The sequence below is a fragment of the bacterium genome (genome assembly GCA_021372615.1).
Lineage (GTDB): Bacteria > Armatimonadota > Zipacnadia > Zipacnadales > UBA11051 > JAJFUB01.
Genome location: JAJFUB010000065.1, coordinates 1 through 57,671, shown reverse-complemented (window position 1 = coordinate 57,671; position 57,671 = coordinate 1). Strand labels below are relative to the sequence as shown.

At 67.7% G+C, this 57,671-nt stretch carries 41 protein-coding genes and 4 tRNA genes; 23 read left to right on the top strand and 22 right to left on the bottom strand.

Annotation, left to right across the window (positions count from 1 at the left end; translation table 11 throughout):
• Positions 1 to 125 precede the first annotated feature (125 nt).
• Positions 126 to 917 carry a sugar phosphate isomerase/epimerase gene (locus LLH23_09750; GenBank protein MCE5238760.1) on the bottom strand — a complete coding sequence of 264 codons (792 nt, stop codon included), beginning with the start codon at positions 915 to 917 and terminating at the stop codon, positions 126 to 128.
• 141 nt (positions 918 to 1,058) lie between these two features.
• Here LLH23_09750 and LLH23_09745 point away from each other — a divergent pair, with 141 nt between their 5' ends.
• The 3 genes from LLH23_09745 (at position 1,059) to LLH23_09735 (ending at position 2,847) form a co-directional block, all read left to right on the top strand.
• On the top strand, positions 1,059 to 2,075 hold the full coding sequence (locus tag LLH23_09745; protein MCE5238759.1) for a Gfo/Idh/MocA family oxidoreductase: 1,017 nt from the start codon (positions 1,059 to 1,061) through the stop codon (positions 2,073 to 2,075).
• A gap of 140 nt (positions 2,076 to 2,215) precedes the next feature.
• Positions 2,216 to 2,482 carry a hypothetical protein gene (locus LLH23_09740; GenBank protein MCE5238758.1) on the top strand — a complete coding sequence of 89 codons (267 nt, stop codon included), beginning with the start codon at positions 2,216 to 2,218 and terminating at the stop codon, positions 2,480 to 2,482.
• Positions 2,483 to 2,484: 2 nt separating this feature from the next.
• A complete protein-coding gene (locus tag LLH23_09735; protein MCE5238757.1) occupies positions 2,485 to 2,847 on the top strand; it encodes a BrnA antitoxin family protein in 363 nt (120 codons plus the stop codon).
• Here LLH23_09735 and LLH23_09730 read toward each other — a convergent pair.
• Positions 2,834 to 4,198, bottom strand: coding sequence for an SGNH/GDSL hydrolase family protein (locus tag LLH23_09730; protein ID MCE5238756.1), 1,365 nt, complete (start codon positions 4,196 to 4,198; stop codon positions 2,834 to 2,836). The genes LLH23_09735 and LLH23_09730 overlap by 14 nt on opposite strands.
• A gap of 112 nt (positions 4,199 to 4,310) precedes the next feature.
• Here LLH23_09730 and LLH23_09725 point away from each other — a divergent pair, with 112 nt between their 5' ends.
• The 7 genes from LLH23_09725 to LLH23_09695 all read left to right on the top strand — a co-directional run bounded on the left by LLH23_09725 (position 4,311) and on the right by LLH23_09695 (position 13,450).
• Entirely contained in the window at positions 4,311 to 7,895 is a 3,585-nt protein-coding gene (locus LLH23_09725; protein ID MCE5238755.1) for a heparinase II/III-family protein, read from the top strand.
• 222 nt (positions 7,896 to 8,117) lie between these two features.
• Entirely contained in the window at positions 8,118 to 8,462 is a 345-nt protein-coding gene (locus LLH23_09720; protein ID MCE5238754.1) for a hypothetical protein, read from the top strand.
• A gap of 30 nt (positions 8,463 to 8,492) precedes the next feature.
• Positions 8,493 to 9,176 (top strand): PIG-L family deacetylase, encoded by a 684-nt coding sequence (locus LLH23_09715; GenBank protein ID MCE5238753.1) that lies wholly within the window; start codon positions 8,493 to 8,495, stop codon positions 9,174 to 9,176.
• A 180-nt stretch (positions 9,177 to 9,356) separates the two neighbouring features.
• Positions 9,357 to 10,385 (top strand): Gfo/Idh/MocA family oxidoreductase, encoded by a 1,029-nt coding sequence (locus tag LLH23_09710; GenBank protein ID MCE5238752.1) that lies wholly within the window; start codon positions 9,357 to 9,359, stop codon positions 10,383 to 10,385.
• 79 nt (positions 10,386 to 10,464) lie between these two features.
• Positions 10,465 to 11,550, top strand: coding sequence for a hypothetical protein (locus tag LLH23_09705; protein MCE5238751.1), 1,086 nt, complete (start codon positions 10,465 to 10,467; stop codon positions 11,548 to 11,550).
• A 23-nt stretch (positions 11,551 to 11,573) separates the two neighbouring features.
• Entirely contained in the window at positions 11,574 to 13,085 is a 1,512-nt protein-coding gene (locus tag LLH23_09700) for a hypothetical protein (protein ID MCE5238750.1), read from the top strand.
• Positions 13,082 to 13,450 (top strand): CoA-binding protein, encoded by a 369-nt coding sequence (locus tag LLH23_09695; protein MCE5238749.1) that lies wholly within the window; start codon positions 13,082 to 13,084, stop codon positions 13,448 to 13,450. Before LLH23_09700 ends, LLH23_09695 begins: the two co-directional genes overlap by 4 nt.
• A gap of 59 nt (positions 13,451 to 13,509) precedes the next feature.
• Here the strand turns inward: LLH23_09695 and LLH23_09690 are convergent, their stop codons facing one another.
• Together LLH23_09690 and LLH23_09685 are read right to left on the bottom strand one after the other, a co-directional pair.
• Positions 13,510 to 15,579, bottom strand: coding sequence for a LamG domain-containing protein (locus LLH23_09690; GenBank protein MCE5238748.1), 2,070 nt, complete (start codon positions 15,577 to 15,579; stop codon positions 13,510 to 13,512).
• A 45-nt stretch (positions 15,580 to 15,624) separates the two neighbouring features.
• Positions 15,625 to 18,426, bottom strand: coding sequence for a hypothetical protein (locus LLH23_09685; GenBank protein MCE5238747.1), 2,802 nt, complete (start codon positions 18,424 to 18,426; stop codon positions 15,625 to 15,627).
• Positions 18,427 to 18,487: 61 nt separating this feature from the next.
• Between LLH23_09685 and LLH23_09680 the strand changes: the two genes are divergently transcribed.
• The 6 genes from LLH23_09680 (at position 18,488) to cobO (ending at position 28,081) form a co-directional block, all read left to right on the top strand.
• Positions 18,488 to 20,809: a DUF4838 domain-containing protein gene (locus LLH23_09680; GenBank protein ID MCE5238746.1), complete on the top strand. Its 2,322-nt coding sequence runs from the start codon at positions 18,488 to 18,490 to the stop codon at positions 20,807 to 20,809.
• 53 nt (positions 20,810 to 20,862) lie between these two features.
• Positions 20,863 to 21,591: a DUF1003 domain-containing protein gene (locus tag LLH23_09675; protein MCE5238745.1), complete on the top strand. Its 729-nt coding sequence runs from the start codon at positions 20,863 to 20,865 to the stop codon at positions 21,589 to 21,591.
• 9 nt (positions 21,592 to 21,600) lie between these two features.
• Positions 21,601 to 23,076: a sulfatase-like hydrolase/transferase gene (locus tag LLH23_09670; protein MCE5238744.1), complete on the top strand. Its 1,476-nt coding sequence runs from the start codon at positions 21,601 to 21,603 to the stop codon at positions 23,074 to 23,076.
• 32 nt (positions 23,077 to 23,108) lie between these two features.
• Complete coding sequence (locus tag LLH23_09665) at positions 23,109 to 26,159, top strand: hypothetical protein (GenBank protein ID MCE5238743.1); 3,051 nt, start codon at positions 23,109 to 23,111, stop codon at positions 26,157 to 26,159.
• Between the two features lie 93 nt (positions 26,160 to 26,252).
• Positions 26,253 to 27,428: an MFS transporter gene (locus LLH23_09660; protein ID MCE5238742.1), complete on the top strand. Its 1,176-nt coding sequence runs from the start codon at positions 26,253 to 26,255 to the stop codon at positions 27,426 to 27,428.
• Between the two features lie 125 nt (positions 27,429 to 27,553).
• The gene (cobO, locus tag LLH23_09655) at positions 27,554 to 28,081 is read left to right on the top strand and encodes a cob(I)yrinic acid a,c-diamide adenosyltransferase (GenBank protein MCE5238741.1); all 528 of its coding nucleotides are present in this window, start codon (positions 27,554 to 27,556) and stop codon (positions 28,079 to 28,081) included.
• Between the two features lie 18 nt (positions 28,082 to 28,099).
• Here the strand turns inward: cobO and LLH23_09650 are convergent, their stop codons facing one another.
• Entirely contained in the window at positions 28,100 to 28,672 is a 573-nt protein-coding gene (locus tag LLH23_09650) for a hypothetical protein (GenBank protein ID MCE5238740.1), read from the bottom strand.
• Between the two features lie 200 nt (positions 28,673 to 28,872).
• Here LLH23_09650 and LLH23_09645 point away from each other — a divergent pair, with 200 nt between their 5' ends.
• On the top strand, positions 28,873 to 29,796 hold the full coding sequence (locus LLH23_09645) for a hypothetical protein (protein ID MCE5238739.1): 924 nt from the start codon (positions 28,873 to 28,875) through the stop codon (positions 29,794 to 29,796).
• Between the two features lie 207 nt (positions 29,797 to 30,003).
• Positions 30,004 to 31,986 carry an OPT/YSL family transporter gene (locus LLH23_09640; protein ID MCE5238738.1) on the top strand — a complete coding sequence of 661 codons (1,983 nt, stop codon included), beginning with the start codon at positions 30,004 to 30,006 and terminating at the stop codon, positions 31,984 to 31,986.
• An 85-nt stretch (positions 31,987 to 32,071) separates the two neighbouring features.
• Here LLH23_09640 and LLH23_09635 read toward each other — a convergent pair whose 3' ends face one another.
• The 12 genes from LLH23_09635 to LLH23_09580 form a co-directional block, all read right to left on the bottom strand.
• Positions 32,072 to 32,863 (bottom strand): sugar phosphate isomerase/epimerase, encoded by a 792-nt coding sequence (locus LLH23_09635; GenBank protein ID MCE5238737.1) that lies wholly within the window; start codon positions 32,861 to 32,863, stop codon positions 32,072 to 32,074.
• Positions 32,864 to 32,984: 121 nt separating this feature from the next.
• Positions 32,985 to 34,313 (bottom strand): FAD-dependent oxidoreductase, encoded by a 1,329-nt coding sequence (locus LLH23_09630; protein ID MCE5238736.1) that lies wholly within the window; start codon positions 34,311 to 34,313, stop codon positions 32,985 to 32,987.
• Between the two features lie 23 nt (positions 34,314 to 34,336).
• On the bottom strand, positions 34,337 to 36,103 hold the full coding sequence (locus LLH23_09625) for a sigma-70 family RNA polymerase sigma factor (GenBank protein MCE5238735.1): 1,767 nt from the start codon (positions 36,101 to 36,103) through the stop codon (positions 34,337 to 34,339).
• Between the two features lie 82 nt (positions 36,104 to 36,185).
• On the bottom strand, positions 36,186 to 37,706 hold the full coding sequence (locus LLH23_09620) for an arylsulfatase (protein ID MCE5238734.1): 1,521 nt from the start codon (positions 37,704 to 37,706) through the stop codon (positions 36,186 to 36,188).
• Between the two features lie 1,117 nt (positions 37,707 to 38,823).
• Positions 38,824 to 41,301 carry a DUF4838 domain-containing protein gene (locus tag LLH23_09615; GenBank protein ID MCE5238733.1) on the bottom strand — a complete coding sequence of 826 codons (2,478 nt, stop codon included), beginning with the start codon at positions 41,299 to 41,301 and terminating at the stop codon, positions 38,824 to 38,826.
• A 420-nt stretch (positions 41,302 to 41,721) separates the two neighbouring features.
• The gene (locus tag LLH23_09610; GenBank protein ID MCE5238732.1) at positions 41,722 to 43,050 is read right to left on the bottom strand and encodes a hypothetical protein; all 1,329 of its coding nucleotides are present in this window, start codon (positions 43,048 to 43,050) and stop codon (positions 41,722 to 41,724) included.
• 82 nt (positions 43,051 to 43,132) lie between these two features.
• Complete coding sequence (locus LLH23_09605; GenBank protein MCE5238731.1) at positions 43,133 to 44,131, bottom strand: uroporphyrinogen decarboxylase family protein; 999 nt, start codon at positions 44,129 to 44,131, stop codon at positions 43,133 to 43,135.
• A gap of 118 nt (positions 44,132 to 44,249) precedes the next feature.
• Positions 44,250 to 45,227: an acetylxylan esterase gene (locus tag LLH23_09600; GenBank protein ID MCE5238730.1), complete on the bottom strand. Its 978-nt coding sequence runs from the start codon at positions 45,225 to 45,227 to the stop codon at positions 44,250 to 44,252.
• Positions 45,218 to 45,736, bottom strand: a complete 519-nt coding sequence (locus LLH23_09595) for a hypothetical protein (protein MCE5238729.1) — start codon at positions 45,734 to 45,736, stop codon at positions 45,218 to 45,220. The genes LLH23_09600 and LLH23_09595 overlap by 10 nt, the downstream gene beginning before the upstream one ends.
• A 2-nt stretch (positions 45,737 to 45,738) precedes the next feature.
• Entirely contained in the window at positions 45,739 to 46,506 is a 768-nt protein-coding gene (locus LLH23_09590; protein MCE5238728.1) for a class I SAM-dependent methyltransferase, read from the bottom strand.
• A 108-nt stretch (positions 46,507 to 46,614) separates the two neighbouring features.
• Entirely contained in the window at positions 46,615 to 47,601 is a 987-nt protein-coding gene (locus LLH23_09585) for a pentapeptide repeat-containing protein (GenBank protein ID MCE5238727.1), read from the bottom strand.
• Positions 47,602 to 47,799: 198 nt separating this feature from the next.
• Positions 47,800 to 48,804 (bottom strand): uroporphyrinogen decarboxylase family protein, encoded by a 1,005-nt coding sequence (locus LLH23_09580; protein ID MCE5238726.1) that lies wholly within the window; start codon positions 48,802 to 48,804, stop codon positions 47,800 to 47,802.
• 252 nt (positions 48,805 to 49,056) lie between these two features.
• Between LLH23_09580 and LLH23_09575 the strand changes: the two genes are divergently transcribed.
• Complete coding sequence (locus LLH23_09575) at positions 49,057 to 49,899, top strand: hypothetical protein (protein MCE5238725.1); 843 nt, start codon at positions 49,057 to 49,059, stop codon at positions 49,897 to 49,899.
• A gap of 245 nt (positions 49,900 to 50,144) precedes the next feature.
• On the opposite strand, the gene LLH23_09570 is transcribed toward LLH23_09575, so the two are convergent.
• From LLH23_09570 to LLH23_09555, 4 genes are all read right to left on the bottom strand, one after another.
• Positions 50,145 to 50,220, bottom strand: a tRNA-Phe gene (locus LLH23_09570).
• Between the two features lie 27 nt (positions 50,221 to 50,247).
• Positions 50,248 to 50,323: transfer RNA gene (locus LLH23_09565), tRNA-Val, on the bottom strand.
• A gap of 14 nt (positions 50,324 to 50,337) precedes the next feature.
• Positions 50,338 to 50,412 (bottom strand) — tRNA-Glu (locus LLH23_09560).
• Between the two features lie 17 nt (positions 50,413 to 50,429).
• Positions 50,430 to 50,505: transfer RNA gene (locus LLH23_09555), tRNA-Lys, on the bottom strand.
• A 376-nt stretch (positions 50,506 to 50,881) separates the two neighbouring features.
• Between LLH23_09555 and LLH23_09550 the strand changes: the two genes are divergently transcribed.
• A complete protein-coding gene (locus LLH23_09550; GenBank protein ID MCE5238724.1) occupies positions 50,882 to 51,031 on the top strand; it encodes a hypothetical protein in 150 nt (49 codons plus the stop codon).
• A gap of 83 nt (positions 51,032 to 51,114) precedes the next feature.
• Positions 51,115 to 52,674 (top strand): hypothetical protein, encoded by a 1,560-nt coding sequence (locus LLH23_09545; GenBank protein MCE5238723.1) that lies wholly within the window; start codon positions 51,115 to 51,117, stop codon positions 52,672 to 52,674.
• Between the two features lie 85 nt (positions 52,675 to 52,759).
• On the opposite strand, the gene LLH23_09540 is transcribed toward LLH23_09545, so the two are convergent.
• Positions 52,760 to 53,857 carry a hypothetical protein gene (locus LLH23_09540; protein ID MCE5238722.1) on the bottom strand — a complete coding sequence of 366 codons (1,098 nt, stop codon included), beginning with the start codon at positions 53,855 to 53,857 and terminating at the stop codon, positions 52,760 to 52,762.
• A gap of 98 nt (positions 53,858 to 53,955) precedes the next feature.
• Between LLH23_09540 and LLH23_09535 the strand changes: the two genes are divergently transcribed.
• Complete coding sequence (locus tag LLH23_09535; GenBank protein ID MCE5238721.1) at positions 53,956 to 54,684, top strand: DUF1559 domain-containing protein; 729 nt, start codon at positions 53,956 to 53,958, stop codon at positions 54,682 to 54,684.
• A 140-nt stretch (positions 54,685 to 54,824) separates the two neighbouring features.
• Positions 54,825 to 57,452, top strand: coding sequence for a hypothetical protein (locus LLH23_09530; protein ID MCE5238720.1), 2,628 nt, complete (start codon positions 54,825 to 54,827; stop codon positions 57,450 to 57,452).
• Positions 57,453 to 57,671 lie beyond the last annotated feature (219 nt).

Here is a 57,671-nt window from a genome sequence, read left to right as displayed (position 1 = left end):
GCTGCTACGGGGCGCTGCCCGGTGCGGGCGGCACAACTGCTATGTACATTCGCCTCCCCCCCCGTGGAGACCTTTGACACCTAAACAATTGTGTTTGTTTCACAGCGGACCTGCGGGGCAGGCAGCTACAGCCCGACTGTCGCCCGCACGTGCTCGCGCGAGGTGCGCAGGATCTCGCGCAGGTCGCGGTCGCGCGGCACTCCCGGGGGCGTGGCCAGCTCCACCACGAAGTCGCCGCCGAAGCCGATCTGCTCCAGCACGGTCTTCAGGTGCGGGTAGTTCGCATCCCCCTCGCCCAGGGCGAAGGTGCGGCTGCCGCCCAGGTGGTAATCGCGGATGTGCAGCATCACCAGCCGGTCGGCGTGGGCCCGCAGGAACGCCTCCGGGTCAATCCCGCCGAAGCGGAGCCAGTCCAGGTCCGGCCCCAGCGGCAGCAGGTCGGCCGGCACATGGTCGATGACGAACTGCACGTCCGCTATGGGCTCGCCGTGGGTGTGGTAGTTGAGCTCCACGCCGCGCGCCTGGCACATCTGCGCCAGCTCCGTCCAGGCCCGCACGACCTGCGCGCTCTGCGCATCGGTCCGTTCGGCGGCGCGCACGCCGGTGGCCGTGAACCCGCACTTGGGCGAGTCCAGCCGGGCCAGCTTCTGCGTGTACTCGTCCATCTTGCGCCGCAGGGCGTCCCACTCGGCCGCATCGGTCAGGTTGCCCCCGTTCGAGCCGCCGATGATCTGCAGGCCCGTGCGCTCCTGCGCCGCCATGATGGCCTCGTACCAATCGGGGCGCTCGAGCATGGGGGCGTGGATCTCAATGGCCGGGTAGCCGCAGTCGGCCACCATATCCCAAACCTCGTCGAGTTGTGCGGCTTGGTCGTACCCGTACTCGCTGAAGACATAGACATGGCAGCCCAGGCGCATGGCATGGCTCCTTCTCGTGGGTTGGCCGGTTGGGGGCGGTGGCCCCCTCTGGGATCAATTCCGCGCGCAGGGGGGCTGTCCTGCAGAGGGAAGACCCCGCCGGGCAGTGAACCCTTCGGCTCTCAGAGAGGAGTGACCAGCATGTCTGCCAAGATCGGTGTCGCCATCAACTCCTGCGGGATGGTGGCCTATGAGCACGCGCGGGCCTATCTGCGCGATCCGCGGTGTGAGATCGTCGGGGTAACCAGCCGCACGCGCGCCAGCGCCGAGAGGTTCGTGGCCGAGCTGGGCCTGGATTGCACGATCTACCCCGACTATGAGGCACTGCTCAGTGACTCGCGCGTGCAGGCCCTGTCCATCACCTCCCCCAACTTCTGCCATGCCGCCGAGGCTGTCGCCGCGGCCCGGGCGGGCAAACACATCCTGCTCGAGAAGCCCCCGGGCATCCACCACACGGAGCTGGACGAGCTGGAGCAGGCCCTGCGCGGGTCGGGCCTCACGACCCTGTGCAGCTTCGTGCTGCGCTGGAACCCCCTGGTGGCGAACCTCACCCGCCTGCAGGAAGCGGGCGCCTATGGCGAGGTCTTCTTCGTGCAGACCGACTACTGGCACGGGGTCGGCGAGATCATCAGCGCCGACCGCTGGCTGGCCCGGCGCGAGTTCACCGGCAGCGCCGTCCTGGCCGGCGGCAGCCATGCCGTGGACCTCGCCCGGCATCTCGCCGGCGACATCGTCAGCGTGAGCGCCTACGCGACGCATCGCCTGGAGGGCTTCGACTACGACACGACCATTTCGGCGGCGCTGAAGCTGGCCAGTGGGGGGGTGGGGCGCATCTCAGTCTGCTTCGATGCGCCCGGACCGTACCAGTTCAACATCGAGGTGATCGGCAGCGAGGGCATGAGCCGTCAGGACCGCTTCTGGAGCAAGCGCGCCTTCCCGGCGCAAAGCGACTGGGTCAGCCTGCCGTGCGTTACCCCCGACAGCGGCGCGGTGTCCCACCACCCCTTCACGGCTGAGATCGCGCACTTCCTCGACCGTATCCAGGAGGGCCGCGACGGTGACCCAAGCGTGCCGCATGCCATCGAGACGGCCCGGGTGTGCCTGGCGATAGACGAGTCGGCGGCCCAGGGCGGGGCGCCGGTGGCGGTGAAGCGGTAGCGCCGGTATGTATTGACATCTACGTATTGACGTTTGTGTATTGACATTGTGCAGCACAGCGGCTAGACTGCACATACGGGGGACGAGACATGAGTCCGAGGGTCGTCGAGTTCCGGATTTCCGCGGGCGCCGCCAGACACATGCTGGAGAAACACGATGTGACGGTCGAGGAGGCGCTGGAGGCGGCACATAGCACGGAAGTGTGGATGTCGGTGCACTCGGCGCCGGATGGCTCGCGCAACTGGACGCCGGAGCCGCGGTATGGTATTCCCGGCAAGACTGACGATGGACGACGTCTCTGGGTGATCGTCGCCCATGAGGGTCGGGGCGTCGGGCGTATCCTCACGGCTTTCGAGCCCACCGGGGCCGCAGCGAAGGCCAGGCACCGCCGAATGAGAGGCAATTGACGATGAGAAGGGATATGGTCACGCGGGAGCCAAAGGTGCTGCCCAACTTCGCGTCCGAGGAAGAGGAGCTGCTATTCTGGGACACGCACGACCCCTCGGAGTACTTCACGGTGAAGGCCGACTTCGTCTTCCACGTTACCAACCGCCCCCGCAAGCGGATGCTCTCCATTCGCGTGGATGACGAGTTGCGCGCCGACCTGAAGGCCATCGCGGAGGAGCACGACGTGCCCTACCAGGCCCTCATGCGCGAGATACTGCGGCAGGGCGTCAAGAGCTTCAAGCGCGCCGCGGCGATGAAGAAGCGTGGGGCGGCCATGAAGAAGGCGGCCGCCAAAGAGGCCAGGGCCGCCGCTACTGCGCCCTGACCAGCTCGTAGTGCAGCGTCTGGGGCTGGTTCAGTTGCCACAGGGACTGCTGCAAGGTGTCTATCTGCGCCCGGATGCTGGCCAACTCCGGGCGCGTTGCTTTGTAGACCTTGATCTGGCCGCTGAAGTACGGCCTCATGCTCTCCCCGACGCGTTCGAGGAAGCTGGCAAAGCAGGCGTCCACCGCCGCCTCGTCATCCTCGTTCACCTTGCCGGCCACCAGGATCGTGCGTATCTGGGCGTACGTGCGAATACGCACCTCCAGCGCGGAGCGTTGCTCGTTGGCCTGCCAGAGCTTCCAGGCCTGCTGGTACTGCGGCGTCTTGTCGTTGCGGGCCAGGTTGATCCCCGCCGCCAGAGCGGCGGCGTCGTAGCGACCCACTTCCTGCCCCTCGATCAGCAGCCGGTACTCCCCCGCCGGTAGCGTGGCCATCAGCTTCTCCTGGTCCAGATCGGCCTCCAGCGGGACCAACGCCAGCGCCGCGTGCGCCGAGGCCTCGATGGGCCACGGCAGCGCCTTGGCCAGGCAGTCGAAGCTCACGCCCTCCGGCGTCTGCTTCAGGTTCGTGACCGTGGCGTTGTCAGCCGTCACCTTGGGCCCGTCCACCGACACTTTGGACACCAGCGCCGGGGCGCCCTGAGCCCGCAGCACGGTGTAGGCGATGACCATCATGCCGACATCGCCCGGGTGCACGCGGTCCGGACCGATGATTGTGAACTTCGGATCGGCCTTCTGGTGCTCCAGGTTCAGGGCCGTCATCGGCCCGTTGAGGTCAATGACCGCGCCGCCGTACTTGGCGGCCAACTCGGCGCCGAAGCGGCCGCACTGGGCTAACGCCCCGTTCACACCCGGGAAGTTCTCGGACTCCAGTTGCGCCGTGTCGTCGTATGGTGAGGGGGTGAAGAACCACAGCTTCTTGACGCCACCGGCCTGCAGCTTCGCGGCCAGCTCGTCCATGTTCTTGCGGTAGTTGTCCAGGGCCGTCTGCCGGGCCGCGATCGTGCGCTCGTCGGCGTTTACCTTGTAGTAGCCCCGGCCCACGTCGTTCATGCCCAGGAAGATGACGGCGGCGTTGGGCTGGTTGGGCAGGATGTCCCAGTCCAGCCGCCGCAGCGCCCCACCAGCCGAGTCGCCGGCGATGCCCTCGTTCACGAACCGCACCTGGCGGTCGGGGAAGCGCGTGAGGTAGTACGAGTACACATAGCGGTGCCACTTGCGGCCATGGGTGATGCTGTCACCGATCAGGGCGACGACGTCACCGGACTGGAACTGGGGCGCCGGGTCGGCGGCATACGTCAGCGTCGAGGCGAGCGAGAGCATGGCGAGCACCACCGGGAGTGCGCGAGGCATGGATGGGACCTCCGGAAGCATCTGCAGGCGACGGCTCACCCATTTCGCCGGGGAGGGGCCGATCCCTTGGAGGGCGAACTGCCGCGCAGCCTTGCCTTTGGGGAAGGAGCCCATGGAACGCCTCCTGCTCGTGATCTGTCTGGCTCTGCTCGTGGCCCTGCCGCTGTGGGCCAAGGACCGCCGCACGTTCTACGACGAGGCCTTCATGGCCGGCTTGAAGCAGAAGCTGGAGACCCAGCAGTGGGCCCGGGACCAGGCCGCCGGGGTCGTGAAGGCTTGCGATTGGCTCCGGCAGATGTCCGACCAGGAGCTGTGGGACTTCATCCCGCCGCCCGAGCAACTCCGTGCCATCAATGTCTGCATCGCCCACGACTGCCCCGTCTGCGGTGATGAGGTCAACCGCCGGGCCGGGCACTACCCGTGGCTGATGAGCCGCGAGCGGCCCTTCAAGGTCGAGTGCCCCGTCTGCCACGGCGTCTTCCCCAAGAACGACTTCCAGCCCTGGAACACCGAAGGCCTCAAGGGCAAGCCCGACGAGGGCCCCGAGCCGACCGACCACGGCCTCGGCTGGCTGGACAAGCGGGACGGGCGGCGCTACTTCTTCGTCCCCTACTATGTCTTCTGGCAGCGCTGGAACCGCGACATCCTCGGCTCCCTGAACGCCCTCAGCCAGGCGTACCTCGTCAGCGGCGATCCCGTCTATGCCCACAAGTGCGGCCTCATGCTCGCCAAGATCGGCAGCATGTACGACCGCTTCAATTACCCGGAGCAGTGCTACCACGAGGGCCGGTTCGGGGTGAACGGCCGCATCTCCGACTACATCTGGAGCACCGGGGATGACAGCCGGATCACGCTGGCCTACGACGGCATCGTCCCCGCCCTGGCCGGGGACGCGGAACTCGCCGCCTTCCTGAAGGCTCGCGGTGTGGACGACGCTCGCAAGACGATCGAGGACATGCTGTTCATCATGGCCAGGGACGTGATGCGCGGCTATGTGGCCGGCAACATGGGCATGCACCAGATCACCCTGGCCAACCTGGCCATCGTGCTGGACAACCAGGACGCCACGCGCGGGCCGACGACCAAGGAGATGGCCGACTGGCTGATGAGCGGGGGCGGGCGGCTGGAGGACCTGCTGTGGAACGGCTTCCAGCGCGAGGGCATCGGGGCGGAATCCGCGCCGGGGTACTCGACCGGCTGGGGCGTCCACTTCTATGAGGTCGCCGACCTGCTCCCGCGCCTGGGGCTGGACATCTGGGCCAACCCCAAACTCCGCAACATGGCCGAGATCGGGCCGAATCTCGTCGTGGCCGGCAAGTGGTGCCCCTCCATCGGCGACTCCGGCGGCTCCAAGGGCGGCGGCCCCGTGGCCCTGTCGGCCGAGCTGCAGGGCCGGGCCTTCATGCACTACGGGGAGGCGAAGTATGCCCGCCTCCTCAAGGACATCGGCGCGACCTCCCGCAACCTGTTCCACGACTACTTCGATGAAGCCAAAGCCATGCAGGCCGCCGACCAGGCCGTCCCGACCCCGGCGCTCAAGACGCGCGACCTGGGCGGCTACGGCTGCGCCCTCCTGGAGGCCGGCAGCGGTGACAACCGGCGCGGCCTGAGCCTCTACTATGGCGACGCCACCGGCGGCCACGGCCACGCCGATCGACTCAACATCGAGATGTTCGCGCTCGGCCACGCGGTCCTGCCCGACGACGGCTACCCGACACCCTTCACCCGACCCGACTTCTACGAGTGGCGCCGCGCCGATACCGTGCGGCACTACTGCGTGATGGTGGACGAGCTGCCGCAACTGACGTACTACCGCGGCGCGCTCAACACACTCCTGGGCACGCCGCAGGTGCAACTCGTGGACGCCTCGGCCGACAATGCCTACCCCGGCCGCGTCTCACTGTACCGCCGCACCAGCGCGCTCATTGACCTGTCGCCCGAGCGCTCGTACCTGCTCGACATCTGGCGCGTGCGGGGCGGCAGCCAGCACGACTGGTGCTTCCACGGGCCGATCGTCCCGGAGTTCGCGATCCAGGGCGGCGCGCTCTCGGCGCCGCAGAAGCAGGGAACGCTGGCCGGCCCGGACGTGCCCTACGGCAAGCGCCCGCCGGAGCGAGCGGCCCAGGGGGATGTGGCCGTGTCGCTGGCAGACGCGACCGGGGTCGTGACAGGGACTCGTCCCTACGGCGAGATGGGCAAGGAGGGCTTCACGCCGCACGTGCAGGGCGTGGTGACCTACAAGATCGGCAGCGAACTGACCGCCAGGCTGCCCTCGCTGCCGCCCGGCAAGTACAAGCTGCTGGCGCAGTTCTGGGACCACAAGCCCTCCACGAGCGACCTGGAGCTGACCATGGGCGGCGCCACGATCCCCTTGAAGATCACCACCACGGACCGCAAGGACTATACGTGGATGGGCCAGATCGTGGAGCTGCCGCAGGTGGCTGACTCACTGAAGATCAAGGTGCTGACGAGCAGCCAGAACTACGTCATGCTCAACCGTCTGGTCATCAGCAGGAACCTCGACGCCGCGCAGCCGACGTCCACCCTCAACGTCAGCAGCGGCTTCCAGGGCCTGTTCAGTGTGCAGCGCATGAAGCCGGCCGGCGTCACGTTCCACGACGGAGAGAAGATGCCGGCAACACCGGACTGGACCGCCAACTGGCGCGATCCGGCAGACGACCTGAACGTCACGCTGCACGTCCCGCAGGGCAGCACGCAGGAAGTCATCGTCTGCGACGGTGAGCCGGAGGCCCAGCCGGGCAACCCGCGCACCATCAAGTACCTCGTCGGGCGCAACAAGCCGACCGAGTCCGGCATGGTGTCCAGGTACGTGGCCGTGGTCGAGCCGCACGTGGGTGCCGCCGCCGTGCGGCAGGTCGCGCTGCTCTCCGCCAAGGACGCGCCGCCCGAGTCGGTCGGCGTCATGGTCCAGCGCGAGGGCGAGACCGACCTGGTCCACAGCGCCCTGGACGGCTCGGCCGAGACCGCGTGGTCCGGCGGTCCGACGCCCTTCGCGGCGCAGGCGGAATTCGCCCTCGTCACGCTGGATGCCGAGGGCGTCAAGCGCGCGATGCTGGCCAATGGCGGCAAGCTCTCCTGCGGCAAGTTCGCCCTCCAGGCCGCCCCCTGTCCGCAGGGCAAGGTCGTCAGTGTGGACTTCGCCCGCAACGAAGTGACGCTCGACGTGGCGCTGCCTGAGATGCAGCCCTTCCTCGACCGCGTCATCACCTTCGGCAACGACCTCGCGCGGTGCAGCTACACGATCAAGTCGGCGCGGGTGGAACAGGGCCGGACCATCGTCGGCTTCGGGGACATCCTGCCGATCGTGCGCATGGACGCGGTGAAGGCGCTGGATGAGGCTGCCGGCACGGTCGAGGCGGTGGGCCCGCTGTCGGGCTACGGCAAGATCCAAAATGACCAGCAGCAGGGCCGCTGGCTCTACAACGAGGACAAGTCGCAGGCGCTGCTGATCGAGTCGGTGAGTGGCACGAGGCTGAAGCTGCGCACCGGGGGCCAGAAGCTGGCCGACCTCTACAAGGACGCCAACGGCGACGGCCGCAACCAGCTCTGGGTCATGGACATGGGCCCCGGCGACACCTGCCGCATCCCTTGCGCCACCTTCGTCACGCGCCTGCGCCCCGGCGTCTACCAGGTGGACACCATGACGAAGGCCGAGGTGTCCGTGCCGGAGAAGTAGGCGGGCCGGGAGCGCGGGATGAGGGGATGAGGGGATGAGGGGATGGAGGGATGGAGGGATGGAGGGATGGAGCCCCTTGGGAGGGTAGTGCGGGCTTCCAGCCCGCCTAGGGCCCCACGCCCCGACCTTCGGCGGGCTGGAAGCCCGCACCACAACTGAAAGCCCGCACTACGCCAGGACTCTCACTGCTTCATATTCACACTCAGGCCCAGGGAGACAACCATGCCGACGCTGCCAGCCGATTGCGCGAACTACGAGCTGAACCTGCAGATGTGCCCCTGCACGAACACTGACTGTGGCAACCGCGGCATCTGCTGCGAGTGCGTGCAGGCCCACTACGCCGCGGGCAAGCCCAACGCCTGCATGCGCGGGGCCAAGCGCAACCCCGACACGATGGGCCTGGCGCTGCAGGCGGCCAAGACGTGCGCGACCAACCAGGCGCGCAACAAGGAGTTCTGCAAGTGCACCTACGACCCGTGCGAGCGCAAGGGCGTGTGCTGCAGTTGCGTGCGCAACCACTTCACCGTGGACGGCACCGGCCGTGTGGCGTGCATGAAGTTCGGGTAGGGGGGGGCAGCCCCCGCATCGGAGACCTGTATGAACTACCGCCGCGTCATGGTCTTTGCCGCTCACCCTGACGATGAACTGGTCATGGCCCCGAGCATGGCCAAGATGGCCTCGCTGGGGGTGGATGTCGTCATCGCCCTGATGACCGACGGCTGCGAGGGCTATCCGGACCCCTCCATGCGCGACAGCATCGTAGAGCTGCGCCGCCAGGAGGCTGTCGCGGCCGACGAGGTCATGGGCACGCGCCGGATCAGCTTCGGTATCCCCGACATGGGCCTGACCAATGACAAGGAGACGTTCCTGCGGGTGCTGGCGGCCATCCGCGCCGAGCGCCCCGACGCCATCTTCACGCAGGGCTCGGTGGACACCCATCGCGACCACCTGGCGACCCACGACGTGAGCCTGGAGGCAGCGTGGCAGGGCGGCCAGCCCGTTTCGGCCGCGCTGGGCGAGCCCTGGCGCACCCCGCACGTGTGGTACTACAAGAACATGGGCGCCCGCCCGCCGGACCTGGTGTGGGATGTGACGGGCTTCGCCCATGTGCGCCAGTTGACGCTCGCCACACAGACCTCCCAGCACGTGCTGTTCGGCCGCGACCGACAGAGCTTCGTGGACGAGGCGGAGGCCATCCGGGCGACCAACGCCCCGGCCTCGCAGAGCTTCTGGGTCACCGGCAAGTCGGTGCTGCACGATTTCCCGGACGTGACGCGGTAGGGCGTGCTGAGGGGGGCAGCCCCGGGGCCCAGTAGGGCAGGCGGCCTCGCCTGCCCGTTCCCATCGCGCGCGGGCGAGGCCGCCCGTGCTGCTGGCCCGACATGACCGATCACGCGACAGAGCACTGGCACGGCTGATGTGCCTGCCCTGTCACTCACCCACCACCACACGAGGCATGACATGCATCGAGCCATGATTCTGGGCTGCGGGGCCCGCGCCCACTGGCACGCCTGCGTCTATCCGCAGGTCGAGGGGATGGAACTGGTCGCCTGCTGCGAGCTGGACCCCGAGCGCGGGCAGGCCTTCGCCACGGAGTTCGACATCCCAGCCGTCTACCAGGACTACGCGACCGCGCTGGCCGAGGCCCGGCCGGAGGTTGTGCACATCGTCACCAACCCGACGCGGCGTGTGGCCGAGGTCGAGGCGGCCGCGGCGGCGGGCGTTCGGGCCGTGATCCTCGAGAAGCCCATCGCCATACGGCCGGGCGACCTGCGGGCGCTGGCGGACATCGAGCGGCGCACCGGTCTGCACATCCTGACCAACAGCCAACGGCGCTACTTCCCCGAGGCCACGAGCGGCGAGCTGCACGCGATCATCCACGAGCGCCTGGGCGACCTGTACTTCGTCCGCTGCAGCACCCGGGGCAACCTCATGGGCATGGGCCCCCACCTGATGGACTGGCTGCTGTGCTTCCTGAACGAGGCCCGGCCGGAAGCCGTCTGGGCCATGGGCTACGGCCGCAGCGATGAGGGCTACCAGCGCACCCACCTCGCCCCCCAGCACCTGCTGGCCGAGTACTGGTTCCCCGGTAACGTCCGCGTGGTCTTCGACTGCGACCCCCTTGCCGTCGGTACCCCCGGCGACGCGCGGGGGTTCAACTGCCACCTGGAGTTCCATGGCACGCAGGGCCGGCTGTCGGTCATGCAACTGGCCAGCTACTGGTACCAGACCGCCGGGATGGCCGACCCCGTGCGGCATGAAGCCGATCCGGACAACCACAACCTGGGCCAGCGCGAGCTGACCCGCGCCGTCGTTGCCCTGCTCGAGGAGGGTGTGCCCCACCGCACGCGGCTGGAGATCGAGCAGCCGGTCTTCGAGGCGCTGTTCGCTGCCGAGCAGTCGCTCTTTGAGGGCCGGCGGATTGACCTGCCGGCCGACTTTGACGACGCGGACTGGGAGGCGCTGATGCAGCGCCTCGCGGCCTCATGACCCGCCGGGCAGGATGACGCTTCCGGCCGGCGAACTCTCCCCCGTCGTTACTCCATCACGAACCTGAGGATGAGCCAACATGCTGCACATCGAGGACCCGATCCATGGCGCCGTCGTCAACCGCCGCTGGGGCACGCAGGACGACCAGGGCCTGCGCCTGACCGTTACCGGCAGCGCCCCGCCCCATGGCGCCGTCACCGTCAATGGCGTGCCGGCCAGGGTCGCCAATGGCCGCTTTTGTGCCGAGGTGCTCGTCACCGAGATCGAGCAGGACATTAACGCCGCCTACCACGGCACCTTCGGGGATCAGCAGCACACGGTCCGCATCGTGTGGGACCGCAACTCCCGCCCGCGCTACCGCTTCTCGATTGATGACAACAGCTTCTGGCTGCGCGATGTCTACCAGCAGCAGTATGCCTCGCTGTTCGACTGCTTCTACCTGGACATCCTGCGGGGCCTGCACCGCGAGTATGGCGCCAAGTTCACGCTCAACATCTACTCGCAGACCGATGACAACCCGGACAACCCGTTCTTCCTGGTGGACTTCCCTGACCGCTACCAGGGCGAGTTCGCCGACAACGCCGACTGGCTGGTGCTGGCCTTCCACGCCAAGTCGAACCTGCCCGACCGGCCGTACCAGTACGCCTCGGCCGAGACGCTGCTGGCCGACAAGCACATGGTCGAGGAGCAGATCGTCCGCCTCGCCGGCGAGGCGACGCTGGCCCAGCCGACGGTCATCCACTGGGGCATGGTGCCGCCGGAAGCCTGGAAGGCGATGTACGACGATGGCATCCGCGTGCTCTCGGGCTTCTCCCACCCCACCAGCCGGGGCTACGATGTGAACTACTGGCTCGACCAGGACCGCTCCGAGTGGCTCTTCCACCACGAGGCGATCAAGGACTTCGCCAGTGGCCTGGTCTTCTCGGTCTGCGACATCGTCTGCAACAACACGCCGCTCGATCAGATCGAGCCGACGCTGCAGCCGTCGTACGACAACCCGCGCAAAGCCGAGATCATGGACCTGTTCACCCACGAACAGTACTTCTGGCCCTTCTACACGCGCTACATCCCCGAGCACGGGGAGCGGCTGAACCAGACGATCCGTTGGGTCACCGAACGCGGCTACGAGCCGGTGCTCTTCCACCAGGGGTTCATGGGGATATGACGGCGGGATGGCGGGATGACGGGATGGCGAGAGGCCCCGCCCGTCTGCTGACGGCGGACACCCTCTGGCCGCTGGCCGTCCTCGCCTGCCTGTTCGCCTTCGTCGCCACATGCCCGATCCGCCCGCAGGACTTCTGGTGGCACCTGAAGGTCGGGCAGGAGATCGTCCAGACCCACCGCATCCCGCAGGTGGACACGTTCTCGTACACGATGCCGGGGGCACCGTACCCCTCGTACAACGTCTACTGGCTGGCCGACGTGGCGCTGTACCGCATCCATGCCCTCGGCGGTCCGGCGCTGAGCCTCTTCGCCCACGCGCTGCTCATCACCGGCACGTACCTGCTGCTGTGCCTGGTGTGTCTCCGGCTCGCGGGGAACGCGCGCATGGCGACGGCCGCCCTCGTCGCGGCGGCGGCGCTGGGTTTCGAGAACTGGAACCTCCGGCCCCAGGCCCTCAGCCTCCTGCTCTTCACGCTGACCCTCGGGCTGGTCTACGCCTTCCGTACCGGCGCTCGCACCTCGCGCTGGCGGCTGGCGGCGTTCCCGGCGCTCATGCTCCTGTGGGTCAATTGCCACGGATCGTTCGCGCTCCAGATCGTGATGCTGGCGGTCTGGCTGGTGGAGACGGTCTGGGAGCGATGCCGCATCGGCCCGCGCTCGCGCCGTGAGGTGTGGGCGCCGGCGGTCGCGCTGGTGCTGTCGGCGGGGGCGATGCTGCTGAACCCGCAGGGCGCGGGCATCTTCGCCTATCTGGGCGAGATGGCCGCCAACCCGGCCGTGCGGCAGCTACAGGAGTGGGCCCCGGCCTCGCTGGCGACGCGGGACGGGATCGCCTTCTGGGTCCTGGCGCCGCTGGGGCTCGTGCTCCTGCTGTGGGCAGGCCGGGCGCGCAGTGGTCTGTTCCACTGGCTCATGCTGATTGCCTTCGGCCTGCTCGCCTGGCGCACGGGCCGGGCCATCGTCTGGTTCGGCCTGGTCGTAGCGCCGATCATCGCGGAGCTGCTGCCGCGGGTGCTGGAGCGGCGAGGTCCCTGTCGTGCTGCGCACGACGCCCTGCCGCCCGGCGAACGCGTCGTCCTCGCCGTCCTCATGCTCTGCTTTGCGACGCTGATGGTCGTCAGTCTGCCCTGGTTCAAGGACCGGCTCCCCTTCCCCGCACAGAAGGCCGGCCTCATCTCGGCGGAGACGCCCGTGGCTGCCACGAGCTTCCTGCTTCAGCACCACCTGCCGCCACAGGTCTTCCACAGCGCGGATGACGGCAGCTATCTCATCTGGGCGGCGACGCCGCAGGTCCGCGTCTTCGCCGACCCGCGCATCGAGCTATACCCCGCGCGAGTGTGGGATGCCTACCATGCCCTCTCGCGCGGCGACGCGGGCTGGCAGCGCACGCTGGATGCCTACGGGGTGAACACACTGCTGCTCAGCCGCCGGCAGCAGCCCGGGCTGGTCGCCGCCGCAGCAGCCAGCGCCGACTGGCAGCAAGTCTATGCGGACAGCACCAGCGTCATCTACGTTCGCCGGGGGACGAGGCCATGATCGAGGAGTTGCTGTCTCGCCGCCGCTTCGCCGTCGTCGGCGTATCCACCAACACTGAGAAGTACGGCTGGATCGTCTTCGAGAACCTGCGCTCGCGGGGCTATGAGGCCTACGCGGTGAATCCCCGGCACACCGAGGTCCACGGCCACCCCTGCGTCGCCAGCCTCGCCGATCTCCCCGAGCCCCCCGAGGTGGTTGTCACGGTCGTTCCGCCCGCCGTCACGCGCGAGACGGTGCGCCAGGCGCTGGCCCTGGGGGTGCGGTACTTCTGGATGCAGCCGGGCTCGGAGGACGATGGGGCCATCGCCGCAGCCGAGGCCGCCGGGGCGCGCGTGGTCCACCACCAGTGTATCATGCTGCACTGATGCGTGGGCGGGTGCGTCCTCGCACTCGCGCGGGCGCGAGGACGCGCCTGCCCATGCGCCTACAACTCGTAGCACTTCGCCTGCAACGCCTCCAGCGTGTCGGTCAGTTCGCCGCCCGCGATCTTCCCTGCCGTGCCGCCCAGCCCATCCTTCACCTGGCCCGTCCGCTTCACACCCGGGAGCTTCACCCGCACAGCGCGCCCCTCATACTTCGGGTTCACCACCAGCAGGTAGGTCCTCCCGCCGCAGGCGAAGGGCTGGCGCTGCACGACGACCTCCGGGGTCAGGTTCTCGGGCCGCAGCGCCGCGTGGGGCGATAGCCACAGCCGCTGCAGCCCGCCCAGCTCCTTCATCACCTGCGTCATCTGCGCCCAGAACTCGGGGTACTCCTGGCCAATGTTCACGCCGCGAATCCGCCCGTTGTTGTAGTAGGTGTCATCGAAGGCATAGTACAGCAGCCCACGCGCGCCGGCGGCGAGGGCGAGGTAGCTCATGCAGCGCAGCTCCGCCGGCGTCGGCAGGCGCGGCACACCATCGCCTGACTTCCCGGCCTCCGACACCGCCTTCACGGTGTAGCACTGCAACGCCACCCACACCGGCTTGCGGTCGAACACCGCCGCCACGGCGCCTTCGGTGTACCGGACCACGTGCATCATGTCGGCGGTGGCGTCACGGCGAATGGGGTACGGGTCGCAGGCGAAGACATCGCACGCCGGGGCGTAGCGCATGAACTCTGCGGGCTTGTTGTGCAGCAGGAACTGCAGGTGCGTCGGGTCGGCGGCGGCCCAGTCCTCATAGCGCTTCAGTGTGTCGGCCGGCTGGCGGCCCTCCCCACCCGGCTCGTCGTCCACGTACCAGAAGAGCACGTTGGGGTGGCCGCGGTAGTGGGCGAGCGCGTCCTTGTGGCCGCCGATGGCCACACCCATGATCCCGACCTCCCCGCACTTCTCGATATAGCCGACCCCGTCGCTCGGGCGCTGCCAGCCCGGAGGGAAGGTCGCCGTGAAGGGGATGCCGATGTTCATCCCGCCGTCCCTGATCGTCTGCAGGTCAGACTGCCGCACGTGGTAGGCCCCGAGCGGGAAGAACGGCTTGCCGCCCACGAGGCAGATGTTGTCCGGTGTGAGGCTGACGACGTCCCTGACCGGCGGAGTGAAATGGAACGCCTGCTCCGTCAGCTGCTCACGCGTCTTGTCTGCCCGCAGCGCCGTCACGGTCGCTACGACCTCGCCCGCCGCCAGCCCCGGCGCGGGCACCAGCGCCCCGGCCGCCACCTGGGCCGCAGTCAGGACCTTGTCCACAAGGCTTTTGCCAGCGGCGTCTTTCACCTGCAGAACGTATCCGGTGATGGTGCCGTCAGCGCCCCCGGACACGGGACTGCCCACGAGGAAGGCCGACTGGTAACGTAGCAGGTGGACATAGACATTGCTGCGCCACTTGTACCCGAAGGTCTCGGCGCGGCTGGACAGGCTGATCTCGTCAATGGCCCCCACGAGCTTCTCATCGCCGCCGCCGTAGCTGCGCACCCAGAAGCGGTTGCCCGGCTGGTTGACCTGCACCGGTGACCCGGGCGGCACATCCAGCTCGATGTCCACCTGCCCGTTGACGAACAGGCCGATCTTGCGCGCCGCCCCGTCATACACGAGCGCGAGGTGCGTCCACTGCCCGACGGGGATCTTGGTCTGGCCCGTCAGGTGGTTGGCCTGCGAACCGAGCTGCACGCCCACGTACATCAGGCCCGGCGGACGGATGGTGATGCCGGTGGCGCCCAGTTGCCCGCACACGTCCGCCGTCCAGAAGGGAATCTGCCCGGTGGGCATCTTGTCCAGCCGCACCCAGGCCTGCAGCGTGAAGGCCTGCAGCGGCGGGAAGTTGCCGGGGGTGTTCATGTTGCCATTGCCCTCGCCCCACACGAGCGCCTGGCCGAACTTCCCCTCCGTCCACTGCGCGCCCGTGATCTTGCCGACGTGCCCCTGCCCGGAGGCATCGGCCACCTGCTCACCCTGACCCTCGTCGCAGTGCCAGAGCAGCACGGTCGAGGCGTCCGGTGTGAGGGGGGCGGCGGGAGGTGCGGCATACAGGAGGCACGGCGTCGCTAACAGCGCCAGGGCGAACAGGGACTTTGCCATTGCTGTCATCTCCTTTGGCGCGTCCGGGACGTCCGCGCCCTCGCGCTACTGCGCCAGCACCCGCAGTGCCTCGCGCTTGGCAGTGTTGTACGCCGCGTACGTCGGAGCGATGAAGTCATCCCACGCGTAGATCTCACGCTTCACTTCGCCCAGGCGCAGCACCGCGCTCTCGTCGCGCCCGAAGACACCCCGCAGCCGCGCCAGTTCGTCCTTCCGCCCCGCTTGCGCCAGCTTCTCTTCGGCCAGGCGGAAGTACGCCGCGTCCTCGTTCCCGTCGCGCAGGCCCTCCCACGCCGCCGAGAGCAGCACGTCGTTCGTCTCGGGCCGGTACTTGACCAGGATGTCCTCGCCGTTCCACCACAGGTAGGTCCACCAGCCGTAGCCGCGCATGTTCCAGGCCACGACCCGCCACGGGTACGCTCGCGCGGCCTCGTAGGGTGTCTTGTAGCTTCCCCCGCCGTAGTACCACACCTCGTCGGTCGGCTCGAGCTTGACGGCCGGCTCGCCACCCTCCTGCAGCGTCCGCAGGCGGTAGCTGACCTCGATGTTCGCCGCGTTCGGGTCGCCCCCGTCGGGGCAGGACAGGTAGATGTAGTCGCCATACTGCATGGCCACCCCGTGGTCCTTGTTGCCCCAGCCGCTCCCTCCGCGCATGGTCAGGGCCTGGCCGCCCACGAACACCTGCACCTGGTCCACCTTCTCCGCCGGACGTTCGGGGCCGAACACCTTTGTGGCCCATGTGTCCACCGCGCCGCCGTTGCCGTACCGCCCCCACTTGGCGCTGATCCTCTCTCGCCGCGTCACGAACACCGCGCCTTTGCGGGTCAGGTCCATGAAGTCCCGACTCAGGCACAGCGCCACCTGCCACGCGTCGCTGTCCCTGTTCATCTCCCGCAGCAGGCTCTCGGACCGGGCGATGTTGCCCGTGTTGGTCGTGAAGGGCCGGAAGCCCGCCGCGCGGTACTTGCGTGCCGCCTCCAGCCACCGGGGGATGTGCTCCTGGGGGATCTCGTCATCCAGCTTGGCCCAGAACGAGGTGAACCCCTTGCGCTCGGCGTAGGCGCGCAGTTGCCGGTAGTACCATCCCATGACGGCCCACCCCTGCTCGTCATCGGGCGTGTCGGTCTTGGTTCCCAGCGCCGCGCCGATCAGGGACGCTTCGCGCCAGCCGTTCCCCGACGGCACATGGGCCACGAACCGCGTCATGTGCCGCTTGACGGGCTCCTCAAACCAGACATCGAAGTACGAGAAGTCGAGGTCAGGCAGCTTGTCCGCGGCGGTGTTGGGGTGCTGCTTGCCCCAGTCGCTGAGCAACTGCCCTGTGCCCGCAGTCTTCAGGTGCGCGGCCGGTGAATGCGGCCCCACGCCCCAGTCCAGATTGTCGCAATGCAGCGCCTGCATGTTGTCCATGATGGTGATGAACTTGCGCTTGGCCGCGTCGTCGAGGGTGTACGAGGAGAGCGTCGGCACCGAGGCGTAGAACTGCGTGCCGATGACGGGCTGCTCGGGGAGCTTCGCGTTCCAGACGGTGAGCTGCAGCGGGAGCACGAGCGGCTGGCCCTGCCCGGTGGTCAGTGTGAGTGTGCCCTGCGTGACGCCGGGCGGCAGGCTCTGCGGTCCGAGCTTCAGCCACAGCCGCCGGCTCCGCCCCCGCTCCACCTGTACGGCGGCACCAGGCTGGAGGGAGGCGCCGGGCTGTAGGGCGGGGGCATTGCCGTTCCCCCCTCCCTTCAGGGAGGGGGTAGGGGGTGGGCCGCCGTTCGCCTTCAGCCATCCTCCCTCCTCGACCTCCACCCCCACCGGCAGCCCCGCCAGAGTTGCCCGCACCTGCGCCTGCTCCGCCAGCCCGAACAGCTCCACCGGCGCCGCCTCGGCTTCCTGCAGTCCCACATCCATCTGGACTTCGGTCAGGCGCGGCGCCGGGGCCGGGACGCCACTGACGACGGCGATGAAGCCCCGCGCGCGCTCCTCGGCAGTCGGCTGGTACAGCTCCTCCAGCGGCTTCCAGCCGGGGATGGCGACGAGCTTCGGCTCCTGGCGCGGTTCGGCGGCCGCTGCCGCCTCCGCCGAGGCCTGCCCGTCGGCGCTCACATTGCCGACACCGGCCAGGCCGGTGATGAGCCCGAACACCAGGCTCGTGCTTGTCCTCTGCCCCGGGGGCACCGGCCGGTAGATCCACTCGAAGGTCGGCGTCACCTTGCTGTGGCTCCAGCAGTAGAACTGGTCGAGCAGGTCGAAGTCGCACCGCACGAAGAAGCCGCTGCGCTGCTGGGCGTCCAGGTATGCCGCCCACGGCGCGTCCAGGGACTTGTAGTACGTGTCGGGGAAGGTGAGGTCTAGCAGCTTGCCCCCGTCGCGCAGGAAGAAGTGGTCGGCTTCCGTCAGCGGTCCGCCGCCGGGGTTGGCGAAGTTGCGCACCCACAGCTTGAAGGGAAGCTGCGTGGCGTTCTCGATCTCATAGCGCACGCCGAAGCTGGGCCGCCCCTCGGTAAAGGTGAAGGTCTTCACGAGGCTGACGCCGTCCTTGCTGACCGTGCAGCGTAACACCAGCTCCTGGGGCGTGTTTCGGGTCGCGGTACACAGGTACAGGCTGTCGCTGAAGATGGGCCGGTCCTCAAGCAGGCCCCCCAGGCCCGAGGCGTCCTTCTGGACCAGCTCCACCTGCGCGGCCTTGTCGAACAGCGACATGACCCGCGCGCCCTTGCCCACGTCCAGTAGGAGCCGGTAAGCCTGCGTCTCCACCGTGGCCTGCGTCACTCGGCCCGCGCCGTCGCGGACGAGGTCGGCTTGCAGGGCCAGCGCGGCGGACAGGGCGCACATGGCGAGCAGACAGAACAGGGTGCGCATGGAGGAACCCCGGCTCAGGTGGTGGAATCTCTACCGCATCCCTGAAGGGAGTGTGTTGCCAATGATTCGCCCGCTCGCCGCGTTCCTCCTGCTGACTGCCGCGCTGGCGGTATGCCCGGCGCACGCCGTGGACCTGTACCTGGCCGCAGGCGGCAAGACCACCTACACCATCGTGATTGATCCCTCGGCCGTCCTGCCCCCGGATGCCGAGGGCAAGCCGCAGGAGTCACCGACCCAGCACGCCGCCAACGAGCTGGCGAGCTTCCTGCAGCAAGTCACCGGGGCGGAGTTCCGCGTGCTCGTGACCGCCGAGCTGCCGCGCGGCAAGGTGCTGTGCGTGGGACGGGGCAAGGTGCAGCAGATGCTGGCCCCCGGCCTCAAGCTCGATCAGCTTAGGCCCGACGGCATCGTCATCGAGACCTCGGGGCTCAATCTCATCTTCGCCGGCGACGAGCCGCGTGGGACCCTCTACGCCGTCTACACCTTCCTCGAGGATGTGGTCGGCTGCCACTGGTGGTCGTCGAAGGCCAGCACCATCCCCCACAAGCCCGACCTGACCGTGCCCGAGCAGCACGTCCGCTACATCCCGCCCCTGGAGTACCGGGAATCATTCTGGTACGACGCCTTCGACGGGGACTTCGCCGTGCGCAACAAGTGCAACGGCCACCACTTCCGCCTGGACGCCGCCCGTGGCGGCAAGCTCACCTATGCCGGCGCGTCCTTCGTGCACACCTTCGATCCGTTGATGCCGCCCCGGGAGTTCGCCAAGGACCACCCGGAGTACTACAGCGAGCGCGACGGCAAGCGCATCGTTGCCGAGCATCCCTATTGCCAGCTCTGTGTCACCAACCCCGACGTCAAGCGCATCGTCACCGAGCGGGTGCTGGCGTGGATAGCCAAGAACCCAACCGCCGGCATCGTCTCGGTGTCGCAGAACGATGTGGACCTCCACTGCCTGTGCCCGGAGTGCAAGAAGCTGGAGGAATATGAGGGCTCGCCCTCAGGGCCGCTGCTGCACCTGGTCAACACCGTGGCGGCCGAAGTCGCCAAGCAGTACCCGAACGTCGCCATTGACACCCTGGCCTACTCGTATACCCGCAAGCCGCCGCTGCACGTCAAGCCGCTGCCGAATGTCATCATTCGCCTGTGCAGCATCGAGTGCAACTTCGCCGAGCCGCTGACGGGCGAGACCAACCGGACCTTCGCCGACGACATCCGTGGCTGGAACAAGATCTGCAACCGGCTGTACATCTGGGACTACACGACCAACTTCGGCCACTACATCATGCCCTTCCCCAACCAGCGGGTGCTGGGGCCGAATGTGCGCTTCTTTGTGGATAACGGCGTGAAGGGGCTGTTCGAGCAGGGGGCCTACCAGTCGTACGGCGCCGAGATGGCCGAGCTGAAGGCCTGGGTCCTGGCCAAGCTGCTGTGGAACCCGCGCCTGGACGACCGCAAGCTCATTGACGAGTTCCTGGACGGCTACTTTGGCCCGGCCGCCCCGCCGATCCGCCAGTACCTCACCATCCTGCACGACAGCGTGGAGAAGACCAAGACCTATCTGGCCATCTGGGTGCCGCCCACCTCGGCCTACCTGAGCTTCGAGGTGATGTCGCAGGCCGAGAAGCTCTTCAACGACGCCGAGGCCGCCGTGAAGGACGACCCGGTGCTGCTCAACCGCGTGCAGGTCGCCCGCTTGCCGCTGCGCTATGTCTGGGGCACCCGGTGGTTCGAGTTCAAGGCCCTGGCCCGCAAGCAGAAGGTCCCCTGGCCGGGCCCCGCCGACTACGTGGGCAACCACCAGACCTTCATGGAGCTGTGCAAGGGCGGCAGCATCGCCAAGCTCTCCGAGGGCAGGCCGGTGGAGGCCTTCGGGCTGCGTACGGTCGAGCTGGATCGCGCCGAGTCCCCGCCCCCGGCGGGCTGTGAGAACCTCAAAGAGGACCAGTGGGTGGACCTGCAGGATAGTGGCTTCAACCTGTGGCAGGAGGGGACAGGCTCGGCCCTCAAGCACGACGATCTCGCCTCCGACAAGGTCGCGGCCTGGATGCCGGGCAGCCACTTCGAGTGGGCCGTCCAGCAGCTCCTCTCGACAGCCGACCTCGACCCCGAGGCCACGTACGATGTCTATGTCTCGGTTCGCTGCGAGAAGGCGGGGGACGTCGGCCTGGGCTTCACGGCGGGTATCTACGATGTGAAGAACAAGACGGGGCTGGCGCATCTGGGCCGCGAGTGCAAGGACATCGCCAGCGACAAGTACGAGACCTACAAGATCGGCACCACCAAGCTGCATGACCAGGTGTACCTGTGGGCCGCACCGCCCAAGAACCCGGACAACATGAAGGCGGTGTGGGTGGACCGCTTCTGGCTGGTCAAGCAGTAGGCGACGCCGCTCCGGCGTCGCAGGGGGTGGCATAGAGAGGGAAGAGAGAGGCCATGGCCGACAACGCGACGCCGATGGTGGATTGCCCGGTCTGTCACAAGCAACACACCGCCGCTGAGTTGATCAACGGCGCGTTCGTGCGACCGTCGCTCGTCGCGCAGATCCGTGAGCATCACCCGGACTGGACGCCCGAGCAGCCCGTTTGCCACGAATGCCTTGATGCCGCCCGTGCGGAGTACATCGCCGAGTCGCTGGCGAGCGAGAAGGGCGAGCTGTCCTCCCTGGAGCAGGAGGTCGTCGCCGCCCTCGAGTCGCGTGCCTTCATCTCGACCGACACGAACGCCGAGTTCGAGGAGAAGACGACGTTCGGGCAGCACATCGCCGACCGGCTGGCCGACACCGCCGGCAGCTGGGGCTTTATCATCGGCTTCGGCATCGTGCTGGTGGCCTGGATCGCCCTCAACTCCATCGCGCTGTTCGCCAGACCGTTCGATCCCTTCCCCTTCATCCTGCTCAATCTTGTGCTCTCGTGCCTGGCGGCCATCCAGGCGCCCGTCATCATGATGAGCCAGAACCGCCAGGAGGCTCGCGACCGCCTGCGCGCCGAGCACGACTACCAGGTCAATCTCAAGGCCGAACTGGAGATCAAGCAACTGCATGAGAAGATTGACCACATCATGACGCGCCAGTGGGAGCGGCTGACGGAGATCCAGAGCATCCAGGTGGATCTGATGAACGAGCTGCTCGGACAGGGGCGGACTGATGGGAATACCTCGTCATAGGAGCCGGCCATGAACCTCCTCTTCGTCGTCAGCGACACCCTGCGCTGGGATTACCTGGGGGCCTACGGCAACTCGTGGATCCGGACGCCGAACCTGGACCGCCTGGCCGCCGAGAGCGTCGTGTTCGAGGACGCCTACGCCGAGGGCCTGCCCACCCTCCCGGCCCGCCGCGTCATGCAGACCGGTCGCCCCATCGTCCCCTTCAGGTACGTTCCCCAGAAGAGCGACATGGTGCAACTGCACGGCTGGCACGGCGTCTTTGATGAGGACGTGACGGCCGCCGAGTGGCTGCGCGAGCAGGGCTACGTCTCCTGCCTCGTCACCGATGTCTACCACATGATGAAGCCGGGCAAGAACTTCCACCGGGGCTTCGACTGCTGGCACTGGATCCGCGGCGAGGAGGACGACCCCTTCATGCTGCGCGACGAGGCGCAGGTGGCCGACCTGCTCCAGCGCTCCGCCCCCGGCGGCCAGCTCCGGGGCCGTCACTGGCTCACCCAGCACCTGATGAACCGCAAGGACTGGGCCAGTGACGCCGACACCTTCGTCGGCCAGGTCATGCGCAAGGCCGCCGCCTGGCTGGAGGCCTACACTCTCGACGCGCCCTTCTACATGTGGGTGGACTGCTTCGACCCGCACGAACCGTGGGACCCGCCCCAGGACTATGCGCGTCTCTACGACCCGGACTTCGACAGCCTCGACGGCCTCGTCCCCCCCGGCCTCACCAGCCAGATGACCGAGGCGCAGGTCAAGAACGTCCTCACCGCCTATGCGGGTGAAGTCACCCTCGTGGACCGCTGGGTCGGCCACCTGCTCGACACGCTTAAGGCGACAGGGAAGCTCGATGACACGCTGATCGTGTTCACCTCGGACCATGGCTGCATGTTGGGGGAGCAGGGCGAGATGCACAAGGGCCTCACGCGCCTGCGCAACCAGTGCACGCGCCTGCCCCTGTTCATCCGCCACCCGCAGGGCGAGGGCGCCGGCCAGCGTGTGCGAGGCTTTGTGCAGCACCCTGACCTGCTGCCCACCGCCCTGGCGCTCATGGGCCTGCCGCAGCACGAGCGCATGCTGGGCCACAACGTCTGGCCCCACGCCGTTCCCCTCTCCGGAGCGGAGCGAAGCGAAGCGAGGGAGAGGGGGAGGGGTGAGGACGCCGTGGCCGTTCGGGACGCCACCGTCACCGCCTTCGGCGGCTACGCCTCCTACCGCACCGACCGCTGGAACTACGTCACGGCCTGGGACGCCGAGGTCCAGTCTCCGCGCCCGCCGGAGCTATACGACCTGCAGGCCGACCCGCAGGAGCTGACCAGTGTCACCGCCGACCACCCGCAGGTGGCCGCCGAGCTGCGCGAGGCCTTGCAGACCCACCTGCGCGAGCACGCGCCGCTGACGCAGGGCCACCTGGGCGGCACGGCCCACATGGACGTCCTGGGCGAGATGGGCGTGAAGATGAGCTTCGACGCCCTCCCGTCGCTCAAGTAGTGGCGCGATTCATCGCGCCCCGGAGGCCGATCATGCGGTCCATCGCCATGGCGCTGGCGCTCGCGTCGTCGCTTGCCTGCGCTGCCGAACTGCCCCTCGTCGTCCAGCATCTCTCGGGCGCGCCGATCGCGGCCGATGAGCCGCTCCAGCCCGTCTCGTGGGGTGTGCCGCTGCCGCGGGGGGCTGTCACCGCGGCAGACCAGCTGCGCCTCCTCGGCCCCGATGGCAAGGCCCTCCCCTGCCAGTTCGACCCGGTGGCCACGTGGGACAGAGGCCAGTCGCTCAAGTGGGTGCTGCTGTCCTTCATGCTCGACCCGAAGCAGGCTTCGGGGCTGAAGCTCGCCTACGGGGTGAAGGCGACTGCGGCCGCGCCCGCGGGGGTGCATGTCAGGGACGACGGCGGGGCCTGCATCGTGGACACCGGCGTGCTGCGCACCTATGTGCTGAAGCGAACCGGGATGCTGGACAATGTGCGGCTCCGGGTCCGAGGCGAGGAGCGACAGTTTGTCGGTGAGGCTGAGTCGTACCTGGTCGCGGCTGGGAGCAACTACTCCGGCCGCTTCGTCGCCGGGCCCGCTGAGATCACCGTCACGCGCCAGGGGTCGCGTGTGGCGGCCCTGCGCTGTGAGGGCTGGTACCAGCAGAACGGCACGAAGCTGTGCCGGTACGTCAACCGCCTGACCTTCTTCGCCGGCAGCCCCGTCATCCAGGTCTCGCAGACCTTCATTCTCACCGCGCAGACCGGCCAGGTCGCCTTCGCCGACATTGGCCTGAGGCTGCCCCTGTGTGGTGATTGGGCCGGGAGCTTCGGCGTCGATGGACAGGCCGTGCCCGTCTCCATCGTCGCCGGCCCCACCCCCGCGTACCTCCGGCAGGACGCCCCCGACCACTGCCTGTATGTGGGGCCGCGCGGCCAGCAGGAGGGTAAGCGCCTCGACGGCTGGATGGCGCAGGCCGCCAAGATGCGCGGCGACGCCACCGACTCCACGGTCGCCGTGGCCGCGCGCGACGCCTGGCAGAACTTCCCCTTCGAGTTCAGCCGCACCCTCGGCGACATGACGCTGCACTTCTGGCCCGAGCACGGGCGCACCGACAGCCTGCACCCCGTCACGCTCGAGAACATCAACAAGCTCTGGTTCGTGCATGAGGGCAGGCTGCTGGACTTCACCGTCCCGCAGGCCGTCCACACCTTCATGGACAAGGGGACAGAGAACGACTATCGGTACGTGCGCTCAGCCAAGGTGGCCAATGCCATGGGTCTGGCGAAGACCCATGACTTCAGTCTCATGCTGGCCGCCGCCGGCAACCCGACTGAACACGCCCGGGCCCTCGCGCGGCAGGTCGACGATCCCCTCGTCGTCTCCCTTTCCGGCCGCGACATGTGCGCCACCGGCGCCTTCGATGACCTCTACCCCGCCGGCGATCCGCAGTTCGCCGGCATTGACAAGGGCCTGCGCGACTTCTTCGTCGCCGAGCGGCGGATGGAGGCAGCCTGCGGGGACTACGGCCAGTTCAACTGGGGTGACTCGCACACCAGTTGGCGCTATGACGACATGCGCTTCGACACCATCTACCGCACCTGGCGCAATACGCACCATGGCGCGCCGCGTGTGCCGTGGGTGCTGTGGGCGCGGTCGGCCGATCCCGTGTTCCTGCACTACGGCCTGCGCAACGCCCGCCACGTGCTCGACCTGGACTACTGCCACTTCACGACGCCTGAGCTGGAGAAACTCGACTACCCGATCGGCAAGATCGCCGGGGCCCTGAACGACTACAAGGGCCTCGTGCACTGGCACAGCGGCAACCGCCTGTATGACTACAACTCGATGACCGATTTCGCCCTCTGGTACAGCTTCGTCAGCGGCGATGACTGGGGTCTGGAGGTCGCGAAGCAGTGGGGCGAAAGCGTCGTCGCCCGCTTCACCTCGCCCACCGGCTACCGGGAGGGTGCTGGCGTCTGCGATGCGCTGCTCACGCTGTACCAGGCGACGTGGGACGAGCGCTACCTGAACCTGGCGCACCAGTATGCGGCCAAGCTCATCGCGTCCCAGTTGCCCGACGGCCGCATGCCGCAGTGGGAAAACTACGCCCCGTGGCTGGAGCGCTACCTGCGCCTCGTGGGCCCCGGCGGCGAGGCCCCCGACGCGGCGAGGCACGCCGCGGCCAGGCAGTGCCTCATCCGCTGGGCCGATGCCTATCTCCTTGGCCCCGCCGACTCCAGCGGCGAGCCCGGCTACGGTTGGGCCTACTACAACATCATGGCCGCCGCCTACAGTGAGACGAAGGACGACAAGTACCTGGCCGAGGGCCTCGGCAACCTCCAGGCCATCGTGGACAACTGCTACGACGAGCCGGGGCAGGTCTGGTCGGGCTACTGGCAGGGCGGGTCGCTGTGGGGCTACATCCAGCAGCGCGCGCCGTACTTCCTGTCGGCCCTCGCCCGCCATGGCAAGCCGGTGACGCCCTCCTACCCGGAGTTCTCCGTCTCCCAGTGCCTCTTCCGCCTCTACAGCGGACCGCAGCAGGCCATGAAGCTACACCTGGTGGGGACGGCGGCGGAGGTGGGCCGGGCGGTGCTCACCGGCCCGGACGGTCAGGAAGTCAAGCGTTGGGAGCTGGCCAAGGGGCCGTTCGATGTCCGCGACGAGATCCCCGTGCAGCCCGAGACGAAGTACGCACTCAAGATCGTGCCGGACACGATCATGGTGCGTGTGCCGGTCTCCGATCTCCCCGGCGAGGTCATGGCCCCCGGCCTGGGCGGGATCAACGCCATGCGCGGCAGCCGCCTGTACTTCCTCGTGCCGCAGGGCTGCGCCCGGTTCACCATCCATGTGACCGGCCGCCTGTGGCCGCAGACACTGACACTGTACGACCCGGAGGGTAAGCTCGTGGAGCGGCGGCAGTGGGCCGAGTTCGACGGTCCCAAGCCGCAGACACTGACCGTCACCGCCGCGCCGGAGCAGCAGGGGAAGCTGTGGTGTGTGGTTCAGGGCCTGGCCAAGAACATGGTCTTCAAGTTCGACGCGGCGATCCCGCCGGTCATGGCCGGGCCAGAGGCGCGGCGCTTCCGGAGCGATTGGTGACCGAGCGGCGGCGCGGGGCCGGACGCAGGAGCCCGCCTCCGCCATGACGAAACCTGCGAGCCGCAGCGCAGCCTGTGAGATTGTGGTGAGTTCGTGAGCGAAGCAGTAACCGTCCGGCCCTCTCCCCTCCTGTCCCCGACGCAGCGCCTGATCGTCCTGTCGTTCCTCGTGGACGCTGGCGTGGCGTGCCTGCAACTGGTGGTGCAACTCCGCGCCCTGCAACTGGGCGCCTCCGCCCTCATGTCCGGCCTGCTGGGCATGGCCGGCTTCTTACTGTATGTTCCCGTCTGCCTGATAGCCGGGCGCGTGTGCGACCGCCTGGGTCGCCGCCCGGTCGCCCTGACCTCCTGCCTGGTGTGCCTGCTCAGTTGGGTGGCCATGTGGCGGGCCACCGCCCCGGAGCAGTTGCTGGTCTGGTCCACGGTCTCGGGAGCGGGTCTGGGGCTCATGTGGCCGCCGGTGCAGGCCTGGCTGGGCGACCTGTGCGGCGACGACGGACGCCTCCTGAACCGTACCCTTGGCTACTTCAACATCGCCTGGACGGCGGGCCTGATGGTCGGCCCGCTGGCCGGGGGACCCGCCTGGGAGCACTGGCGCGTGCAGGCCTTCGTGCTGCCGGTGGCCACCGGGATGCTGAGCCTGCTGGCGGTGCTGTTGACCCCTGCCGGGCGGCACCATGAGGCCAACGAGGCGCCGCCTCCGGTCGTCGAGCCCCGCCTGGTGCTGGCCTTCATGCTGATGGCCTGGATCGCCGTCTTCGCGACGTCCTTCGCGCGCGGCATGATGGCCGCCATGTTCCCGCGGATCGGCGAGGCGCTTACCTTCTCGCCCACGGTGGTGGGCCGCATCATGGCTGTCGGCGGCGCGGCGCAACTGCTGGCCTTCGTCGTCACAGGGGCGTCCGCGCGGTGGCAGTACCGCCGGGGTCCGTTGCTGGCCGTCGTGGCCCTTGCGCTCGGCGGGCAACTCCTCGGCCAGTTCACGTCTTCCTCCTGGCTGTTCGCCCTGAGCTTCTTCGTGGTCGGCGCCGCCACCAGCCTCACCTTTGTCAGCGGCATCACTTACGCGCTGCACTACAGCGCTGCAGGTCGCGGCCTGCGGGCCGGCATCCACGAGGCCGTCATCGGGGCGGGGCTGGTCCTCGGGCCGCTGGCCGGGGGACTGGCGGGGCAGCACCTCGGATTGAGGGCGCCCTTCGGCGCCGGCGCGGCCGTCTGCGCCCTGGCCCTGGTCGCCCAGCTCTGTGTCATCCCGCCCCGTGCTCGCTGAAGCCTTGAGCGTTTCTTGTGGTATCCTGGCGCGCTGAGGCGGAACTTCCCGGCACGGTTTGGGTACCATCAGAAGGACAGGACAGGGGCCTGTCCCTGTGGGGTTCTCCGGCAGCGAGGTTGACGATGAGCCAACCGAAGATCGGGCAGGTACAAGTCTATACCGGTGACGGCAAGGGGAAGACGACCGCGGCCCTGGGCCTGGCCCTGCGCGCCTATGGCGCCGGACTACGCGTCTTTGTCGGCCAGTTCTGCAAAGGGCGCGAGGTCGCCGAGCACGCCGTGCTGGCCTCCCTCGGGGAGCGCGTGACGGTCCGCCATACCGGCAGTTGCGCCTTCATCACGGACGAGCCGACGGCCGAGGACATCGCGGCCGCGCAGATGATGCTGGCCGAGCTGATGGAGGCCCTCCGCAGCGGGGCGTACGATGTGGTCATCGCCGATGAGTTGAACGTCGCCCTGGACCTGGGCCTCGTCAGTCTCGCCGATGTCCACGCCCTTCTCGATGCGCGGCCGGGGCAGGTTGAGCTGGTCATCACCGGCCGGAACGCTGCCCCTGAGATCGTCGAGCGCGCCGATCTCGTCACGGAGATGCTGGCCGTCAAGCACCCCTACGACACGGGCCTGCAAGCGCGCCGCGGCATCGAGTACTGACTCCCCGGCCCGATCCCCTCACCACTCCGCCTCGGCCTCCCAGTGCAGATACCAGCGGTACTTGCACAGGCCGTCCCTGCGGCACGCTTCCCGTCCGGGTGCACAGTGACTCTCGCGGGGGTGCGCGCCGTGGGCCACCTGCTCGCGGTAGGCCGCCTGCAGGTTCCGCGCGGCCTCGCCCCGGGTCTGCTGGCCGCAGTAGCGGCGCAATCGCACCAGGGCCTGCTGGTGCCAACGCCGCGCCGTGAAGGTCTCGATGCCGAGGGCCTCAGCGATCTGGCGGGGTGTCAGGCCGCGCCGTGCCAGGGCCAGTACCCGCGCAAGGCTGGCGGGCAGCGCTGCCTCACTCAGGAGGGCCTCCAGCAACTCGCCGAGCGCTCCTGGCCCGGCTGTGACCTCGCGGTTGGTGGGCGGCGGCGCCTCCCGGCGCAGGCGATCCCGCTGCACCGCCCGCCCCAGCGTCTGCTCGTGGTAGAAGCTGTACTCCAGGTCGCGCGGTCGTCCGCCCTCCCACAGGAGTCGGTCAGCCTGCGCCTCCAGGGCGTCGTCATCGGTCTGGCGAGGGGCGCGGTCGGGGAGTGCACGGGTCATGGCAGGGCTCCTTGGGGCGTGGTGGTCGCAGCGCCCCGAAGATAGCCCGCTCGGTCTTGCCGCTGCCTGCGCTCAGCCTGTCATCTGACTGGCCTGCACCTGACATCTTCCTCCCCGGTCGGCCCCCCGGCCGCGCTGTGCTATACTGTGGGGCGGGGGAATGGGTGCGCGCGCCGCAACGTCTACCACCGGGAACCGCCATGAACTGCAAGCTCCCTGTTCTGCTCCTGCTAGCCGTCCTCCCGGTCTGTGCCCAGGCCCAGAACGCCCCGCGCCCGTTCCGTGGCGGCGGCAACACTGTGTCGGGGCAACTGATCGAGGAGATCTACCTGCTGCAGCGGATCGTGCCGTTGGCGCTTACTGACGCGCAACTGGAGACCGCGCTTGGGCTGTACGCCAAGTACCCCGCCGCCAGCGATCCGGAGCAGGACCAGACGGTCGCCAAGCTCCAGGAGATCAAACGGCGGCTTCTGGGGGGCACGCCGCTCGTGGCCACCGATCTGGCGACCCTCCGTGACCTGATGAGACAGGCCTACCGGGGCCGTCGGGGCGAAGGCAACACGCCCCCGCCCCCCGGCGGCACGCCAGTGGCCGCGCCGACGGCGCCGGCGACTGGCCCCTTCGCGCTCAGCCCCCTGGAGCAGGCTCTCTGGGATCAGCTCACTCCTCAGCAGCGGGCCGTCCTGCTGGGCGATGTGCGCGGGCCTGCTGCCAACAACCAGAAGGCCGACGTGGCGCTCAGTAAGCGCGCCATGCTCCAGGTGGCCGAACTACGGCAACTGGACGACCCGCGGTGGCCGGCCGAGCGCGACCGGCTGGCGGCGGCTCTGGCCGCAGGCGCCGGCGAGGCCGGCTCTGCCCAGGTGGACAACTCCTGCAAGCTGTTTGTGGACTTCCTCGAGCGTGTCCGCCGGATGTCGGGAGCCGACTTCGCCCAGCGTCAGGATGAGCTGGCAGCAGAGCTGTTGGCCCTCCTCCCCCCGCACACGAACCTGATTGTCGCGCTGGCCGAGTACGACAAGAAGCTGGTCCACGACGCCATGTCCGCGAGCCTGGCGCATCCTCGCGCCGCTGAGTTGCTCCGGCAGATGAAGGCCGCGCGGGCGCCGACACAGGCGCCCTGACGCGTCGTGTCGAAATACGGCAGGGCCGTCCCTCGCTGGCGGCCCTGTCGTCGCGCTTACGGGTTCGCCGCCTGGATTGCGGCGGTGGATCATTCCTCCGAGAAAAGTTCTGGTCTGGGGAAGGTGGGGAGACCTCTCTCGCCGAACTGAGCCTGTTCTTGACGCTCTGTTTGTCACCGTACCCCTGTTTGTGGGAGCTTCAGCGCCATGCGCATGCGTGAGATTGAGGAGCTGGCTGAATATCGTTCGCTGATGGAGGCGCCCGAGACGTACAAGGACGGCTTCGGCTGGAAGACCGTCCTGGGCGCGCTGTTCATCGGCTTCGTGATGATGCCCGGCTCGATCTACCTCGGCCTGATGGTGGGCCAGACCATGGGTCCGGCCGCCGAGTGGACCACCATCATTCTCTTCACTGAGATTGCCCGCCGTTCGTTCACCGTCCTGTCCAAGCAGGAGGTGTACCTGCTGTACTACGTGGCCGGCGGCCTGGCGGCCGGTGGCGGCACTCTCGGCCTCTCCGGCGGGCCCTTCGCCGGGCTGGTCTGGAACCAGTTCCTGCGCAGCCCCTCGGTGGCTCCGGCCGGCCTGGGCGAGCAGGTCCCCAACTGGGTCGCCCCGCCCTCCACCTCCGAAGCCGTCCTGCGCCGCACTTTCATGCACCCGGATTGGATCCCCGCGATCCTGGTGCTCATCGCCACAATGGTCTTCTCGCGCTTCGCCTGGTTTACGTTCGGCTATGTGCTCTTCCGCCTGACCTCCGATGGCGAGAAGCTGCCCTTCCCGATGGCTCCCGTGGCCGCGCAGGGCGCCACGGCCCTGGCCGAGGCCTCCAGCAAGGAGGAGACCTGGCGCTGGCGCATCTTCTCGATCGGCAGCATGATCGGCGTCGCCTTCGGCCTGCTGTACATCGGCATCCCGACCCTCTCGGGCGTGGTGCTGCTGCAACCCATTCAGATCCTGCCCATTCCGTTCGTGGACTTCACGCAGGGCACCGAGCGCATCCTGCCCGGCGCCGCCATCGGCATCGGCACCAACATCAGCACGATCTTCGGTGGGTTCGTCCTGCCCTTCTGGATGGTGGTGGGGACCTTCGCGGCCATGGTCGCCACGATGATCGTCAACCCCATCGCAGCGGCGACCGGGCACCTGCCGACCTGGCGCCCGGGCATGGAGTCCATGCGCACGATCTGGGCCGGCAGCATTGACATCTGGCTGTCGTTCGGTATCGGCACAGCCTTCGCGGTGGCCGCCCTGGGGATCATCAAGATGGTGGCCGGCTGGCGGGCCGCCAGCGCCGAGGGCCGCAAGATGGGCTTCGGCTTCGGCACCCCACCTCCGGGGCGCGGCGATTTCAGCGTCATCTGGTGCATGGTGATCTTCTTCCTGTGCACCACGGGTTACGTGATCCTTACCCGCTACCTGGTGCCCGACTTCCCGATCTACTTCGTCCTGTTCTTCGGCTACATCTGGACGCCGTTCGAGTCATACATCAACGCGCGCATGGTGGGGCTGACCAGCCAGGCCGTCGCCATCCCGATGCTGCGGCAGGCCACCTTCATCTTCAGCGGCTACAAGGGCATCAAGGTGTGGTTCGCGCCGATCCCGCTGTCTAACTACGGCGGCACGGCGCAGAGCTTCCGCTCGGTGGAGCTGACCGGCACGAAGTTCACCTCGCTGGTCAAGGCCGAGGTCCTGATGTTCCCGATCCTGCTGGTGTGCAGCTTCATCTTCTGGAGCTACATCTGGCGGCTGAACCCCATCCCCAGCGTCTACTACCCGTACACCCAGAAGTTCTGGGACTATGAGGCGATGAATAGCTGGCTGTGGATGACCTCGACCACGGAGGGGCCGGCGCGCGAGATGTTCCTGCGGGCCATCAAGCCCAGCCTGATGGTCGGCGGCCTGGGCTTCGGTCTGATCGCCTACTACCTGCTCAGTTGGCTCAACGTGCCGGTACTCACGATCTACGGCTTCATCCGCGGCCTGGGTACGATCCCCCACTACATCATCCCCGAGTTCGCCGGGGCGCTCATCGGCCGGTACTACCTGCGCAAGCGGTTCGGGGAGGACAACTGGAAGCGCTGGCCGCCCGTCCTGCTGGCCGGCCTCTCCTGCGGCATGGGCCTGATCGGGATGCTAACGATCGCCGTCTCCCTTTTGAAGAGCAGCATCACCGAGATGCCGTTCTGACGGCCAAGGGAGAAGAGCGAAGAAGGAAGAACGAAGCAGGCGCACCGGGATCCCGGTGCGCCTGCTGCCTTGGGGTCGTTCGTCTTCAGTCTTCGCTCTTCAGCCTCCCCACACATCGCTTCACTTCCGCGAGCTGCCACTCGACCTCCGCGTACTCGCGCTGCGCCGAGTGGTGCTCCACGCCCCAGGTGCCGTCATAGCCCGCGGCCAGTAGCAGCCGCATCTTCTCCTCCAGGCACGTGCGGGTGATGCGGGCATCCACATGCGTGTGGTTGGCCCACGGCGCGGCCATTGCGTCCCCCTCCTCCTCATGCCCCTCGATCCAGTGGCCAATGTGCAGCAGCACGCCGTAGGCCGGGTGGTTCACCGCGTCGTGGACAGCCTGCTGCGTGGCGGGGTTCAGCGACGGCCCCCAGTGCGTCTCGGGGCCGACGGTGAAGCCATGGTCGGCGGCGAACTGCGCGTACTCGCGGTAGCGGCCCGCGACGAAGGCCAACTGCTCATCGGTGAACGTGTCGCCCGCCCCGCCCATGTCAACGCGCATCGTCTGGGCCCCCAGGAACGCCCCGGCCTCCAGGTGCGCCAGCGCCTCGCGATAGTTGTGCTCGCGCTTGTCCGGATCGTCTTCCCACACATGCACTCCGTCCACATGGTAGTTGGCCACGACCATCTCGCGCTCGTCCAGCGCCTCCTTGACCCGCTTGAGGTGCTCGGCGTCATAGGCCGGAACCGACAGGCCGGCCGCCAGCGTCCCCGACCAGATGTCGGCCGCGTCCAGGCGGTAGCGGTACTTGACCGTCTCCAGGTAGCCGAAGATGTCCATCATGCCCTGGCCCGTCAGGCCGTGGAACGAGTACGAAGCGATCGAGATCTTCATCGCATCCTCCGCAGGAGAGTCGTCGTAGTGGCGCGATTCATCGCGCCGAGTGTCGTAGGAGCGCCAGCATCCTGCTGGCAGCCGTTGCGGGCGGGGCACAAGGCCCCGCCCCACAGTCGCCCTACGCATTCGGCAGGAACGCACCCATCTGCTTCAGCCGTCCCTGCAGGTCGCTGACATCCACCTGCCGCGTGTCGCCGGCCCCGGCGGCTGCCAACGCCGCCGCCACGCCCGCCGCCTGTCCGGTGATGTAGCAGCCCGGCATGACGCGCACCGAGGACTGGAGGTAACGGTCGGAGCTGATGCAGCGGCCCGCCACCAGCACATTGTCCAGGTTGCGCGGCACCAGCGCCCGGTAGGGAATGCCGTAGCTCTCGCCGGCCTTGTACCGCAGGGCTGTGTACTCCTCGAGGAACTTCGCGTAGGCCTTCTCGCCGCTGGTGGCTGCGTGGATGTCCACCGGATAGGCGAAGCGCCCGATCTCGTCCTCGAACACCGCTTGCCTCTGGAAGTCATCCAGCACCAGCACGTAGTCACCCATGATGCGCCGCGTCTCACGGATGCCCAGCAGCGACCCGGTAGCCACGAGCTGCATCTGCTCGTAGCCCTTGAGGTACTCCTTGTAGTACCGCTCGTACTCGACGACGAGCTTGCGGCCCCACACGAGCGCCTCGGTCACCGAGCGCTCGTCGGTGGCGTCCACGCCGAAGGTGTGGCCGATGTTGCCGCCGCCGACGCCCTCGGCGCTGGTCATGCACATGCCGGGGAGGTGCTTGTCGGGGATGGTGAACACGCCGTCGTCGCCGGCTTCGGCGCAGCGACTGTCGTCGCGCAGGCCCTCGCTGCGCGCCTGGTTGACCGTCTCCCAGTCAATCCCGCTCCACAGGCTGCACAGCGTCCCGGCCATCATGCCGCCCTCGGCATCGCCCTTCTCCACCGGCGCCCCGCCCCACGCGCACAGGTCGCCGTCGCCCGTGCAGTCCACGAAGGTCTTCGCGGCGATGGCGAACAGCCCGCTCTTGCCCGAGCAGATGGCATGGGTCACGCGCGGCCCGTCCTGCTCGATGCCGATGATCTGCGTCTGCAGCGTAAACGCTGCCCCGCTGTCGGCGACGAGGTCGTCGTAGATGCGCTTGAGCACTTCGGCGCGGATGGCGGGTGACATCCACCCCGGCGGGCTGCTGGTGCCGCCGCGTTCGTGCAGCAGATCGAAGATGCGCCGCCCCACGCCCCCGGCATGGAAGTGGACGCCGTCGCCGAACTTGCAGAACCACGGCACCAGGCCGGCGGTGCCCATGCCGCCGAAGCATGTGTGCCCCTCGGCGACGAAGACGGACGCCCCCTGTTCGGCCGCGGCGACGGTCGCGGCCACACCGGCCGGCCCACCCCCGGCAACGAGTACATCCACTTCATGACGAACGGGAATGGTGCGGCTGAATTGCAGGTCCATGTGTTGTGTCCTCTTCCGGTGGATCAGTGGCGGTTGCCGATCTGCGTGTGCGGCTGGTACCACGTGCCATCCGCACTGCAGTGACCTAACCATTCCACCATGAGGGCATCGAAATCCTCTCCCGGTTCGGCCGGAACATACTCCCACCGGGTGCCCACGACCAGCGGCATCCACTCCTCGCGCGACTCGGGGCAGTGGAACGCCGACAGCACGGCGTGCTCGACGATCCCGTCGGCCCGCTCGGCGCGATAGGCCACGGGCCCGACGCCGCGCGCGAACCAGCACCACTTCTCGCCACACACGATCCGGTTGGTGCGGCGCTGCGGGCTGTCCACTCCGGCATCTAGCGGCGACTCCGTCCGCGTCACGCGCATCAGCAGGCAGTCGCGGAAGTCGCCGGCCGGGGTGCTGATCGTCTCGGTGCTCGCCTCCAGCCAGATGCGCATGTGGGTCGGGGTCGGGGTGTACGAGAAGGCCGACTGCTCCTCGACATAGCCCGGCTGCGGCCCGACGTAGGGGAACCAGTCGGTCTGCTCAACCAGCCCCCAGAAGGGCTCGTGGAACTTGGCCGCCTCCGCTGGTATGCCGCTGTGGCAACTGGAGCCGGGCTGACCGGGATGCACGATGCGCTCGCCCTCGACGCGGAGGATGTTGCAGCCGGCGCCCCACACCACCCGCCGCGCCACGTCGAGCTGCTCCCCGGCTAGCCGCTCGAACTCGGCCGAGGCCTCCAGGCAGGCATGCCATTCGTTGTACGGCACACCGACTAACGCCTCACGCGCCTCCTGCAGCAGGGCGAAGCCCTGCTCCGGCTCGCCGCGGATCAGGAAGTGCCACCCGCGCCAGTACAGCACCCGCACTAACGGCTCGTGGCTGCCGCTGTGACGGAGGGCGTCCAGGCACCGCTGGGCGATCTGCTCGCGCTCGTCCTCGGGCAGAGACCGGTCCCAGAGGGCGAGGTCGTACAGGTGCCTCGTCACGGCCGCCTCGTCGCCCCGCGCCTCGGCCAGCCGCACCAACTCGCGCTTGGCCTGACACCAGCGCTCCCGGTCGGCGAAGTGAGTGGACTGGACCACCAGCCCAAGTGCCTCGACCCGCAGGTCATCGGCCTCCGCACCCCGTGCCGCGTGTGCCGCCAACGTCTCCAGGGCGGTCTCGGCCACGGCCCGCCCGGTTGCCAGGTCCTGCGCGTCTGCCGCCGCCCGGCCCTGCTGGAGGCTCTCCCTGACCGTCTCCAAGGTGAACTGCTCGTCCGGTGCGCCGCTCTTCAGTGTGTCCTCGACCATCGCAAAGACCTCCCGTGCCAGTTTGCCCTTCGCTCGCTCGATGCGCCCCTTGACGGTGCTTAGCGGCGCACCCGTCAGTCGCGCCACTTCCTGGTACGTGTAGCCGTTGACCAGGAAGAGCGAGAGGGCGAGGCGGTTTTCGGCAGGAAGGGTACTGAGGGCGCGGAGAACCAGGTCGCGGGTGGCGAGTTCGGCCGCGGGGTCGGTCTCGGTCAGTGGTGCCGCCTCTAGCGGCAGCCACCGCCGCTCGGGCCGGCGCAGCCAGTCGGTCGCCAGGTTGCGGGCGATGCGGATGATCCAGGCCGGGAAGCTCTCGGGCCGGCGCAGCGCGCCTAGCCCCTGATAGCCCCGCACGAACGTCTCCTGGGCCAGATCGCGCGCCGTCTCGGCGTCCAGCACAACCTGATAGGTCGTCGCGTATACCGCATCCTGGAACTGACGCACCAGTTGCGTGTACGCCTCGGCTTCGCCCCGTTGGGCCCGTCGCACCAGATCGGCAATCACCGCGCCTTGCTCCTTCCTGACCCAAAGGACGCGGCAGGACGCCGAATCTCCATGCGCGTGCCCCCTCGACGGCGTGTCACCGTCAGTTGGCAGCGGGGGAGCAGCCGTACTCGTACAGGTGCGGGCTGCGAATGGCGACATCCAGCGGCAGCGTCACCAGCTTCCCGTCCGCCACCAGCCCGCAGTCGCGCGCCGCCAGTTCGTCCACCATCACTTGCCGCCAGCGCGCCAATTGCTCGGCCCCGGCCGGGTCGGGCGCCAGGTCATGCTCCTCGCCCGGGTCCACGGCCCGGTCGAAGAGCTGCTCGGCGCCCAGATACGGGAACCAGATGTACTTGTACCGGCCGTCGGTGAGGTAGTAGCTGGCCTGCTCATGCGAGTAGCACCAATCGTGCTCGCCGAGGAGGTACTCCCGCCAGTTGGCGCCGGTAGCGCGGGCGGCCTCGCCCGCGCGGGCAGGCGAGGCCGCCTGCCCTACTGGGCCTGTACCCCCGGCCAGTGGCATCATGCTCATCCCGTCCACCGTCTCCGGTATGGCCACCCCTGCCGCCTCCAGGAAGGTCGGCATGACATCGCGCAGCTCGACGACCTCGTCGCGCACCTGTCCGCGCGGGCAGTCCCACGTCAGCGGCGGGCGCACGATCATCGGGATGCGCGCCGAGCCCTCATAGGCGTACGTCTTGCGCCACAGATGGTGGTCGCCCAGCATGTCGCCATGGTCGGAGGTAAAGATGATGAGCGTGTTGCGCCAGACCTCGGGGGCCTCGCGCCGCAGCTCGTAGATCAGCCGCCCGATCTGGTGGTCAATGAACGTCACGTTGCCGTAGTAACACGCCCGTGACCGCTGGATCTCCCGGTCCGACCGGTGCGACCGCCAGGCGTTCGTGTCGTCGCTGTCCAGGTCGTGCATGCCGCACCAGTCGCCAAGGTACGGCCGCGGCATCTGCTGGTCGCGGTACATGTCGTAGTACGCCTGCGGCGGGTCGTACGGCGAGTGTGGCCGCGCGAAGCTGACCTTCAGGAAGAACGGCTTCTCCGGGTCGCGGCGGTTGAGCCAGTCAATCCCCTGCTGTGCTGTCCACCACGTCGGGTGCAGGTGCTCGGGCAGGTGCGACGGCCGGCCCATCCACGAGTTCCAGTCAATCGAGTGGTCGCGATAGCCATACGGCCCGTTCTTGTGCGCCTCGAACCAGCGGCGGTAGTCGCTGTCGGGCATCCGCCCACTCTCATCAGTGATCGTGTTGTGGAAGCCGTACAGCGCGCGCTGTGGGTGGAAGTGCATCTTGCCGATGCCCTGGGTGTGGTAGCCCGCAGCGGCCAGCTCACCCGGCAGCGTGTGTGCATAGGCGGTGGTCATGTTGCTGCGCGACCGCCCCATGCCCAGCACGCCAGTGTGCCACTGGTCCATCCCGGTCATCAACGATGCCCGTGCCGGGATGCACGAGGGGCAGGCCGTGTAGGCGGCCGTGAAGCGCGTGCCACTGGCCGCCAGCTCATCCAGGTACGGCGTCTCGAGGACGGGGTTGCCGTCGCAGCCCAGGCAATCGCCGCGGTGCTGGTCGGTCATGAGGAGGAGGAGGTTGGGACGAGGTTGGTCGGGCATGATGCCTCCATCGCTACAGCCGATTGGGGATGCCTAAGCGCCTCAGTATCTGACGTGCCCTGCGGATGTGATCATTGGAGACTGCGACGCGAGTGGTCCGCCCATCGCTCAGTCTGAGCCGACTCTGTATCGTGAGCGCGTCATACCCATCCGTGATCGCCCACACTCCCGCCTGCACGACCATTCCGGCATCCTGTGCCGCCGCCTCAAGGAAGCGTCCCAGTTCGTCCGAGCAGGTGTCCAGAGAGGCAAACCCGTCACCCGCCCTCGGAATTGGACGCTCTGGGTGGATGCACGCCGCAGGAACGTCCACCCGCTGGGTGCAACGCGCTCCAAGCCCAACCGTCTTCTCAGCCCTGACTGCCATGCTCTGATGCGAACCTCCGGACACGAAGACCGTGCCCGGAGTGATGACAACCCGGATTGCTCGATCAGTTTGGCTGGAGAGCTCAACACGCACCTCGGTGATTGAGCGGCCACTGGCACGGGTGCTAACCAGGCCCTGGGAGGTCGCGGTCTCCAACCGGTACGTGTCCTCTCCCAGATTGCGCCAGCGCTCATCTCTCTCCTTGGCCCAAGCCTCTCGTTCTTCTTGCTGTACCGTGCGCAGACAACCAGGGCAATAGCACTCGGGCTTCCCGGCGTTGGGCGGAAGGGAGACGCCCTGGTGCCACCCCCAGCCAAAGAAGCTTCGTTGCCTACCACACCGCATGCACGGCTCATGACCCTTGCTCACGTTCATCATCTCCCAACAGGGATCTCCGCGGGATGGCCGACCTGCGCTGCGAACCTGGTGCAACCACCTCACCTTCCACTCGGCCTGACATACACGGTGGTATCATGCTGCAGAAGGCCGGACTGCGAGTGTCTCGTCCCTAGCCGACGCTTCGCTTGCGCCGCGCGGGGTCCATGGGCGTGGTCTCGTGCGGCGCCACCGCCACCACCCTCCGCCCCTGGTACGACCCCACGAGGCACTGCGCTACCACGAGATTCCGCCAGCCGTCCTATAGGCTCGGGAACGGCTGTCTGCCCCGAGCACGCACTGCGCGAAGTGCTGGATCTGGTTGCCATAGCCGCGCCTGGGTGCTACGGCCAGCCCCGCTGGCCGTGCCTCCCCTCACTCCACCGCCACCACACTCGCATCATCAAACCACGCCTTCTCGCCCTCGGGCATGTCGTACACGACCAGCAGGATCACCGCCTTCGCCGCACCCTCCGGCGCCGTGACGACACTCACGAGCCGCTCCCATCGCCCCGGCTGCCGGACCGCCGTCAGCGTGTTCAGACCCCCGCTGAACCACTTGCCACCCTTATCCTGCCAGCGCACCTCCAGCGTCGTCCGGCGCTTCGGGTCGGCCTTCTCGGCGAAGGCGTAGGTCCAGGCCGCATAGCGCCGTCCTGCCTCCACGGGCACGGTCGTGATGTAGCACACGCAGTCGCCGCCCTGGATCGCGGCCGCCAGCTTGCCCGCGTGGGGCTTGCCGGCGTCGAGGTATAGCTTGCCCTTGGACGGGTCAATCTTCCAGGTGCTCCATCCCGGCGGCGTGCCCTCGCTGGTCCACTCCGGACCGGTGGGCTGGTCGTCCTTGACGCCCTCGGTGCTCTCGAACGAGCCGTTGGGCAGCAGGCTCGGTTGCGCGTCGAGCTCGCCCTGGTACACGCGCATGATCGTCTCGGTGTCGGTGCCCTTCAGCCCGGCCAGCACGTCGGCCAGGACGTCGCCGGGGGCGTTGCTGTTCGCCAGTTCGGTGACAGCACCGATGGTGGCGTCCTGACAGTGGCTGACCCACTGCCCGATGACCGTGGGCCGCGCGCCCTGCTTGTACCAGTTGGTGCTGATCGGGTCGTCCATGATGCTGCGCTGCCACAGCCGCGGCGCCTCGTCCACGCAGCGGTTGACTTGCTTGATGAGCCGCACCGCCTCCGCGCTGTTCGCGGCGGTGATCCGCATCGTGTTCAGCTTCTCGGCCGCCAGCCAGCCCTCAATGGCATTCAACGGGTATTCCAGCCCCTGGTCCACGTACGCGATGCGTTGGCGAATGAGATCACTGTCCGCGAGTTGCCTGGCGCGTCGCAGGTGCGCCCGGACGGCCGCGAGGTGCTCCGGCTTGTACATGCTGATCTGCTCGGCCATGCTGCTGATGCCCTCAAACCACTTGCCGGGGCGCTCGTAGCTCATCCAGGCGTTCTCGAAGGTCTCGTAGAGCGCCGCCATCTCCCCTGCCGCCGGGCCATACAGGTCGGCGAAGTACCCGCGTAGCAGCTTGTCGCAGTCGAGCTTCGGGTTGTACAGCATCTGTGCCGCGACGTAGATCTGCGGCCCGAAGTTGGCCCACAGCGGGTAGGCCTCCGAGTGGAAGCCCTCCAACCCCACCTGCTGTGAGTGACGGATGTCCCGGGCGATCAGGTGCGGCGTGTAGCGCGGGATGATGGCCCCCAGCCCGTAGTAGTCGTACTTGCCGACATGCGCCGCCTTGCTCTGCCACTGGCGGATGAAGTCATAGTCCGTCTGCCGGTAGGCGGCATCGAAGTGCTGCGAGCAGTCCTGCGTGATGCTCACGTACACGTTCGGCTCGATCTTCGCGATCTTCGCCGGCACCGGCTCGACGCCGGCGTAGGCGAACACGCCGAGGAACTGGTCGGGGTGCTTGGCCGCCAGCCCGCGCGCCACGGCATTGACGTAGGTGTAGTAGCGGTCCGAGTAGATCGTGCGCCCGCGGAAGCGCGGCACCTCGACATCCTGCGCGCGGCAGGCGTCGCACTCGCACCACGTGTTGTTGTCATTGATGCACAGCGAGTGGGTGTGGGCCTGGGGGTGGGTGTCGAAGAACCTGCTGATTGTGTCCACGGCGACTTGCACGACTTCGGGATTGCTCGTGCACGGCTGGCCGAACTGGTCTTGGTCGTCGCTGTTCACATGGCGCTTCCCGGCGATGAGCGGGTAGTAATCCGGGTGGGTCTTCCCGTACTTGCTGGGCGGGTAGAGCGCGTACAGGATATGCCCCTGGGCCAGGAACGGGGCGTTGGGGTTGCCCGGTCGGTCGAGGCGGTTGCGGTACTGCCAGATCCCGCCCTCCGACACGCCGCTGAAGTAGCGGAACCGGAAGCCGGGGTTCACGGCGACATCCAGCGCCGGCAGCACCACCTCGGCGCGCTGCGGGATGCTCTCGAACAGCTCGGAGGGCATGTACCAGTGGCAGCTCAGCGTGTCTTCCAGCAGTCCGTAGATGGCGTTCGAGCTGCCATACTCGCTCGGCCCGCGCAGCACCAGATCGGCCCCGACCTGGCGGATGATGTAGCCGCCATAGTCGCGCCCTGCCACGGCCTTCATCACATCGTCGGGTAACGCGCACGGCCCCACAAGTATCTTGGGCACACCCGCCTGCTCCACACCCTCGGCCACGAGCGGCACCGCGACCCCGGTCATCACCTTCAGGCACCGCCCCAGATCAGCCGCGGCGTCCTTCTCCACCGGCTGGGCCCCTTTGCCCAGCACGATCTGGCACTTGGCCTGCCCGCCCTGTACGACGGGGAAGTCGGCGTAGACGGCCGCAAGACACCCCAGCACGGCCATGGTCAGCATGAGGGTTCGCATCGGGTTGGTCCTCTCTTCGGCTGTGCTCTATCGCCCCTCGTCGCGGGCAGCCGGAGCGTCCTGCGGACGCAACGGCTCGACCGGGAGGGGGTGCGTCGCCTCCCGGACACTGAAGTGTCCGGCTGAGGGGCGGCCCTGCGGGCCGCCAATCGTCCTGCGGACGAACGGCCCGCCCCCCCACTGACCGGAGCCGACACATCTGCCGGTCGCATCCGTAGTCCGCGAGGGCCGTGCGGTAGCGTCCGCAGGACGCTCGGCGGTGCAGAGCACCACCCCACAGCCGGGCGTCTCAACGCCCGGGACCCCGGCCGCCCCTTCCTCATCCAACGGTCGTCGTCGCCGTCTGCGTCCGCCGGACGCTCGGCCGCCAGGCCCCCTACCCATTCACCGCCTCAATCAGCGCCATCGCGTTCCCCTCCCTCAGTTCCGCGGGCGGACCGTCACCTTCACATCATCGAACCAGACCTTGCCGCTCCCGCGCAGCACGAGGAAAATGGTCAGTCGGCCGTGCGCCAGGTCCGGCACTTCCTTGGGGTGGAGGGTGACGCGGTGCTCCGTCCAGTCAGTCGTGCCGGCGATGACCGAGGTGCTGTCGCCACTCGCCGGCCCGGATGGCGTGTAGGCGCTCATCACGAGATATGCCTTGTTGGCGGCCTCGGTCTTGATCCACACCGAGGCGTCGTAGTCGCAACCAGCCCGCAGGGGCAGTATGCGGTGCCAGTTCAGGTACGTCTTCTCGTCCGGGCCGCCGTCGTTGCTGATGGCAACCGAGCACTCGCCGCCGTGCGCGACGCCATGGTCCCAGGTGAAGGCGACTTTCTCTCCGAAGACCGCGCGTGTGTCGGCGCCCAGCGGCCAGAGGTTCGGGTTCGCCGGGCACCACCCGTACGGCAAGTCGCCCACGCCCTCCTCAAAGCCGCCGTTGTAGGACAAGTCGGTGGCCGCGGGCTCCTGCGCGCCGATGAACTCGATCGGCTCGAACGAGATGTCATCCACCCACACCGCGCCGCTGGACTGCTGCATGATGATCATCAGGTCCGCCTGCTCGGAGGGGTCGCAGATCCAGTACTCCGTCTCCAGCGTGGACCACTTGTCGGGCGAGAGCCCGGCGACCACTGAATGCGGCGGGCACGGATGCTCGGCCCCGCCCTTGTAGTCCCGGGCCGTCATCCGCACGACCAGCCGCGGCTGCCCCTCGGTGCGGTATTGCATGCGGAAGCGGTAGTGCCGCGTCTCCGCCAGCCGCACGTTGGGCCAAGTGTGGACGCCCTGCGGCCGGTCGCCGATCTGCCCGCTGATCTTGAGGGCCTTCTGCCCGCCGGCGACGGGGTCGGTCACGATCTCGCACTTCCCGCCGCCGTCCAGCGCGACCCAGTCGGCCAGGTCCGCCTCGAACCCCCCGTTGGCCACGCGGTTCTCGCCCGGCGCATGGGTCGCGGCCGCCCCCGTCAGTTGCCCCTTGAGCAACACGTAGCCGTCATTGGTCTTCTCGTACCTGCAGCCGAGCTGGCGGCAGATCTCTTCGAGTACGGCCGTGAGCGTGACATGCTCCAGGTTCAGCGTCACCTTGCCGGTGACGGTGTCCTGGGCGCTCAGCTTCACCCCCGCCTGCAGCGACAGCGCCTGCAGCGCCGCCAGCACCGGCGTGTCCGCCATCCTCACCGACAGGTCCTGGGCCTGAGCAACCCCCGCGCACACCGCGACCACGAACGCCAGACAGAGCACCAACCGAACCAGATAGCGCAACATCGGGGTGACACCTCTTCGTGGACAGAGTTTGCCGCAATGTAGCCTGACGTCTGCCTCCTGTGCAGTGGTCCGTCCCATCCGCCTACCCGTTCACCGTCTCGATCAGCGCCATCACGTTTCCCGGCCGTGCATCCCCGGGGATCTGGTGGGCCGGCGAGATGACATAGCCACCATCCCGCCCCACCTCGTGGATCAGCCGTCGCGCTTCCGCCCGCACTTGCTCCGGCGTGCCGAACGGCAGCAGCCGTTGCGTGCTCACCCCGCCCCAGAAGCTCAGCCGGTCGCCGAACTGCTGCTTCATCTCGAACGGGTCCATGACTTCGGGCTGGAAGGGGTTGAACAGGTCGAGCCCCATCTCGATCAGCCGCGGGAACAGCTCCTGCACCTTGCCGCAGCAGTGGATCGAGACGAACTTGCCGCCCTGCTTGGCCGCGTCGAACATCCGCTGCACGCGCGGCTGGAGAAACCGCTCCCACAGTCGCGGGCCCATCATCACTCCGCGCTGGTCGCCCCAGTCGTCGGGGAAGTGCACCGCGTCAATCGGGAAGCGCACTGCCTGCATGATCAGTGCCAGGTTGTACTCGCAGATGGCGTCGAGCAGCTCATCCACGAACGCCGGCGCTTCCAGCATGTCGAGCATGAGGTCTTCCATGCCCCTTAGTGACCACGCCCGCTCGAACAGCGTGAAGGCGATGCTCAGGCGGATGAACTTGCCCTCCCCGGCGGCGATCTGCTCAGTCATCGTGGCGAACTTGTCGGGCGCCCACGGGTCGGGCGGCGTGAAGCCCGACAGGTCGCGCTCGGGCAGCACCCGGTTGCATACGTTGCCGATGTCCGGGTCCAGCGACCGGTCCCAGTGCACGCCCCACTCGTCCTGATACACGGTGTTCGACAGCCACTGCGCCCGCGGCCCCAGCTTGGCCGTCACCTTGTGGATGGCGTTGTCAATGAGCGGCCGGTAGCTGTCGCCATACGCGGCGTCCATGGCCGCCCGCGCCTTCTGGGTGAAGTCAATGACATACGGACACCGGTCGGGCTGCCGGTGGTTCAGGGACGCAATGACGCGCTCGCGGTTGGTCATGGGTCTCTTCCCGTCTGGTACGCCCGACACTCCTGTCGGGCGACTTCGCGTGCGCTCGACAAGAGTGTCGGGCGACCCGGTGTGCGCCCGACAGGAGTGTCGGGCGTACCAGAACGTCCTACCATTGCGAAATGAACTGGAACGCCTTGTCGTGGAACCCCGGCAGACCCTCATGGCCGAAGTCCGGGTAGACCACGGTGGACTTCTTCGACGTGATCTTGTTGTACGCCGCGAACTGCGTCGAGGGTGGGCAGATGGTGTCCATCAGCCCGACCGCCATCAGCACCTCGGCCTGGATGCGCGGGGTCAGGTGCTGGCAGTCGATGTAACCCAGCCTGGTGAAGACCTCGTCCTCGCGCTCGTGGCGTGGGTCGAACTGCTTGAAGTAGGTCTTCAACTCCTCGTACGCCCCGACCGCCAGGTCCATCTCCCACACCCGCCGGTAGTCGCACAGGAAGGGGAAGATCGGCACGGCCTTGGCGATGCGTGGCTCGAGCGAGGCGCAGGCCAGGGTCAGCCCGCCGCCCTGCGACCCGCCCATGGCCGCCACGCGCGTGGCGTCCACTTCGGGGAAGTCCATCACCAGGCCCGCCAGTTGCGCGGTGTCGAGGTACACATGCCGGAACAGCAGGTTGTCGGGCACGTCGTCCAGCCCGCGGATGATGTGGCCGCGATAGGTGTTGCCCTTCACGCCGCCGGTGTCTTCGGAGGCCCCGCCCTGCCCCCGGCAGTCCAGCGCCGCGATGGAGTAGCCCATCGCCACGAAGCTGAGCTTGTCATGCCAGTCGCCGGCACTGCCGGAGTAGCCGTGGAACTGCACGACGGCCGGGTGCTTGTGGGAGGGGTCACCGACCCCGACGCCGGTCGCCGGTCGCAGGTACTTGGCATGGATCCGCGCCCCGCGCACGCCGGTGAAGGTCAGGTCGAAGCACTCGGCGCCCGGCACCTGGAAGGGCGCGGGCACCAGCTCGACCTGCGGGTCCACGGCGCGCATCTCAGTCAGCGCGCGCTCCCAGTATTCATCATGATCAGCAGGCCGGGGGTTCAACCCCTGGTACGTATGCAGTCGCTCCAGCGGCATGTCAATCAGCGGCATCGGTTGCTCTCCTCTGTGTCGTTGTCGTCGCTGTCGTTTGTCGTTCGGAGGGGCCGGATATCATCCGGCCCTCCGCTCGGCCCGTCGGCTGGCTGGCCGTCCGCAAAGAACCTCTCGACGATCAGCCCCTCCGCCTCCTCGGCCTCGCCCAGCACCCACCACCACAGCTTGCGCCGCAGGGGGCAGTGGACGACGGCCACTTCGCCCCGGGTCTCGGCCTGGATCGCCATGACCCGCCGCCCGTCGTGGGCGATCTCGACCGCGAGGGCCACGGCGCAGGTCTCCGGCTTCGCGGCCCACCGCCGCAGTTCCTGCTCCGTCATCGCCAGCAGTGCCTCGTCGGTTGCCTGCGGATGGTCCTCTTTGGGGAAGGTGAAGTCCACCAGGGGGTCGTCCGGATTGACGAAATACACCCCGCCCGGCACCACCCGCCCAAACCGCCGCAGAATGAACCCGGCGCCATGGCGGGTGGTGTAGATGAGGTCATTGAGCAGTTCGGAGTAGGGCATGGTCAGAGTGGTTTGGTCCCGATGGCGATCAAGCGCGTGGCGCTCTGGTCATAGGGCGTGCCGGCGAGCGTCCCATAGCACACCACCTCGCCGCACCCGCAGTCGGTCAGCAGTGTCTTGAGTTCCACCGCTGAGTACAGGCGGTGGTCCACATCGAACTCAACGCGCTCATCGCCCACCAGGTAGACCTCGCGGTTGTGGATCCACGACCAGTCGCGCTCGATGACGCTGTCGGTCAGGAACAGGATGCCCTCGGCCTCCTGCCAACGCTTGACGGGCAGGTTGCTGGCCAGCCGTGCTGCCAACACTTCCTTGCCCATCATCTCGATGAGCAGCTTCCCGCCGGGCCGCAGTGACGCGCACAGGTTCTCGATCACGCGCCGGTCGTCGGCCGGGTCCTCGAAGTACCCGAAGGAGGTGAACATGCTCAGGGCGATGTCGAAGCTGTCTTCGCGACGGAACTCGCGCATGTCCTGCTGCACGAACTCGATCGCCAGCCCCTCGGCCGCCGCCCGTTCACGCGCCTCGTTCAGGTACGGGACGGTGCGGTCTACACCCGTGACGCGACAGCCTCGGCGGGCCAACTCCAGGCTATGCCGCCCCGGCCCGCAGCACAGATCGAGAATGTCCGTGGCCTCGGGCAGATCGAGCAGAGCGAGCACCGCGTCAATCTCCTGCGGTGTGCGCTCCCACCGTTCCCCGGCGAACATGAACTTGGCGCGCAGTTCCCAGAAGCGATCCTGGTCATGCCACGGCCGGTCGGTCGTCATGGCTGCCTCCTGTACGGATGGTTTCAGCCATATAGCCTCACGCAAGGCGCCGCTAGAACGCCGCCATGCGCGGGAGCCCCGCCGCAGGCCCCGGAGGGGCGGCTCGAGCTACGCCCTCCCATACTTCCGCGCGAGGCAGACCAGGAAGAGGGCAAGCAGGATGGCACCCGTGGCCGCCTCCGCGGCCGACAGCACTCGCCCCCAGCCGTTCGCCGCGTGGTAGTCGCCGTACCCCAACGTGGTGAAGGTCACCGTGCTGTAGTACAACGCGCGCGACACAAACTGACTGATCGCGGCCCAACTCGGCCACTCCAGTCCCGGCCCGAGCACCGCGTTCCCGCCGCTATCCACGATCCCCGCCCACCCGTGGAACCAAGCGCACAGCAGGATGATGCCGACGGCGATGCCGACCACCTTGCCGGGGCTCTCGAAGTAGTCACACAACACGCGCATGAGCCAGAAGGCGACCCGGCGCAGGCCGGTGGACTGCTTGCGCTTGCACTCCATTTCGCGGATGAAGAACTGGCCTGCCAGGTCGTACTGCCCATGATGCTCGTAGTTCTGCTTGATCTGGCGGTAGGTGCGCTCGCAGGCCCTCAGAGTGCCGGACCACTGCGCGGAGTCCACAGGATCCCGCGGGGGTCTCGCTGGGAGCTCGTCCTCATCGGGGACAACGTAGAGCCTCGACCATGTGACTCCGTCGAGGTCAGCCTCCGAGCTGAAGCCTGCGCCGCCAAGAGCGGCTCCAACAAGAACCGCCGACTGCAGGTCGGCCTTGCCGCCGAATGCAGCGCATCGTAGGTCGGCCCCCGTGGCGTCTGCAGATGACAGGTTCGCTTCGTCAAGTCTGGCGCCGACCATGCCGGCGTCGACAAGGCGGGCCATGAGGAGGTTCGCGCGCTCCATCTGCGCGAAGGCCAGGGTGGCGTGCTCAAAGTCAGCGTGCACAAGGATGGCGAACCGGAAGTCAGCCTGGGGCATCAGTGCCCCGCGCAGTGCAGCAGTAGTCAGGTCGCACTCGGCGAGTTGCGCTTCACCAAGATAGGCGCCCTCCGTGACGGCAGTCTGGATCGCCCCCAGGCCTCCGCTATCCATCGCGGCGTCCCCACGGTGCGCGGGGCAACGTGTGCCTGGGGTCGGGAGACCGCACTTCCGCCCTTGTACCTCCAGACCGTCGTAGACCCACCCGGCACCAAAGACAAACTGGCACCTCTGTCCTGCATACCCTTCTGGCACGTCATTCACATAGTCCGGCTGCTCTCCCGGCATCTCGCCATCCCCCTTTCGCCTCATCTATTCATTCACCGTCTCAATCAGCGCCATCATGTTCTCGGGCTTGGCGTCTCCCGGTATCCCGTGCGCCGGGGCCAGGATCAGGCCGCCGTCCTGGCCGACCTCCCGCATCATCCGCTTGGCCTCCGCCCGCACCTCGTCCGGCGTGCCGTAGGGGAGCAGCTTCTGGGTGCTGATGCCGCCCCAGAAGCTCAGCCGGTCGCCGTACAGGCGCTTCATCTCGTACGGGTCCATGACCTCGGGCTGGAAGGGGTTGAAGCAGTCCAGGCCGATCTCGATGAGCTGGGGGAACAGCTCCTGCACCATGCCGCATGAGTGGATCGTGACGAACTTGCCGGCCGCCTTGCCCGCCCCGTACATGCGCGCCAGGCGCGGCTTGAGGAACCGCTCCCACAGGCGCGGGCCCATGAGCAGGCCGCGCTGGCTGCCCCAGTCGTCCCCGAAGTGGATGGCGTCAATGTCGTACGTGACCGCCTGTTCCACCAGTGCGACATTGTACTCGCAGATGGCGTCGAGCAGCTCATCCACGAAGTCGGGGGCCTCGATCATGTCCATGAACAGGTTCTCCATCCCGCGCATGGTCCAGGCGCGCTCGAACAGCGAGAAGCCGATGCCGAACTGCACGAGGCGCCCCGCGGCGCGCCCGGCGGCGATGGCCTCCGCCATGCCCGCGAACTTGTCCGGCGCGGTGGGGTCGGGCAGGTCCAGGCCGTCCAGGTTGCGTTCGGGGATGACGCGGTTGCACACATTGCCGATGTCCCGGTCAATGCTGCGGTCCCACTGCACGCCGAACTCGTCCTGCCAGAGCGTGTCCGACAGCCACATGTCCCGGGGGCCCGGGTGGGCGGCGACGCCGTGGACGGCGTTGTCAATCAGCGGCCAGAAGCTGTCGCCATAGCGGGCTGTCATGGCCGCGGTGGCCTTCTGGGTGAAGCCGATCACGTAAGGGGTGCGGTCGGGTTGCTGGTGGCGGAAGGAGGCGATGACGCGTTCGCGGTTGGTCATGGGGAAGGCTCTCCCTTGCGCGTCGGGATGGGCAGCCGCGGAGGGAGCCCCTCGGCGCGCAGGCGGAGCCCTCCGTGTTGGAGGGCGCTTCGCCGCGGGGCGGGCCGTTACCTGCGGCGCAGGGCCGCTGGTGAGGGTCGTTCGGGTGTCCCCGGACGCCGCTCGCGCCTCTTGACATGGGTTGTGCGGATGCCTATGATACGTAACAATGTATGAGGTCGTTGCACCTACACCGAGGAGGCAGATGCCGACGTGCTGCTAGGCCCCTCTCGTGCCATCGGTCTGGCCATTGTCATGGCAGTCGGTCTGACCGCTGTGGCTCACGGTGACACCATCAACCAGTATGGGGGACCCCTCGGCGCGTGGCCCACGATCTGGCTGCCGCTCAACGGTCTCAATGACCCCGACGACGGTCAGGCCGAGCAGTTGGACTTCGTGGGCGATGCCACCAACCCCGGCGGCTACTGGGCCTTCGACCAGACCTACGTGTACTTCCGCATGAGGGTGGATACGGGCACTGTCATCTCCGGTACCTATCACGACACGCTGATGGTACTGATAGACGTCGCCGGCGAGGGCGTGACGGGCCGCCCGGACTACGCTTTCGCGTGGGACACCAAGTCCGCTGACCTGAATCAGCACGGCCTGGAGATGCAGCGGCTCAACACCACGAACCTCCAGTGGTCGGGCACCAAGATGGAGGACCTCGACGGTCAGGTAGGCCTGAAGATCTCCCCCCCTGACTTCAGTCTCACCGGCGGGGACGGCTACCTGCGCACGGTGGACGGTCAGTTGACCACCAACTTCGGCACGACCACCTACGTGGACTGGGCGATCTCCTGGTCCTATCTGACCGCGAACACTACTCTGGCCATGGGCCAGACCTGGCAGATCCAGTTCGGCAGCATCGCCAACGCTACCGACCACAACTTCATCACGACCGACGTAGCGGGCAACCACAATCCGAGTGACGCGGGCCTCACCTGGGGGGAGACGGCCGCCACGCCCGAACCCGGGTCGCTGTGTCTGGTCGGCCTGGGCCTCGGCTGCCTGGAGGCGCTGCGCCGGCGCCGCGCCCGCAACAACCGCACCTGAGCACCGTCTCCCTGACCTCCGCAACATCTCCCGTTCGCACACGCCTCCCGTGCTCAGCGTGACGCTCCAGCGCCGCGTGACGCCTTCGCGGCAACGCGAGGGGCGACTGCTGCCGGCGAGCATGACGCACGAGAGATGGCCAGGGGCTACGGCGCGGGGGATGGGGGTGCAGTGGTCGCGCAGGACCAGAAGCGAGAACGGCTCTCAGCGCCTTCGCGGGCACATGAGAGCCGAGTCTGCGAGCTTGGTGGCTGGGCCCAGATTTGAACTGGGGACACACGGATTTTCAGTCCGTTGCTCTACCAACTGAGCTACCCAGCCAGCCTTGTGTGGGTGCGACGTGCTATGTGGTGGGCGGAACAGGACTCGAACCTGTGACATCATGCGTGTAAAGCATGCGCTCTACCAGCTGAGCTACCCGCCCGCCGACGAGATTGGTGGTAGCCCCAAGGGGAGTCGAACCCCTACCTCAGCCTTGAAAGGGCCGTATCCTAACCGCTAGACCATGGGGCCATGGCGCCGCTGACGTCTGGTAGGCCGTGTAGGGTTCGAACCTACGACCCTCGGATTAAAAGTCCGATGCTCTACCAACTGAGCTAACGGCCCGTCCCTGCCGGGCGAGGCCAGTCGCCTCGCCGCGAGGGGGGCGCGGGCCGCGCCGCTGCAACCAAAGCGCGCCGCCTGAAGGCACAGGCCGCGCTTGGATGGATATGATACAGCGCCACCGGGGGCCTGTCAACCGTTTTTGGTGAGGACTCCGCGGTCCGCCTGCTAGTCACTGTTGCGAGTGGGGGGTGTGACTCCCTATTGTCGGTGACCATCCTGCTTGACTCGCGTGCGGCTGACGTGCTACGCTGCGCGTAGCACGTCAGCCGCACGCTCGCGCGTTCTCTGTGTGAGTCCTGCTCGGTGTCAGGCAATGTCTCAACGCCCAGGCAACGACGCCTGCGGCCGCTGGTGACAGAAGCGGGAGGGGAGTAGCATGGACGCGAAGTCGATGGAGAAGGTCAGGAACCCAGAGGTGGCGGAGAAGATCCGCATCGCCGCCAAGGAGGCCGCGCGGCGAGCTCAGCAGATAGAGCGGCGTCTGCGCATGAGGCCAGAGGATATGACACGCCGTGTGAGCATCTAGGTACACCCGCCGTTGCGATGCACGAAGCTCACAATGGCCGATCGCTGCAGATCGGCCATTGTGCCATCTGGGGGTAGCGCGTGATGAGCCAGTTCGTCGTATTCCCCTATGAACACCAGTTACTGCAGCAGCAGATCGCAGAGCACGCACAGACGGGTCTGTCTGTCGTGCAGAGGAAGATGCAGGACGACTACCTGCGTGGCTACCTAACGGCCATGGCAGCGAAGTGCTTCATCGTCGAGACGCGCTATGTCGACCGGGACTACCTGGAGGAGCATGCCGCGTACTACGTCAGGTGTTTCCGCCCTTACGAGAGGTTCTGCAGTCGCATCCACTTCTTCGGTGAGGCCTTCTCGCAGGAGCAGATAGATTGCATCGTGGCCGGAGCATCGGGGCAGGGCCTCACTGACCTCCTTCTCAATGCCTACCTGGGCTTCGTTGTCATCAAGCCACTGCCGCAGATGTTCTTTGGTCGTACGTGTCTGAAGACCTACCCGCCTGACGGTGACGGGTCTCGTCGCTACTACCCCGCACTTGTTGGCTACAAGGCCCATGTGGCTGGCATTGAGCTGTCGGTGGAATCGTTGGCCTTCCAGGAACAGGACCATGGCGTAGCGGCCTGTGCCACGAGTGCGCTGTGGAGTGCCTTCCAGGCAACTGGACGGCTCTTCCAACACCCCATCCTCTCCCCGGCCGCGATTACTCAGGCCGCTGTCTCCAGTGGGAGGCTCGGACGTGTGTTCCCATCGGAAGGCCTCAACACTGAGGAGATCTGCCAGGCATGCCGTGCTGTCGGGCTGGATGCGGAGCTGTTCAGCTTCCCGGCCCAACCAGAGGCCGACTTCAAGACCGTCGTGCAGGCCTATCTGTCCGGGGGCCTTCCGGTGGTACTGCTTGTTGAACTGCTGAACCTGCCGCAGGGCCCCGCTCTGCATGCGGTGACTCTGTCTGGTTTCAGCACTGGTGCAAGCCTAGAGGGCTGTTGGCGCGGCAGCCGGGTGAGCAAGGTCTACGCGCATGATGACCAGATTGGGCCCTTCGCCAGGATGGCCGTGACAAGCGCCGAAGTGCAAGCATCGGGTGACACACAACCGACGGAGCACACTGTGCTCACGACCAGTTGGCTAGATGGCAATGGCGAGAGATCTGGGGTCGCTAATGTTGTCGCGGTTCCGCTATATGCCGTGGTTCCCGTGTACCACAAGATCAGGCTGAGCGCGAGACACCTCATCAGGGATGTTGATCGCCTGCACTGTCTCCTTACCGCGCTGGCGCAGGCCATCGAGCTGCCGAGACCGCGTGCCTCCAACTGGGGCATCGAGCTGAGAATGCTCTCCGAGCTGAAGCGGGAATGGCGGCAGGACGCCTCCCTGCCTGCCGCAGAGAAGGCACGCCTCCTTCCTGCCTTCCTCCCTCGATTCACGTGGGTGATCACTGCACGGGACGATGATGACGTGCCTCTGTTTGACATTCTCATCGACGCGACAGACACCTGCGATGGTGCATGCATTGCGGATGTGGTCGTGCGCGATGCGGCATCGTTCGACCTGACTACCCAGATGGCACTCGCTCTGGCAAGCACCCCGGATGCTCCCGTCAGTCGCTTTATCGAGCGCCTATCGGAGTATGCGGCGGAGCGCTAGGTGCACCCGCGTTGTTCCGGGGGGGGCCGCTGTTGGCGAGCGCGCTGCTCGGCGTCCAGTCTGTACGACACAGAGCGAACAGCCGTCACGCCTGCGCCGCAGCCTCGATCATCGCCAGGTAGTTCCGCACGGTCAGCTCGTTCAGCACCGTCGTGTGCGGGGAGGCGGTGGGGCAGATGATGTAGCCCTGCCCGCCCGTCACCTGCAGGTTGTGCCGCACCTGCGCCGCGATGTCCGCCGTCTTCCCCGCGTACAGGTCCCCGATCTGGATGTTGCCCTCCAGGCAGATGCGGGCCCCGATGCGGCGCTTGGCGTCCGCCAGCGTCACATCGCCCAGCGGGGGGGCCTCCAGCGGGTGCAGGCAGTCGGCGCCCAGGGTCGCGAAGTCCTCCAGTACGTCGCCCAGCGGGCCGTGGCAGTGGATGTGCAGCAGGCGCCCCGCCCGGTGGATGGCCGCCGCCAGGTCCTGCTCCGGCTCGACCACGAACGCGCGGAAGTCGCGCGGTGAATGCAGCGGGGGAGTGACGTACTCCTCCCCGTTCATGGCGAAGCACGGCCCGACGCCCTGGCTGACCAGGTACTCGACCAGGTCCAGGCAGCGCCGGTGGAAGAGCCACAGCAGCTCCACCAGTCGCGCGCGCTCGGTGATGCTCCACAGCGCCAGCAGCTCCGAGCCCATCAGATTGTGCAGCATGGAGATGGCATTGTGGATGCCGCACATGACGAGGCCGCGCTCCCCCATGCGCTCGGCCTGCGCGAAGAACCCGGAGCAGTCGGGCCGCGAGGGCTCGTAGGGCACCGAGAGGACCCTGTCCAGGTCGGCGAGGTCCTTGACCATGAACTCCATCTGCATGCCGGGGAGGCCGCGCTTGCTCGACAGCGACATGGTGCGCAGATCGCCGCCGGGCGTGTGGTAGACCGTGAAGTGGGCGATCCAGTCGTCGCGATCTTCCGTCCAGCCCTCGGTCGGCACCGGGGTCGCCGAGTAGAAGGTCCCGGCCGGAGCGCCCCAGCCGTCCACATAGTCCCCGTGTGCGGCCACGGCCTCGATCAGCGGCCCATAGCTGGCGTCGCGGGTGGCGACCCACTGGTCATCCCAGGAGCGCACCCCGCGCACCTGCAGCGGCACACGGTCCACGGGCTGCAGACGCAGGGCGGCCAGGAGGCGTTCACGCGAGGTCATCGGTCTTCTTCCTTCTGTCGGCAGGAATGGGAGCCTACTCGGACGAATTCCTGAAGTTGTGGGGAAAACCCTTGTTGGCAGAGCTTGGAGGCAAGCACATGCGTAGGCGCGGCTTCACACTCATCGAGCTACTGGTCGTCATCGCCATCATCGCGATCCTGGCCGCCATTCTCTTCCCGGTCTTCGCCCGGGCTCGCGAGAAGGCACGCCAGGCGAGCTGCCAGAGCAACCTGAAACAGATCGGCCTGGCGACGCTGCAGTACATGGCCGACTCCGACAACACGCTACCTCTCGTCACAAACACTCCGACAGGACCCCGGGTGACCAACGGACTGGGTGGCGGCTGCTGCTGGAAGTCGTGGTCGCAGAACAAGACCGGCACGCTCCCGATCACGATGCCTGGCCCCGTTGCTACTGGCTATGTCCACTGGCGGCTCAACCCGTACATCAAGAACTGGCAGGTGTGGGTCTGTCCCTCCATGTCCAGTTCGTTTGACCCCAGCACGACCGATGCGACCTCCTATCTGACGGGGCTGTGCATCACCAGCAGCAATGGCGGAGTTGCCCCCGCCCTCGAGGGCGTGGCCGAGTCGGCACTCCGCGTGGCGCCTGTGGAGATCATCATCTGGCAGGACGCCCTGCGCTGGTATGAACCGGGCGGCGCCGCCAACCTGTACCGCAGCACGGGGCAGGCGGGCAGCTACGGATCGCCCCACGGGCTGGGCGGCGACAACATGGTCAACTGCGGCTTCCTCGACGGACACGTCAAGGCCTTGCCCATCATGGCGTGGTGGGGGCAAATCCACGCCAGTCAGCCCTGGCGTTAGCCGGAGCGCGCGCCGCTGTCGCGTCGCTTGCGGAGCGACCGGGCAGCATGATATCGTGGCAGAGCGGCGGGGCGTCCCGGACGGACGCCCTGTCGCGGTTTCGGTTCCAGCCCGTCATGCCTCCAGAGGAGTGATGCCTCGTGCGCTGCGCCCTCCTGGTCTGCCTCTTGCTGGTCGTCTGGCTGGACGCCGGCCTCTGCGCCCCGGCTCGCGCCTTCACCGGCCGCTTCTTCTCCGGCCAGGGCGATACCGCCTACCTCCAACTGCTCGACACCTCCTACCAGATGCTGTACCCGTCGCCCGATCTGCAGAACCTCGGGATGCTCTACAACCCCTCCTGGAGCGGCTTCGTGGAGGGCCCGACCTGGGGCGCCTGGTGGATCCAGAACAGCTATGGCCCCAGCTACTGCGGCCTGCCCTTCTTCGTTGAACCGTACGCGACGTTCCTGGCGAACTCGCAGGACCTGTGGTTCAGCCAGATGGGCGACGGGAAGCGCGTGGGCGGGGGCAAGTGGCAGTGGGTCGCGCCCGATGGCTGCCTGTGCGACGCGGCCGCCCCCGGCTGGATCTACTACAAACAGGGCGACGGTCGCGTGGATACCCACGACTGGGGGATGGAGTTCACCGCCGCCGGGCTGCTGCTGCAGGCCGAGCAGCTTCTCATCAGTCGCGACCCGCAGGCTCTCGCACACTACCTGCCGCTGCTGGAGCGTTGTGCGAACTTCCTCGAGAGCCGCCGCGACCCGGCCAATAGCTGCTTCCTGGCCGGGCCGGCAGGCAATCTACTGGCCCCCAGCTACGCCGGCTACAAGAAGCCGGACGGCACCTATGATAGGGCCTACCTCACAGGCCTCTCGGTGACCACCATCGCCGCCCTGGACCGGCTGATCGAGCTGGAGAAGCTGGCGGGCCGCGCTGACCAGGCGGCCCTGTATGCCGGGCGCCGCGATGCCGCCCGCCAGGGCCTCCGGCACCTGACCACCGACGAGGGCTACTTCATCAAGTACCTCGACTCCGACGGCACGAAGCATGGCGTCTATGGCGCGGACAAGCACGGCTACTTCGAGGCCATCTGCAACCATGACGCCATCGCCTTCAGGGCGGTGGATGACGCGCAGGCCCGGCGCATCTACGACAAGATCGCCAGCATCCCGGGCCTGCGTCCGCACGATGTCATCATCACCAACTGTCCCGGCCTCGACGACCTGTATGTCGAGCCGAAGGGCCTGTGGGAGTTCGGGCGCTGGGTCAACGGCGGCCACTGGACGACGTGCGAGGCGCGGATGGTCCTGGCGTACTACCGGCTGGGCCGGTTCGAGGACGCCCGGCGCTCGCTCCAGCATCTCCTCGGCTTCGCCCGGCAGTTCCGCTTCGACAACAACCTGACGGACTTCGGCAACGCCGTCTACCAGCCCAAGGAGCCCATCAACTGCGTCTATGACTCGTGGGGCGGGCCGCTGGCGATGCTGCGGGGGCTGTTCGAGTACCTCTACCAGTCGGATCGCCTGGTGCTCGCGCCGCACATCCCCCCGGGTATCACGGCGCTCGACCAGCAGTTCCCGGTGCGCTTCGGCGCCAAGCGCCTGTATCTGAGCACCCGCGGCGCCGGGCCTGTCACGGGCGTCTACGTCAACCGCCAGCCCTGGAAGACCTTCGACCGGACCACGGTGACGCTACCATACGAGCGGCTGCCGCAGCGAGCACAGGTCACGATCTGCCTCGGCGGGGCGAAGCCGCAGTTTGCCGCTCTGCCGGCCGAGCAGCCCCTCGCCGTCCCGCCGGCTGATGACGAGCTGTGGGATGTCGGGCGCTGGTGGCAGAACCCGCTGGGCAACAGCCGGCCCCTGCGCCTGGGGGCCGACAGCACGGGCGGCTGCCTGTTCGTGGGTGACATGCGCCGGGTCCGCCTGTGGCAGCGCGCGCTGTCGGAGCAGGAGATCGCCGCGCTGGCGGCTGATGTCCGGGCCGAGGCGGCCGACGGGCTGGTCGTGGACTTCCTCTTCGACCGCGCGACCGGGGACGCGTGCCCCAATCCGCCGAACCCGGACCTGCTGGCCAAGCCGGTGGGCGAGGTGGCCATCGTGGACAGCGAGGGCGGCAAGGTGGCGCGCTTTGCCGGCAAGGGCTTCCTGGAGGTGCCGTGTGACCCGCGCCTGACGCTGACGACGGCGTACACGCTGGAGGCATGGATCAAGCCGGAGGTGCTGCCGGATAGCGGGGCACGGCTGATTGACCGCGTCACCGCCGGCGTGGATGACGGCTATCTGCTGGATACCTGCCCCAAGAGCAGCCTCCGCCTCATCACTGAACGCGGACACGCCGGCTATGGCGCCAACCTGCCGCCGGGCCAGTGGGCCCACGTGGCGGCGACGTTCGACGCCCAGGCCGGCCTGCGGATCGTCCTGAACGGCAAGCTGGTGGCCTCCGCGCCCTGCAGCGGCTCGCCGCGCGGCGCCCAGTATGCCCAGGCGGGGGCTTTCCTGACGCGGATGCGGGCCGCGCAGCTCGGCGAGACGGCCGAGGCCAAGCAAGCCGAGCTGGTGGTGGCGCACCTGCAGGCCCTGCGCGAGCGGCTGCGGCTGGAGCGGGCGGGGAAGCTGCCACCGCTGCCCCCGGCGTCGCAGGTGGCGGCGGACCGCAGCTACATCCAGGCGGCGGACCGGCTGACCGAGGGCCTGCGGCGGGTGCTGAAGGGCTACGAGCAGGCGGAGAACCCACAGCAGAAGCGGATGTGGGAGCTGTGGCAGGAGGCGACGGCAGGGCCGTAGCGGAGAGACCGGAGGGTCGCCGCAGAAACCAACCTGTCTCCTCCAGTCGTTGAATCTACTGACGTCTCAAGACTCACGGGAGTGTGAAGCTGCCTCAACCATGAACCAAGTGAAGACCGTTTTGCTGATGGGGTTGTTGACGGGGCTGTTCGTGCTGGTGGGAGACTGGGCCGGCGGGCAGCAGGGCATGATCATCGCCCTGGGCCTCGCGGTCGCCAT

What these genes read in the sequence shown, in the direction of transcription:
- LLH23_09750 (MCE5238760.1), bottom strand. Translation starts at nt 917, where the DNA reads ATGCGCCTGGGCTGCCATGTCTATGTCTTCAGCGAGTACGGGTACGAC.
- LLH23_09745 (MCE5238759.1), top strand. Translation starts at nt 1,059, where the DNA reads ATGTCTGCCAAGATCGGTGTCGCCATCAACTCCTGCGGGATGGTGGCC.
- LLH23_09740 (MCE5238758.1), top strand. Translation starts at nt 2,216, where the DNA reads ATGCTGGAGAAACACGATGTGACGGTCGAGGAGGCGCTGGAGGCGGCA.
- LLH23_09735 (MCE5238757.1), top strand. Translation starts at nt 2,485, where the DNA reads ATGAGAAGGGATATGGTCACGCGGGAGCCAAAGGTGCTGCCCAACTTC.
- LLH23_09730 (MCE5238756.1), bottom strand. Translation starts at nt 4,198, where the DNA reads ATGCCTCGCGCACTCCCGGTGGTGCTCGCCATGCTCTCGCTCGCCTCG.
- LLH23_09725 (MCE5238755.1), top strand. Translation starts at nt 4,311, where the DNA reads ATGGAACGCCTCCTGCTCGTGATCTGTCTGGCTCTGCTCGTGGCCCTG.
- LLH23_09720 (MCE5238754.1), top strand. Translation starts at nt 8,118, where the DNA reads ATGCCGACGCTGCCAGCCGATTGCGCGAACTACGAGCTGAACCTGCAG.
- LLH23_09715 (MCE5238753.1), top strand. Translation starts at nt 8,493, where the DNA reads ATGAACTACCGCCGCGTCATGGTCTTTGCCGCTCACCCTGACGATGAA.
- LLH23_09710 (MCE5238752.1), top strand. Translation starts at nt 9,357, where the DNA reads ATGCATCGAGCCATGATTCTGGGCTGCGGGGCCCGCGCCCACTGGCAC.
- LLH23_09705 (MCE5238751.1), top strand. Translation starts at nt 10,465, where the DNA reads ATGCTGCACATCGAGGACCCGATCCATGGCGCCGTCGTCAACCGCCGC.
- LLH23_09700 (MCE5238750.1), top strand. Translation starts at nt 11,574, where the DNA reads ATGGCGAGAGGCCCCGCCCGTCTGCTGACGGCGGACACCCTCTGGCCG.
- LLH23_09695 (MCE5238749.1), top strand. Translation starts at nt 13,082, where the DNA reads ATGATCGAGGAGTTGCTGTCTCGCCGCCGCTTCGCCGTCGTCGGCGTA.
- LLH23_09690 (MCE5238748.1), bottom strand. Translation starts at nt 15,579, where the DNA reads ATGGCAAAGTCCCTGTTCGCCCTGGCGCTGTTAGCGACGCCGTGCCTC.
- LLH23_09685 (MCE5238747.1), bottom strand. Translation starts at nt 18,426, where the DNA reads ATGCGCACCCTGTTCTGTCTGCTCGCCATGTGCGCCCTGTCCGCCGCG.
- LLH23_09680 (MCE5238746.1), top strand. Translation starts at nt 18,488, where the DNA reads ATGATTCGCCCGCTCGCCGCGTTCCTCCTGCTGACTGCCGCGCTGGCG.
- LLH23_09675 (MCE5238745.1), top strand. Translation starts at nt 20,863, where the DNA reads ATGGCCGACAACGCGACGCCGATGGTGGATTGCCCGGTCTGTCACAAG.
- LLH23_09670 (MCE5238744.1), top strand. Translation starts at nt 21,601, where the DNA reads ATGAACCTCCTCTTCGTCGTCAGCGACACCCTGCGCTGGGATTACCTG.
- LLH23_09665 (MCE5238743.1), top strand. Translation starts at nt 23,109, where the DNA reads ATGCGGTCCATCGCCATGGCGCTGGCGCTCGCGTCGTCGCTTGCCTGC.
- cobO (MCE5238741.1), top strand. Translation starts at nt 27,554, where the DNA reads ATGAGCCAACCGAAGATCGGGCAGGTACAAGTCTATACCGGTGACGGC.
- LLH23_09650 (MCE5238740.1), bottom strand. Translation starts at nt 28,672, where the DNA reads ATGACCCGTGCACTCCCCGACCGCGCCCCTCGCCAGACCGATGACGAC.
- LLH23_09645 (MCE5238739.1), top strand. Translation starts at nt 28,873, where the DNA reads ATGAACTGCAAGCTCCCTGTTCTGCTCCTGCTAGCCGTCCTCCCGGTC.
- LLH23_09640 (MCE5238738.1), top strand. Translation starts at nt 30,004, where the DNA reads ATGCGCATGCGTGAGATTGAGGAGCTGGCTGAATATCGTTCGCTGATG.
- LLH23_09635 (MCE5238737.1), bottom strand. Translation starts at nt 32,863, where the DNA reads ATGAAGATCTCGATCGCTTCGTACTCGTTCCACGGCCTGACGGGCCAG.
- LLH23_09630 (MCE5238736.1), bottom strand. Translation starts at nt 34,313, where the DNA reads ATGGACCTGCAATTCAGCCGCACCATTCCCGTTCGTCATGAAGTGGAT.
- LLH23_09620 (MCE5238734.1), bottom strand. Translation starts at nt 37,706, where the DNA reads ATGCCCGACCAACCTCGTCCCAACCTCCTCCTCCTCATGACCGACCAG.
- LLH23_09615 (MCE5238733.1), bottom strand. Translation starts at nt 41,301, where the DNA reads ATGCGAACCCTCATGCTGACCATGGCCGTGCTGGGGTGTCTTGCGGCC.
- LLH23_09610 (MCE5238732.1), bottom strand. Translation starts at nt 43,050, where the DNA reads ATGTTGCGCTATCTGGTTCGGTTGGTGCTCTGTCTGGCGTTCGTGGTC.
- LLH23_09605 (MCE5238731.1), bottom strand. Translation starts at nt 44,131, where the DNA reads ATGACCAACCGCGAGCGCGTCATTGCGTCCCTGAACCACCGGCAGCCC.
- LLH23_09600 (MCE5238730.1), bottom strand. Translation starts at nt 45,227, where the DNA reads ATGCCGCTGATTGACATGCCGCTGGAGCGACTGCATACGTACCAGGGG.
- LLH23_09595 (MCE5238729.1), bottom strand. Translation starts at nt 45,736, where the DNA reads ATGCCCTACTCCGAACTGCTCAATGACCTCATCTACACCACCCGCCAT.
- LLH23_09590 (MCE5238728.1), bottom strand. Translation starts at nt 46,506, where the DNA reads ATGACGACCGACCGGCCGTGGCATGACCAGGATCGCTTCTGGGAACTG.
- LLH23_09585 (MCE5238727.1), bottom strand. Translation starts at nt 47,601, where the DNA reads ATGGATAGCGGAGGCCTGGGGGCGATCCAGACTGCCGTCACGGAGGGC.
- LLH23_09580 (MCE5238726.1), bottom strand. Translation starts at nt 48,804, where the DNA reads ATGACCAACCGCGAACGCGTCATCGCCTCCTTCCGCCACCAGCAACCC.
- LLH23_09550 (MCE5238724.1), top strand. Translation starts at nt 50,882, where the DNA reads ATGGACGCGAAGTCGATGGAGAAGGTCAGGAACCCAGAGGTGGCGGAG.
- LLH23_09545 (MCE5238723.1), top strand. Translation starts at nt 51,115, where the DNA reads ATGAGCCAGTTCGTCGTATTCCCCTATGAACACCAGTTACTGCAGCAG.
- LLH23_09540 (MCE5238722.1), bottom strand. Translation starts at nt 53,857, where the DNA reads ATGACCTCGCGTGAACGCCTCCTGGCCGCCCTGCGTCTGCAGCCCGTG.
- LLH23_09535 (MCE5238721.1), top strand. Translation starts at nt 53,956, where the DNA reads ATGCGTAGGCGCGGCTTCACACTCATCGAGCTACTGGTCGTCATCGCC.